Here is a 54,561-nt window from a genome sequence, read left to right on the forward strand (position 1 = left end):
CCCCCCCCCCCCCCCCCCCCCCCCCCCCCCCCCCCCCCCCCCCCCCCCCCCCCCCCCCCCCCCCCCCCCGCTCCCACATTGTTCGATGTCCGACATTAGATGGCGCAAGACCCGACAACAATAATAAAGAAGGTCGCACGATGGCCGAACCCTTGACCCACGACACCCTTATCCAGGAATCCTGGCGCCGTTGCCGCGCCTACGGCCTGGACCACCAGAGCGCCCCCAGCTTTGACCAACTGCCCGCCGAAGGCATTCGCCAGCTCCTGGAAAGCCAGCATTCCCTGGTGCAGACCACCCACCAGGAAGTATTGCCCTACTACGAGAACATCCTCAGCAATTCCAATTGCCTGATCATGCTGGCCGACAATCAGGGCCAGGTGCTGACCTCGTGGGGCACCCAGCGGTTTATCGAACCCACGCTGGCCCGTGGCTTCAGCCCCGGCGCCAGTTGGATGGAACGCGCCAGTGGCACCAACGCCATCGGCACCGCACTGGCCTGCGCCCAGGCCGTGCATATTGAGCACGATGAACACTTCCTCAAGGCCAACCGCTTCATGACCGGTTCCGCGGCACCGATTTTCGACGCCCAGCGCGAAATCATCGCGGTGCTGGACGTGTCCAGCGACAGTTACCTGCCGCCCTCCCACACCCTGGGCATGGTCAAGATGATGAGCCAGACCGTGGAAAACCGGCTGATCCTCAACCTGTTTCGCGGCGAACATTTCCAACTGACCTTCAACACCGGCCTGAGCAACCTCGACAGCCAATGGGCCGGCCTGCTGATCTTTGATGAAAGCGGCCAGGTGCTCTCGGCCAATCGGCGTGCGGATAACTTGCTGGGCATCAGCCTCTCGCGGGTGATGATCGACGGTCTGTTCAAGGTGTCGCTGCTGGAGTTGCTCAACCAGCCGGAAGGGCTTCCCTTTGCGTTGCAAGCGGCGGGACGCAATCGGTTCCAGTGCCTGTTGAAGGGCCCCAGGCAGATGCCGGTGCAGACCCGGGTGTTCAGCCAACCGCAGCCGCCAGCACCGACCTCGATCAACCTCCAGACCCTGCATTTTGGCGATGTGCGCGTGGAAAAAGCCGTGCGCCAGGCCGAGCGCCTGCTGGAAAAGGACATTCCGTTGTTGATTCACGGCGAGACCGGCGTGGGCAAAGAGGTGTTCGTCAAAGCCCTGCACCAGGCCAGTTCCCGCAGCCGGCAGGCGTTGATCGCAGTGAACTGTGCGGCGATTCCCGCAGAACTGGTGGAATCGGAACTGTTCGGCTACGAAAAAGGCGCCTTCACCGGCGCCAACCAGAAAGGCAGCATCGGCCTGATCCGCAAGGCCGACAAGGGCACGCTGTTTCTCGACGAAATCGGCGATATGCCGCTGCCCACCCAGGCCCGCCTGTTACGGGTATTGCAGGAGCGCTGTGTGCAGCCGGTGGGCAGTAGCGAGGTATTCCCGGTGGACTTGCGCATCATCTCGGCGACCAACCGCGCACTGCGCGAGCTGGTGCAGGCCGGGCGCTTTCGCGAGGACTTGTACTACCGCATCGGCGGCCTGACCCTGGAATTGCCGCCGTTGCGCGAGCGTACCGACAAGCAGGCGCTGTTCCAGCAACTGTGGCAACAACACCGCGAGCCGACGCAATGGGCCGGGCTGAGCGCCGAGGTACTGAGGCTATTCGAGCAACACCCGTGGCCGGGGAATTTACGCCAGGTGAGCAGCGTGTTGCAGGTGGCGCTGGCAATGGCCGAGGAGCAGCCGATCCGCGCAGAGCACCTGCCCGATGATTTTTTTGTGGATTTGCAGGCAACAGTGCCGCTGTCTAAACCTGAACACCTGGATGAAAGTCTCGACCTGAGCCAGCGCCTGGAAGCCGTGGGCGGGAATATTTCCCACCTGGCGCGAGAGCTGGGGGTGAGTCGCAACACCCTGTACAAGCGCCTGCGCCAACACGAAGGTTGATTTAACGCCAGCTCCAGGAAACGCCGGTGTAGATACCCCGCCCATCAGCGGGGGTGGAGCGTGCAGCGTCCATGCCTTTGTCGTCGTAGCCCGGCGTGACGGTGTTGGCGTAACGGCGGTTGGTGAGGTTGCGCAGGTCGACCCAGGCTTGCCAGTCCTGCTTGGGCGCGTCGTAGCCGAAGGTGGCGCCGAGGGTGGTGTAGGCCGCCGCGTAGTAGGAATTGGCGTAGTCCACCGCTACCCGTGATGCATGCTCGGTATTGAGGCTGGTGTAGAAACCCGTCGGGTGGCTGTAGCGCAGTTGCGCCTGGTAGTAGTGCTTGGGAATGCCGGGCAAGGTGTTGTCGCCGAAACGCTCGTCGTCGCGGTAGTGGAAGTCGCTGAAGGTGTAGGCCTGGCGCAGCTCGAGCTTACCGCTGCCGCCGCCGTCCCACAGCGGGCTGAGCAGGCTCAGTTCCACGCCCTGGTGCACGGTGGGGCTGGCGTTGGATTCGGCGATGATAGCGTTGCTGGTGGCAGTCTGGGCCTGGGTCTCTACAGAAAGCAGCTCGTGGCGAACTTCCGAGCGATAGAGCGCCAGGTCCCATTGGCCGAGCCAGGCTTCACCGCGCCCGCCGACTTCCAGGGTGGTGGCGGTCTGATTACGCAGCTTCACGCCTTCGCGCTGCAACCCCGTGGCTGCCCCACTGCCCGGGCCAAAATATTTGTTCGAGCCCCAGATCATCGACCACGCGTGCGGTGGCTCTACCGAGCGGCTCAGGTTGCCGTAAATCTGCAGCTGCGGGGTGAAGTCGTAACGCAGGCCAATGCGCGGCGCGTAGTCCCAATCATGCTGACTGAGCGGCGCCTGGCCGTCGGGGTAAGTGACCTGGGTTTCGCGGCGCGTATAGATGGCGGCAAGGCCAGTGGTCAGCCACAGATCCTCCACCAGTTCCAGCTCGTTGCCTACATGCAGCACAGTATCGGAGCCCAGGTAGCTGTAGTCGCGGGTCTTGGTGCCGGGGGCATAAATGGCGGTATTGCCCGCAGGGATGCGCACGTATTCCGACGCGCCATTGTTCGGCATCGCCTGGGTGGTACGCAGGCCGAGGGTAGTGGTGCTGGCGTGGCCAAACAGGCTGTCCTGGCGGATGTAATTCAGGGTGCCGCTGATATCGGTGTAGGCAACTTTGAGGCGATTGGTGCCTTCGCGCAGGTCCATGGGGTAATCGTGATAGGCCAGCCCGACCTCGACCCGAGCGTGATCGTCCAACCGCAAGGTGGTCTTGTTGGCAATCCAGGTAGAGCCCGGTTGCAGGCGCTTTGAATCGCGGGCGGCGTTGAGGCTGTTGGCGGCACGCGGATCATGGCTGATCTGGTCACGCGTGAGCCTGCCGGGTGAATCGTTGGTGGTTTCGCGGTAACGCAAGTAGAAGCGCGTTTCCAGGTCCGGATTAAAGCGGTAGCCGAAGTTCGCGGCGATGCCCTTGCCGCTGCCGGCGCTTTGGTGCTGATAACCGTCGGACTCCGAATCGGTGAGGCTGATGTAATAGTCGGCGTCCCCCAGCACTTGCCCGGAACTGACTTCACGCTGGGCATAGCCGCGACTGCCGACCTCATAGCGCACCTGTAGCTTGGGCGCGTCCAAGCCGGTGCGGGTGACGTAGTTGACCGCACCGCCCAAGGCCAATGCACCCTGATCGAACCCGTTGGCGCCACGCAGCACCTCTACCCGGCTTTGCCACAGCGGGTCCTTGAGCTCATAGGGCGTGCCGCCTGGGCCGGTAAGCGGCAGGCCGTCGAACATTTCATACAGGCCGGAGGCATGGGCACCGGGGGCGCGGTTCAGGCCCGAGCCACGAATGGACACCTTCACCCCTTCGTTATTGGCCGCCTTGGCGTACACACCGGCTTGGTACTTGAAGACATCCTCGTTGGTGTTGACCCGTCCCTGTTGCACGCTGTCCATATCGATGTAATTGGTGCCACCGGGCACGCTTTTGAGCTGTGCCTGGGCGATTTCTGCGGTGCTGGCCTCAGCCGTGGTGACTTCAACCGGCGCCAATTGCAGGCTTTCAGCCTGTACCAGCGAACTGAGGGTCAAGGCGGCAAAAATAAACGGGGGGTGGCGCAGCAGCATTGGGGCAGGTCCTTGGAATCCGGGAACGTGCCGGGCCAAACCCACCACGCGAACAGTGATGGGAAGGCAGGCATGCCCGTCAGGTCACTCCTTGATGACGGACAGGGGCGTTTTAAAAACAGGATGAATCAGGTTTGGTCGTCAGGCGTTGCCAATGTCCGCATCAGGTCATCGGCATCCGACCCCGGCGGAAAGCGGAAGCCATACATTTCGTCAGTGGCGAGAATCTCCCCCAAGGTGTCGCGCAACTGGACCTCCGTGGGCGAGTCACGCAATAACTTATGCGCTGGCAGCAATAACTCGGCAGACACGCCCTGGGCGGTCGCGGCATCGATCACCGCATAGAGGATAAACCGCAAGCGTATTTCGCGATCCGTGGGCCAAACCGTTTTTCGTTTACCCAAGGGAGGGCCTCGTGTTTAAGAAAAATCCGAGGCTATTGCCCGCAGGCAAGCCTTTCAAGCCGCCGGAGGCAAGATAGGCCGCTTCCTACAGCGGAAAGGGAAACACCGCACCGATTGGTCGATGCGATGGGCCTCACTGCACCGGCAGGAAATTCATCAGCAACAGGCTTTGTGCGTAATTGAGGCCAATGCGCCGGTAGCGCTCATCAAGGATTTGGGTCAGCAGGTCCAAACGCGCGACGATCTTGCCGAACTCAACGGCAAAACTGAGGTTACTGCCCTCCTCTGATATCTCGTTGGAAAACAACAGCAGCACGCCGTTGGCATCCTGACGCTGGCTGAGCAACCAGGTGGCCTTTTCGATATTGCGCGCCGCATTGCTGACAAACTGCGGATTGATCGAGTCAGTCACATAAAACTGCGTACGCCCGCCGTGAGCGGTCACGAGCATGCTGCCAATCGCATAGATGAACGCGCCGACGCGGTCGCCGCGAAAGTCAGGGCTCAAGGAATAACTCAGGGCAGCCAGGTCACGCCGGTCTCCCAGTGCGGGCAAGGGTTGGCGATTTTCGATGGCCTGACGGATTTGCCGGGCGGCGGTCACTGCATCCGGATACCCCGATTGACGCCACTGGTTGGGGTTGCGCAGGTAGAGCTTGCTCATCAGCAAGTAGAGGCTTTGCAGGTTGTCACGCATCCCCAGGGTGGCCATGCGGTCGACGCTGGTCTGGAAGAATTCATCGGGCTTGCCATCGCTGAACTGCCTGGCGATATCGCGGCCCTGTTGTTGGCTGCAACCTGTTGCGCAGAGCGCGAAAACCGCAGCAAGCAGCAGCGGCCATCGGGAGGTAAAAACAGTTGACGTTCGATCCATCGGCACCGGGTCTGATTCTGTTGGCCACCCGTGTGAGTCGGGTGGCTGGGACAGGGTAGATCAGCAGAATGGAAAAAAGTGCAGCGGTGCAGGCCAGATAAGCATCGGACTACAGACGCTGATCTGACCCGACACTTGATTCCCCGGCGTGCTAGAGCACTACCGTCGCAAGCATCCCCAAGGCGCCCAGGCAGAACCCGATCAACGCGCCCCGCCCTGGAGCTTCATGAAACAGCGCCCAGACCACCACAGGCTCCAGAAGCAATAACGAAGTGACCGAGACTACCGTGACAATCCAGATATCACCGACAACCACATACCCCAGCCAATAGGCACCCAGCAGGCAAAGCCCGGCAAAACACATCAAGACCACGGGAAGTACAAAGGCCTCCCAGGAACCACTGCCGGTCTGGGCCAACTTGGCGGTCACCACCTCACTGTAGATTGCACAAAACTCACCAATAACCATCAACCCTAGAGCAAAAACTCCGAGTAATTCTTTGGACATATCAAAAACTCCTTCGTATTCAGCGCACTGTTTTTCAGCTCCCAGTCGGCAGTGCTGCAGCCGTCGTGAGCGTCGTTGCCTTGATACAAAGGGTTCTTGAAAAGGCCCGAATTACCGAAATGCTTGTCCATGCTCATGTCCTTCAAAGGGTTGAGGCTCAGCGATCCAATACAGTGCGTGCTGATCATAGAGGCATCGTGAAGCCATTCACAATTATGCGATGCCAATACTTAAGGATTACGGTTAATTAAATGCGCCGAAAACCGCAATAAAAACCCGGCGCTGGGCCGGGTTTATTGATCGGGAGGTCTTCAGGTAGCAGGGTGCTCACTTGCCACGGAATCCGCCGCGTCTACATCCGACATGTCCTCCTCGATCGGGGCCTCGTCATCCGGGGGTAGCGGGATATTGTCCTCATCGCGCCGTGGGTCATGCCCCGTCTCATTATCGGTGTTACGAGTAACCGCTTGCTGGGAGATGTTGCCTGGGGCTTTCTCGTTGATTTCCATGCTGGCTCTCCGTGTATCGCTCGGGATATCCGTGCTTAAGATTGAGAGGTAGCAACGGATGGAGAGTGCCGGATGTTAGACGAATGGTGGTTCGTCTTTGCAAGGTATGAATGCAAAAAACAGCGTTTATTTGATTATCAGCACACTCAAACCCCAGAAACGCAAAAGCCCCGCTTTCGCGGGGCTTTCGTATGAATCTTGGCGGGAAACCAGGGATTCGAACCCTGGAGACGCTATTAACGTCCGCCGGTTTTCAAGACCGATATGCAAACTCAAACGGGCAGGGACCTTGAAGGCCCACGGCGTTCCTTTACTCGCAGCAAGCAACCAAGCTATAGGCCGCATTCTGCAAGGGGTGCGGTTTTGGTTTGGGAACTGTTTTTGCCCCTCCCCCGGCGTTCAGCCAAATGAAAAAAACCACCAAAAAAGCCAAAGACTTATGAGATAAATCATGAGTGCTTTCGGCCAGAAGCGGGCATTGCACTAGATACTCTTTCGACCCATAACTGCCGCTCAATACGCAAACGAAGCGCCAATTATCGGTTCGAACAAAGAACCGCTTAGGTAACCCTGATCACCCATCGCTTTGGCTGGTTTAGGGGGCACACCGGGGGCCAACCACCCCTTATTATCGCACCCAGCGCTCTCTGGACCGGCTACGTCGTAGTTACATTTCGAACGCCCACTCTCACCTTTTTTGATACGAATGGGACGACTGCTGTGCAATGGGTCGTATCGATTTTTCCTTAATAAGTGTGTTATCTTGGAAATGCGAGATCATTAATCTCGAAGCAATATTAACTGAATTCACAATGGGTTAATATTTAAAGGAGCTTGAAATTGACGTGGATTGTCGGGGGTAAACACATATTTTGCGCCAGAGCCTTGTCCGACGTACAGGTAACACTTACATACCCCAATGGAAATAAGCGTTACTTTGACGCTGTGAAAAAGGTACATGAAATAGGGCCGGGAGTTACTATTCTTTTCGCAGACTCAATTAAGCTTGCATTCTCTATTATTGATGAGTTAAGGGCTAACTTTTATCGCACTATAGACCCACGAACGTTCGAGGCGCCGGAAGAAATTATGCGTCGCCTGGTAAAACATATAAAACATTATTTCAATAAGCATCAAAGCCATGACAAAGAACGAGTTGAGTTCTTGGTTTTTATTAGCCCTACCGGCATTTATACGGAATTCGGCATGTGGAAGGTAACCGCCCCACATTTTCATTTGATTGAGAGAGATAAACCTTTTTCAATGCTTGAGCTAGGCTCAGGATCAGTCTTAAAAGACTATCGTGGTATTGTGGAGAGGAACTCCACGGGCGTCTACATTATTGACGACCCCGAGGGGGGGCTTCCGGTTGCCTTTATTCCCCTCGGAAAGGTCGCATTGGAATACATTTTCGCTGAAGCACTAGAATTCAAAAACGCTGGAATAAGTTTGCCAATGCACATTACTGGAATTACACATGAAGGGGTTTTCATAAAAGAATTACCAGAAACTCCCGACGGAAAATTCCCTGTAGTCGCTAACTCATGGGAAGAGTTGAGAAAAATTCTCGGCAAGGAAGGTGTCAGTCTAGCTGAAAGCTTCGCTTCGGCATGAGAAACCGCGTGCGGGCATCGCTTTCCGAGAAGTGAGGGGTACAAGATAACTTCCATCCGGACTGCCATGCCTGCATCAGCATCTCTGCCGACAGCAAAAAATTCCACTGAGGGCGAGGATATTTGCGACAAAGCGCGGTAGATTGTTGCAGGTTTTTTTATGCGGCAGTGCTTCCATGAATACAAAAAGATAAAATCAATAGTATTTATGGTCCAATGGGCACTGAATGGCATGGATTGGCGTACAGTTTGCCCATTGTCGCCCCACTCGTTGCGCTGTACCCTTCTGACTTATGCTGTCCGATGATGGATTGGACGTCGCTCTCCCCAAAACCCCACTCCCCCTGCTTTCGAAGCATTGAGCGGCCTTCCTCGTAGCAATTTCTAAGCAAGCACCAATTTACTACGCCAATGCTATGCTTAGCCCTTTTAGTCGGGGTGACACACATGGCAGGGGAATACTCACTCCCAGATTTGCTTGAACAAATGTACGAGAATCAGCTGGCGTTGGAAGCAGCTCTGATGGAGTTGGCTCTCCAAAGCGAAAAGCAAGGCATGGATGAGGTTGGTGACAACGTCCGTGGTGCTCTGTTCGTGATCGGCGAAAATGCTGGGCACATCAAGCAGGGCTTGGCGAAGCTACGAACTAATCGTCTCTGACAAAGCACACCCCGATTGTGTAGGAGTATGTGAGGAATTTTGAGGGATCGGCCCGTGGCTGCGGGCTGTGACGCTCATTCACGGCAGGTTGCATAAATGCATAATGGGCATTAGATGGCATAGATTGGCGTACGGTTTGCCCCATTTATGCCCCACGAGAGTCCACAGAATCCCGCTTGCCCAATCATTCGATGTTGGATCGGGCGGTCTACCCTCCCACACCCCGGTCCTCATACTCAGCCTCTATAATCTTTTCGCGTTTCAGCAATTTCCAAGCAAGTTGAAATCACTGCCTGACAAGGGAGCGACCGGTACTATTCTTCTACTTTTTTCTCGAAGGGAGCTTACGCCATGCTTGGTGATTATTCGCTGTGCGATGTGCTTGAGAGGATGTATACCAACCAACTGGCCTTGGAGGCAGCCTTAATGGAGTTGACACTGCACCTGGAGCAGCAAGGCTCGTCAGAGGTTGGGAATAACGTTCGTGGCGCGCTTGACACGATTGGTGAAAACGCCGGCTACATTAAACAGGGCTTAGCCAAGCTCAAAGGTTCGAATTCCGGCTAAGTCTGAACCATCTCAGGTTTGTAGCCGGTGATTCCAACGCCGGCAGCCTTAGGTGCTGACAGGCAGCAATCGGCCAATAGCAGACTGTGCGAGGGGGTTCACGGTGGGTGAGCCAAAGGATTAGCCAGGTTACTGATTCACTTGTTGTTCGGATAGACGCTCTGATCGGGCCGGTCAACATTGGCCGATGCCCAGCCGAGCAGTGATCAGGATCTCAACGCTTCAGCTTCACTAAGGCGGCAACATAGAGGGTGCTGCCGGTCCCCTCATCAATAGATGTGGAGGGATGGCTTTTTGCAGTCATTGAAGGATATTCTTAGGTGGTATGAAGAAAAATTGTGAGTGGGTGGAATAAGTTTTTCTGAAAAATATCTGAGGTTTGAATGTGAGCTATGTAAAGTCATTTGGTGTGAGAAATCTTCGCAGTTTCGGTGAGAGGAAGCAGTTAGTTCCCATCAAAAAAGTCAATATGTTTGTCGGTAAAAATAGCTGTGGTAAAAGCACATTTTTGCGTAGCTATCCTTTATTGCGACAATCTGTAGAGTCGAATACTCGGTCTGCAATTCTTTGGTATGGCGCTTATGTAGATTTTGGCGATTTGAACACAGCCCTCCATGACGGCTCGGAAGAAGTTTTTTTTGACTTTGAAACTATATTAAGTATTGGTAGTTCCGAGCCTGGCCGCATAGTGATGGAAGGTAAAGTAGTCGAGGGGAGGGGCTCGGAATCTACAAGTTCAAAATCTCAGAACTTTGAACTAGATGCCAATATTTCCATTGGTCTTAAGAGGGGGAAGGATAAAGATGTACTTTCAAATGCAAAAATTCGTATTCACAATACTGAATTTTTCATAGGGAGTTCCTCCTCTGGTCGCCATGAGGTGGTTGCCAATAGATATGCATGGGATAACCCTGCTGAGGTATTAGAGGTTACTTCTTTCTCTGAACTTATCGCTATTGGTAAAGGCAGTCTGCTATCTACTCGATTTTATGGCACGAGAAATGGTAAAGATGAAAAGGATCGTCATGTTGTTTACGCTGTAGAGGAGCCATTCAAGGAAAGTATGGAGAAAGCTGTTCTAAGCTTCATAAAGCGTTACTGCTCCCCTGGTACTAGATCTATATCGCAAAAGTTAGAAAAGCTTAGCTTGGATACGCCAGAAGTTCTTCTCTCAAGGCTATTGGAGTTGAGTGCTGTAGACGTGAGGCTCCAAGAAAACTTAAGGTCGCACGGTAAAGAAATCTCTGAAGTCTGCTTTCATTATTTATTAGTCAAAGATCTGGAAAAAATCTTAGGCATCGCTGACAGAACGTTCAAACAGCTTTTCAGCGGGGTGCGATATCTCGGGCCACTCAGAGCATCAGCAGAGAGATTCTATAGACACCAGGATCTGGAGATTGATGAGGTAGACCATAAAGGTGAGAATTTGCCAATGGTAATCAATTCACTTGATTCCAGAATGAAGAAGAACTTAAGTAATTGGATTTCCCAAAATTTCGGCTTCGAACTTGAGCTTGCAGCCTCAGGCTTACACTACGAGCTAAAGATAAAAGAAGAGGCGGATAGTCGATTCCATAACTTGAGTGATATGGGGTTTGGGTATTCTCAGATACTACCAGTTATCGTATCTATGTGGCTGGAGACTAATCCGCAATTAATGAAGTCGCAAACTCGACGTTTTTATCAGTTTGTATCTCGGACGATAGTAATTGAACAGCCAGAGTTACATCTGCACCCTGCATTGCAATATCGTTTTGGGTTGGCAATTGCAAAAGTTGCAAGCATGGAGTCTGCAAAAAATATTAAGTTTGTCATAGAGACTCATAGTAGTCAGATGATTGAGGCGATTGGCGAAAGCATCAGGCAAGATATAATATCTGGTGACGATGTAAATATCACGCTCTTCGAGAAAAATGAAGAGGATTGTACGGAGATTACTCTTTCTGGCTTTGATGAAGAAGGTTATCTCGTGAATTGGCCAGCTGGTTTTTTATCTGCATAATATGATCATACTCATTAGGGAAATCCCAAACGTCGAAGCATTGACTAATGCTCAGGAGGAAGCGCTTGAGAGAATTCTTTGGGCTCATGGCAGAGGGAGTCAGGTTGTATGGATGGCTGTTGATTTAGCTAGAAAATTAGAGGATAAAACTTTTTTTAGTAAATATGCTAAAAGAGCTCTGGTTGATCTGAAGAGTTCTTCGACTTTTACGAAGACTTTGTTGGAGTCTGAATTTTCTTTTAGAATAGTGATAGATTTTGGTAGTCGTTATAGAATGGATCAGCAAGGGGAAGAGCTGATTGTTGGTTTTGAAAGAGTATTGGATGATAACTTCTTATTGGCGCCAGTATTGTTGGCCGAAAATGAAATCGATGCGAAAGTTTATGAGAAGTTTTCGCTCGCTATTTTCTCCTCACGAAAAAATCTAAATCGCCAGTACATGTTGAAAATTGATCCTCAAGGTGGAGGAGGACCAGATATAGCTAAAAAGTATATCCGTTATGTATCTGAGCGAAGGCCATTTATTTGCTTGGTGGATAGTGATAAAAAGCACCCTAAAGGCTCCTATGGGGGAACTTGCCAGCACTTTAATCCCTATCCTAAGGGTTTGACGATGGGGCACTATTTGCGCGTAATTGAGTCCCATGAAATAGAAAATCTTGTGCCTGAGGGTTTGGTGAGGTTTTTATATCCGGCCGTCGAACAAGGAATTATGTACTCTGATTCCCGTTATCGAAGCTATCGTCGTTATCCAGATCACAAAAATGGATTTACGGTTGCAGATGCTAAAGCGCAGGACGCCTTTTATAAGGATACCTTCTGGCAACCGTTTTATCATCACAGGGGCTGCACTCTAATTTGCGGAAAATTTGGAAAGTTAGTCGAAAACACATTTGAGTTTTTAGAGCAGAATTCGCCAAAAAAGGTCCTTGAGTTTCTAGATTCAGAGATTGACGGTGAGCTTTATCATATTGCTTCGATTGTTACGAGCTGGGGTTTAAAGCTGAAGCGAACTTTGTCTTAGTGCATTAGACGATTTCTAAAGTGGCCAATTTGTTGAAGCCCTGAGGCTGCTTTTGGCAGGAAGCGGAGTTCGGCCTAACTTCCGCTTCTGTCCGAAAGCAGCAGCCATTACCTACAGGCTACAGACCAAAGCTGATCCAGCTTGGTTGTGTAGCTTTGACTCAGCAATTCACGCCGCATGGCCCAGTCAGGATCTGTCGGCACGCTTGCAGAGCGGAGCGTGCCCCTTCCCCAGCGAACATTGATCTCATCCAGAACGGTCATTAACCGTGTTGTTTCGGTCGGCTGGGACGGGGCGAACAGATCATCGGTGTACTCACCGGGCTGACATAGATTGAGCAACATCACCTCTGCCTTGCTGTACTTGAAGCCTGGCCGGAATATTCGCTCGAGCGCGCCTATCGCCGCCTGGGTTAGCAGACGAACATCATCAGTGGGGTACGGCATATCTACCACCACACCGTTGGCAAATTTCGCCTCCTCAGGATTGAACATCCCGGTGCGTATACTCACGCGCACCTTCTTGCACAGCGAGTTCTGGGCGCGAAGCTTCTCACAAGCTCGCATCATGTAGGTGGCCACCGCTTCTTTGATAGGCTGCTGCTCCGTCAGCCGCTGGCCAAACATTCGACTGCAGCAGATCTCTTGCTTTGGCGGATCCGGCTCGTCCAGCTCCAAGCAAGGCGTACCGCCCAGCTCCCTTGCCGTCTTCTCGATCACAACGCTGAACTTCTTACGGAGCGTCCATGGGTCCGCCTTAGCCAAGTCCATTGCAGACCTTATACCCATCGTATCGAGATGAAGTTTCATCTTTCGGCCAACGCCCCACACCTCCGCCACGTCCGTATTACGCAGCACCCAGTCCCGCTTAACCGGGTCGGTGATATTGACCACACCACCGGTCTGCGATTGCAGGCGCTTCGCGGTGTGGTTTGCCAACTTTGCCAGGGTCTTTGTATGAGCGATACCAACACCAACAGGTATGCCGGTGCAGCGAAGTACCTGGGCCCGGATTTGCCGGCCTAACGCATCCAAACCACCGACACCGGTCAGATCGGCGAATGCCTCGTCAATGCTGTACACCTCAACTGCCGGCACCATCGCCTCAATCAGACTCATGACGCGCTCGCTCATGTCCCCATACAGCGCATAGTTAGAGGAGAACGGGACAATGCCGTGCTGCCTGAGCTTGTGCTTGATTTGGAAATACGGCTCGCCCATCTTGATAAACGGCTTTGCGTCGTAGCTGCGAGCAATGACACAGCCGTCGTTATTGCTCAGCACCACAATGGGCACCTTCGCCAGGTCCGGCCGGAACACTCGCTCGCAACTGGCATAGAAGCTGTTGCAGTCGATCAGCGCAAAGGTCGGTTCTTGCTTAAACATGGCTGCGCACTGTGCTGGTAATCACGCCCCAGATTGACAGCTCATCCCCTTCAAGAACGTAACGCGCCGGGTATTTGGGGTTCTCTGATAGAAGGATCACCTCCCGGCCGCGCTTGCATAGGCGCTTGCAGACGGGCTCATTGTTCAGCAGCGCCACCACTACATGTCCGTGAGCAGGCTCAATGGCACGATCCACCACCGCGAGGTCACCTTCGAAGATACCAATCCCTTGCATGCTTTCCCCGGTGATTGCTACCAGGTACACATGCGGTGCACGGATATTCAGAACCTCATCCAATGAGATGTGCTGCTCAATATGATCCGCCGCCGGCGATGGAAAACCGGCCGGAACCTGGAACGAGCACATAGGCAGCTTTGCGCCTGCCTCAGCGATAGGACCTAGAATGGTGAAGCTCATGATGCGGCCTTTTACAGATACTGTACGAATGTACAGTTAACTTTGTAGGGCGCTTGCGGTCAATTTTTCTGTAGGGGATTTCGACAGGCGGAGAGGTGCGTATGTGCGGACGATTCGTGCAGTACGAGGGGATGGCGATCTTCATTGAAGAACTGAGCCCCCAGATAGAGCTGTTCAGCGGTTACGACGCTCAGCCTATTGATCGCTACAACGTCGCGCCATCGACACGGGTGCAGGTGCTACACGCCGCAGAGGATGGGCTGCATATCGATGCAGTCAAATGGGGATGGGCGCCGTTCTGGGCCAAGGGCAAACGCCCCGACCCGATTAACGCACGTGTAGAGACGGTCACCACAGGAAAGTTTTTTAAGCAACTTTGGCCGAATGGCCGAGCCCTGGTGCCGAGTGAAGGGTGGTATGAGTGGGTCAAAGACCCTGACGAACCGAAGAGAAAGCAGCCCTACTTCATTCGCCTGAAGAGTCAGAAACCCATGTTCTTTGGCGCGCTTGCCCAAGTTCATCCTGGCCTGGATCCCCACGACGGCGATGGGTTCGTGATCATCACCGCCGCCAGTGACCAGGGCATGGTGGACATCCACGACCGCAAGCCGTTGGTGCTGACACCCGAGCACGCCAGGGAATGGATCGATCCGAGCCTTACTCCAGCCCGCGCCGAGGAAATAGCAAAGGAATGTTGCCAGCCTGTGGAGGACTTTGAGTGGTATGCCGTTGGCAAAGCAGTGGGAAATGTGAAAAACCATGGAGCTGATCTACTGCTGCCGGTGCCATCCAAGAATTTTTGAGGCTATCAGAACAGTCCTCCCAATGCGGCTGGCTCCCAGTTCATGATCACCAGTTCACCACTAATCTCACTCTTTCCTTGTCGTTGGTTGGATGTGGTGTATCGAATGTCCACCATCTCAAAGTGAAACCCCTCAAACACCCGCCGTATATCAGGGTGATCGTTGATGCTGACCATCACCTTGCCTTTGCAGCGCCGCATAAAGTCGGCCATGCGCTCGTAATTCTCAAATGGAAAATCCACGCCATAGCCGGCGGTCTGCCAGTAAGGTGGATCCATGTAGTGGAACGTATGGGCACGGTCGTAGCGCTCAGCACATTCAAGCCAGCCCAGGTTTTCAACATAAGTGCCGGACAAACGCTGCCACGCTGCAGACAGGTTTTCCTCGATCCGCAGCAGGTTAATGGCCGGGCCGGTTGTTGCAGTGCCGAACGTCTGCCCCGTCACTTTGCCGGCAAAGGCATGGTGCTGCAGGTAAAAGAATCGGGCGGCGCGCTGGATGTCGGTGAGGGTTTCCGGACGGGTCATTTTTTGCCACTCGAACACCTGGCGGGAACTGAGCGCCCATTTGAACTGGCGGACAAATTCTTCCAGGTGGTTCTGCACGACCCGGTACAGCGTCACCAGGTCGCCGTTGATGTCGTTAAGAACTTCAACAGGCGCTGCCTGGGGACGCATGAAGTAGAGCGCGGCGCCGCCGGCGAAGACTTCAACGTAGCATTCGTGTGGCGGAAAAAGCGGGATAAGACGGTCGGCCAGGCGGCGTTTGCCGCCCATCCAAGGGATGATGGGTGTAGACATAAAAAAGCAAGACCTTTGCTGTATGGATAAACAGTGCTAGGCTCGCTCCGCTTTGTGCACGAAGCAGGAGCCTTGGCTGGACTTGCAGGGACGATCTGCGGGGAAGGTGGCCGGGTTGGATGTTGACGCATCCTGCCCGGCCGCTCCTTTTACTTCGGTGTAGAAACTTCTTTTGCGTAAGCCTGACAGGCCCGCAGGGCGATCAATCCGCGGTCGCCGGCATCGGCGATTCCGATAATTCGTTGAGCATGCGCTGGGTCAAGTTGGGCTCTTGTGGTGCCATGAACCACGCGGCCGGTGCCGGTGGTGGGTGGCACTGAACAGCTGGCGGTGGTTTCGGTGGCGGCGAGTACGACTGACAGCCGCAGATCAGCAGTAGCCAGGCGATCACGCAGACGAGCCTGCTTGATTTGCTCATCGTTCAATTCCTTGTAGTGGGTTTCGTCTTTGTTCTGCAGGCGGAGCTCCAGGGCTAGGCGCTTGTCCTGCTCGGTACGCTGCAGAGCAGCAGAAGCTTGGGATATTTCGTTGAGGGTGTCCGCCTGCAGCCGGGCTTGCCGCTCCAGCACGCTGCCATAACGCCAGTCCTGGGCGGTCCAGGCCAACGCTGCAGATCCTGCGGCCACCACCACTAACAGCAAGCTGATAGCGGCGATACGGAACTGCGCCGGGATCAGATCGAAGAGACGCATAACACCGCCCTCGCCCTGGCCCACAACTGCAGCCGATCCTCCAGGCCATTAAGGCCGCCGTTGATCCGGCGAGTGATCGTGTTGAACTGGTTCTGGTCCGCGAGCGCATTCAACCCATTCACGGACCAGAACCACGCCGCCGACTCTGCCGCCCATTGCGGCTGCTCGAGCAGTTCGGGAGTGCGCAACAATCGCTCATCGCCGAACAGTGCCAGACTGCAGCGCAGGTAGTTATCGTGCCCGGTTACCTGGATCAACCCTCGGCCACGATAGCGTTGACCATCACCATCTGCAGCTGGGGTATTACCAAGCTTGGCAGCCAGAGTGCCGGTATCGTATTTACTCAGGTATTGATCCCCACCCAATTCGCGGACGTACTGCAGTTGACCGGACTCGTGACCAAGCTGCGCCAGGAAAGCAGCTTGGCGTTTCGGTGTATTGATCTGCCGATGCGCCATTGCCGCGTTCAGGGCAGATACAAAAACGCCCGCTTGGCGGCGGGCGTTTGGCATGATGCGTTGTAGCTGTTGTTCAGTGATCGTCATAAAAACTCCGGTCAAAAAAATACCGCACTCAGGCGGCGGTGGACTGCATTACAGCTTCTCGACGCTCACGACCTTGAGCGGCTTCGTTTCCTTCTTCTTCTTACCCTTGGATTTGCCTTGCTTGCCGGCATTGCACTCGACCGTGGTCGACCAGCCAGACTGGGTAAACACCTGCTCCACTGAATCTGCTAGGTATTCGCCATCCAGCCCGACCTTGAAGCCCTGGGCGTTGATCAGGCGCTCGGCAAAAATGTCAGTCCGGCCAGGCATCTCGAAACGCACGTCGGCGGTCGAGCGATTGAATGCCGCTAACCTTGCTTTGGCTGCTGATTCAGCAGCAGTCTTGTTCGGATAGATATGCCGATCCGTGTGCACCGCCGGCAAGCCGTCCGGAGCGTCATCGTTGTCGATGGTGACCACCGCCAATTTGCCGTCCTTTTTGTTCTGATGCTTAGTCGCCACGGCCTTGTGCGAATTGCGATCCCCTAAGCTGAACTGCCAGCGACTGAGATCGCTGCGGGTCAACGTGATCGCCCCGAACGTTTTGCCGCTGGCTGTCTGCCCTCCCTGGCGTGGCATCACCAACAATTTGCCATCTGCGACCTTGGCCGTGCAGTCGTATTGCTTAGCCAGGCGCGTGATGAAATTAAAGTCGGACTCGTTAAGCTGATCCACACGAGCGACCTTCGTCGCCACCGGACAGCCTGCCTGCCAGCCATTTCGAGCCGCGATGTCGGCCACGATCTTCGACAACGGCGCATCCTCCCAGCTTCCGCTGCGGATAGTCTTACCACTGCCGCGCATATCGCTGGCTTTACCCTTGATCACAATCGTGTCCGGCGGGCCGGAAACTTCGACCGTGTCGACCGCGTAAAGCCCTAGGCGCATTAAAGACGTTTCGGCATAGCCCAGGTGAATCTCGATTGAGCTACCGCGCCGGGGCAACTGCACCTGGCCGTCGCGGTCATCGATACGCAATTCAAACTCGTCGGACTCCATACCCGGCTTGTCAGAAGTCCTAAGTAACAACAGTCGATCATTGATCTTGGACGTAATATCGGCACCGTCGGCAACGATACGAAAAGTGGGGGTCATGGTTTTTTTCCAAAGAAAAACCCGCACAGGGCGGGCTGAATACAAAGTTTCGTTTCGCTTAACGCAACGGGCTGCAGGCGGTGCCGTTCGGAGTCAGTCCCACAAGCTAATCCCTTCCTCGGTCGGGGCTGGCAGATCCGGCAGCAGAATCACCACACCAGCGCGGAAAGGCTGGGGCTCGTCTGCCAAGCCCTGATTGGCATCCAGAACTGCCTCAACGCTGCCGTTCAAGTGCCCATAAACGTTATTGCATATGACATCGAGCATGTCCCCGTCAGACGTTCTGCATGTCGTCGCCATAGCGCGTGAACTCCAGAGTGAATACTTGTTTACGCGGAATACCGCCGTGCAGCAGCGCGCCCTGCTCCTCGTTGATCGACTTCAGACACCAGGTGCCAATCACCTCTCCATAGCCGGTAGTCAAAGTCAGCGGCTGTAGCCGGCCGCCGATGGTGCGCAATGTGTCAAGCTGCTTGAGCCCCCCTTTGAAGCCTGGGTAAATCGTACCTTTGAGCGTGAGCTTTTCATCGCCCATGCCCACGGCCTGCTGCGCCGGGCGCCGCGATAGTCGCTCCTGTGAAGCCCAGCGGAATTCAGTCGAGCGACTCAATTCGTCGAAGGCCGCTGTATCCAAGTTGAAGTAGTACGGCTGAATTTTAGGATCCCTGGGCTGAATGATCAGCAGGTGCGGAAATGGCTTCACCGCTTCCGGTGCCGGCGTGGCATCCACGGCAAATGCGCTGGTGGGCACGATGTTTGCCAACGACGGATTGACCTTTCCGGCGACCTTGTTGATCGCCGTCGCAGCTTTTCCCGCCTGCTCCTTCAACGCCCCCATTCGCTCCTGCACTTCGGCGGCGCCCCGTGTCGCACGACTGTACACAGCCAGCACCTGGCCGGCTTTGGCCTGTGCTGCATTCACGCCGCGCATCACCCGCTGTAGCTTGGCACCGATAGCAGGTCCCACGAACGGAATATTTTCCAGCTCGGACGCGGCACCGGTCATCTCCCTTATTGCGCCGTTGACAGGTCCAAGCATGCCCTCAGCACTACGTCTACCAGCCTCCCCGGCTTCAACCAGATACTTGAAGCCCGACTGCATCTGTTCCATATAAGCCATAGGCCCTCCTTACAGGTGCGGTTCGTCGTACAGCTTTGCGGCGTTTTGTTTCGCCGCATCAGCCATCATTAGCCGCATGTGCGGCATGAGGTCTTGCGCCAAGCGTTGCGGGTCTTTCACATCCCCTTGCACCGTAACCGGCATACTCAGCGAGTACTGAAACTGCTGATCCACTTTGGCCTGGACAGGCTTTTCCGGCTCTTTGGGCTGGATCGCTACAGCCGCCGGTTTGGTCGGCGCTGACACGGCTAGTGAGCGCGCGACATCACCCAGTACCGGCGCTTGCGGTGCGGGCGCCATCAGCAATGCACCCGAACCGTCTGCCCGGTTGAATGACTTGCCCATGGCGGCCAAGCTTGGAATGGCTGGGCCCGGTCGAGGCGCCATCAGCAACGGCGTCACCGGTGGCGCGGGCTTTTCGTCATCCCCTCCGAACCATGACTTACCTGCAGCACCGCCCAGCGCCGAACCACCCATGCTGCCTAAGTAAGCGCCTACCAGCCCACCAATAGCGGTGCCGATGATAGGCACCACCGAGCCAATAGCCGCTCCTGCAGCAGCACCGGCCATGGTGCCGGCGAGATTGCCAGCGGCAGCGCCATAACCCTCGGCCTTTTCGTCCTTGGTCTTAGCATTCTCATAGGTGTCAAAGGCCATGGCGCCGGCCTCGATGAGCGAGCCACCAGGTATTGCCTTGGCGGCTTTACCGATCTTACCGACCGCTTGCACAACCCCGCCCAGTTTCGCTATCGCCCCGCTTGGAATAGAAACAGGTGGAATAAGCGGACGCGGGACCGGTACCGCAGGCCGTGGCAGCGGTGGACGCGGAACCGGTGCGGCAGGCAGTGGCACCGGCGGACGAGGGACCAGTACTGCTGGCCGAGGCAGCAGCGGACGCGGAGCCGGCGCTGCAGGCAGTGGCACCGCCGGGCGCGGTACCAGTGCTGCTGGCCGTGGCAGCGGCGGACGCAGAGCCGGTGCTGCTGGCCGTGGCAGCGGCGGACGCGGAGCCGGTGCTGCAGGCCGTGGCACCGCCGGACGCGGAGCCAGTGCTGCAGGCCGCGGCACCGGAGGACGCGGAGTCGGTGCTGCAGGCCGTGGTACCGGTGGACGCGGAGCCGGCATCCGAGCACGCAGCGAGGTCGGCCGACGTCGCGGAATATTACGTCTTGAACCGCGCCCACGTCGGCGGGTTTCACCTGGCCCCCCAGGTCCCTCCATGGCATTCAAGTTAACGACGAAGACCTTTTGGACGCCGTCGCCATTCGACGCAGCATCGTCAACTCCCGCGCTGTCATCGCCAGATACCGCTTCTTTAGCCAGCGAAACCACTTTGAGGCCAGTAGCGACGATGCCTAACTTACCGGTCTTACTCTCATCCTTTCCCTCACCATCAACCGATTCACCCTTGAGAGCGGCTACTGCCTTGAGACCAGTCTCAACTAACGACAGGGCCTTGCCGGCCTTACCTTTCCCCTCGCCGCCCTTTCCTACGCCCCCAGCGCCATCCTTGGAGTTGGTCACAAAGACCTTTTGCACTTCGCCGGGTTTGCCACCCAATGATCCACGCGCGACGTTGAGCAAACCTTTAGCGATTTTGAACGAACTGAGCAGCCCCTTGAGCGCGACAAACCCTCCCCCGACCGCCGCGATACCCGTCACCACACCTGGCGCGCTGTCAGACAGCGAGGTAATGCCCCTGGTGACTTTGGTCAGTCCTTGCGCCACGGTGTCTGTGACCGGGCGCAGGGCGTCCCCGACGCTGCGCATGGCGTCATCCATTGACTGGGCCATTTCGGCCCACTTCTGCGACGACGCCTCACGTCGTTCGCTGAGGTTCTTGTCGAGAATGCCCGTTGCATCGCGCGAATCGTTTTTAAGCTGGCTGTACAGCGCCTTGTTCTGCATATAGGCAGAGAGCGCAGCCTTTACCTGCATGTCAGCGAACAGGTCACCGGTGCGCAGTGACTCTTCCAGCGAGGCCATCATGGCCTTGGCTTTCTCCGGGTCCGACTCCTTGCTGATCTTCGCCGTCGCCTCAGCCATCGCCGCCGCGCGCTTCGGATCCGTGGCCTGAATGTACTTCTGCGCCAGTGACATACTGGTTTCAAGGGTGGACATACCGTTTTGCAAACCGGTCTGCATCGACCCTTTGTAATCAATACCCGCCTTTGCATACGCCTTGACGGTGTCGCCAGAGCCGATTTTGCCCATCCAGTTCTTGAGGTTGTTTGCCGCCTCATCGGCGCCGCCGGCAGATTTCATCTGCACTTGCAGCATGGCACCCAACTGTGTAACCGCATCCATGCCGGTAATGCCGAGGCTGCCCATGTTCGCCAACAGCTCGGGAAACCACTTAGCCATGTCAGCCGCTTCAAAGCTACCGGCCTGCCCTTGGTAGGCAATCGCTTCAAGGGCCTGCTGCATCTGCCTAGGATCTGTGATCTTGGCATTCTGACCCAGCGCATTGATCATCTTCGCTGTATCAACACCGCTCGACCCTTGCCCCACGACGAATTTGGCCGCGACTGGCGCGTATTCCAGGGCCTTGCTCAAGTCCATGCCGGCGCCAACCAATTGGTTAACCACATCGGCCACATCGTTACGCGCCATGCCCGTGTCGCGCGACGTATCAATGATTTTGCGCGACATCTCCTGCTCTTGCGGTTTGTTGGCAATGCCGGCCTTGATCGCGATATCACGAACAATGGCCCCAAAATCCGCACTGACCTTTGTCGGAACAGCCAGCATGCCGACACCGACGACAGCGGCACCGACCGCGCTTTTCATACCAGTCTTACCAGCATCGATCTGCTGATGCCCCTTGGCTTTGAGCTCCGCCTTGATGGCTGTCTGCCCCATAGAGCGATAGGCTTTCTCCAGTCGGCCGACCTCGATTCCCTGCTTTTTCAAACTATCGAGGTTGGAATTCAACCGGCCCAACAACTTGGTCGCGCCCTGTGATCCGCTGTCGTGGGCTTTCTTCCACTCGTCGCGCAGGCGAATGGTGTCACCGATAGTGCGCTGCAGGACACGCGCCTTGTTGCCTTCCGCCTCAAGACGCTTGATGCGCCCCGTTACATCTTTAAACGCAGCTCCGACAGTCGAACTGACGGCGCCGCCGATCACCAGCCCGAGGGCGATTTTGTTCGCCATGTCACGGCCCTCATTTGGATAACCTTATCGAAGGCGGCTCAGTCCGTGAGCCACCACACCATTTCTGCAAAGGGCATCGACAAAATCTCAGCAGCGGAAAATCCTGTTTCCGCCGCCAGACGTTTCGCGGCCATCTTTATGACGTGAGGGTTAAACCCCGTCGTCTTGGTCCAAACGAAAATAGCCGGCCTGCAGACGGTTAAAATCCACCAGCTTCAGGCCCTCCAGGTCCGTGACAGGCGCACCGGCAAGCGCGGCAAACAAAATCAATTCCCGCTGTTCGTCATCCCCGCCCGCGTCACGATTAGCAGCGCGCACATCGCCCACTGTCGGGGAGCGCAGGGCCAAGGTATCAACCGATACCCCATTAACTTCGCTTGGGCAGGTCAGGGTGACCTGGGCTCGATCAGTGTTGACCGACAGCCACGGCGGCATTGATTCCGAATAGTCGGTATCCGGCACCAAGTGTGCATAAGCGGCTTGAACACGGCGGTAGTCCGCCAGCTTCAGGCCTTCAAGATCCTTAACACCTACCTCTGCCAGACCAGCAAACAACATCAGCTCTCGCTGTTCTTCGTCGCCGTTAGAGGCGCGGTCGGCTGCCCGCACTTCCCGTACCAGCGGGGCCCGCAAGGTCAATGTTTCGACCAGCACGCCGTTGGCATTGGTAGGTCGCGTGAGCGTTACGACGGCTGCAAGCGCAGTGAGTGATAGCCAAGCCGGTACTGCTTTAGACGTTGCTTTATTCATTTGAATCTATTCCCTTAGAGGCCGAGTGCGGTGCGCACTTCAAGGAGTTGGTCTTTGCCGTCTATCACCTGAACCCCGGCGACCATGTCGATTTCGTACATGAGGCGCCCGTCGATTTCGAGCTTGTAATAAGCGACTGCCACGGCGTGCTTGATCTCGGCAGGGTCACCGGCTTTCCAGTCCCCCAGGTCGAGCTCCTTGAGGCGACCGCGCAGGGTAGCGACAACCGCCGTGACGGCCCCTTTCTGCCCCTTGAAGGCACCCCGGAACGTCGCATTGAAAGCTGTGCCATCGGCCAGACCGAAGTACTTCAACGACTCGCGGCGCACGCCCTTGGTAACAAAGGACGCCTCCATTTTTTCCAGGCCTTGGTCCATCTCAATCGCACCGGCCATGCCGCCAGCGCGATACTCGTCAGTCTTGGTGGTCAGCTTGGGCAGCGTAAGGCTCGGCACGTCGCCAGCGAAGTTCACGCCGTCGACAAACAGGTTCGTGTTAAACAAGGTCTGAGGAATCATTGACTAGGCCCCTTAGGCTGCTTCAAGAACTTCGGTCATCCACTGATCGGTGACTTCGAAAAGGAAATTCGGGTTTTCTGCCGGCGGCACGTCAGTGAAGCGGATGCGCCAATAAACTTTGCCCTGGGCGATCTGGCTGGCAGTGTTCAGCTCGGTGTCCGGGAACACCTCAAAATTGATAATCGCGCCCTGGGCTTTGAGGTCGCGCATGAACGCATCCAGCCCATCCGTAACGTCCTTGACGTAGGTCTTGGTGATCGAGCGGTCAACAGCCCATTTATGGCCGGCCTGCACAGCATCCATAAGGATGAACAGCGTGCGAACGCGCGTGACAAACGCCCACTTCGGATCGCTCGACAGCGTGCGGTTACCCCACAAGCGATAGCCGTCGTCGCGAATGATCGTCGCGATATTGGCGTTGTTCAGCAGGTTCGCCCGGCACGTCTCGTCGCCGTCCAGGTACTCGACAGCTCGGGTAGTGCCAGTGATACCGGTGAACTCCTTGTTGGACGGCGAGGCCCAGAAGCCGTATTCAGCATCGGTCCAAGCGAACAAGCCCGCCGCCCAAGCCGAGGCCGGCGCATCAACTGTCTTGCTGGACTCGGTGTCCCAGTACTGAACGCCCGGATCGACCATGAACAGGTTGCGATTGCCAAAGTTATCGGCATAAAGCATCGCCGCCTCATCCGTGGTGCCAGGGCCATCAAGAATGCCGATTGCCCGCAGCTTCTGCGCCAGGCTATCAAGCGCGGTAGCGACCGCCTGAGTGGCAGTGTGACCTGGCGCAATCAACAGCCGCGGCTGCGCGTTGTACAGGCTTTTGCCATCGAGCAAGGCTTGTAGGCCGGTACGCTGTCCCGAGGCCAGAACGCCGCCAATGACCGCCGAGGTTTGCAGCGCCGCGTCTTCCAGCTTCGGCACGCCGATGGCAACGATCACCGCCTTGGCCTTGGTGTAGATCGCCTTACAAGCCTTGGTGATCGCCGAGTCGGCGCCGAAGGCAGCAATAGCCTCGCGCTCGGTGGTGATCAACTTTAGCTCGCCGGCCTTGGCAGTACCGCCGCCGAGGACGCCTGGGGTGAAGGTGTCGCAAAGTCCGATGATGGAAGACGACGGCAAGGAAATAGTGCGCGCGCCTGTCTTGATATCGGTCGTAGTAACGCCGTGAAAGAAACTCATAAAGCGAATGCTCCAGAAACGAAAAAGCCCCGCATAAGCGAGGCCGGGAGGGTGTTTGTGTTACGTGTGGCGGAATACAAAACGCCCCGACAGTGCGGGGCGTTATTGGGTTTGTAGCGCGATCCAGCTAGGTTTCTTGGGTCGGTATTTCAGCACTGGAAACTTCGTTGATTGAGGCCAGTCACGCAGCAGCTGCATATACGCCAGCAGCTCAGCATATTCATCGGCGGTTAATGACGTCGCACTGCCTAACTCGACTTCATCACGGTGACGCTCACGCAGCCATGCGACACCTTGAAGTTCCAAGTCTCGCCAGCGCCGCTCTTCATTCGCCGTTTCTTCAACGGTCTTCTCTGGCAAGGTTTGGCCGCCATCGGCGACCCACTCCAAGTAAGTTACCCATTCTTTGTTGCCCATATCTTCCGGGATGAACACGCGGTCACTCATCCGCCGGACGCCGGCTGGGGTGAATCTGTACTCAGTTGTATCCATAGTCATCACCTCAAAGTTCCGCTTCGGCGGTCCACTCAATTTGCAGGGTGTAGCCAGGAATGGACCCAGCCGGCGGAAGGCATGAAAGCGAAAAGCCTGTCGACCACAAGCTTTGGATATTCGTCAGAGTGCAGGGTTTTACGGCCGACTGTGCCCAGATCTCCGACGAGCTTTCACCAGGTGAAAATAGCTTCAGCGTAGGAACAACGCGCTTCACTTCTCGGAAGTCCATACGCAGGGCTGACTGCGAGGCCTGTGCTGCTGCGGATTGCGTGAAGGTGGCAATACAGGTCCCCGGACCGTTGTTGGATTTCAACGGGTGATCCTGCAGGAAAGACTTTTCGAAGTAGCGCAAGCATGCGCGGTACTCCTCCTGGTGCGTTCTGTAATCGTAGGGAGTCGCCACGCTGCCGGACTCGATCTGGACGTTGGTAATGTCCGTGTAGTAGGCACCGGCTCCCCCGCTGGCCAAGATAACTTCCAGGAAGTCGTTCGCGACGCCCTTGTTCTTGTTCACAACGCCGCCCAGGTCGAGAGTAACGATGTATTTTTTGTATACCGTCGTCAACTCCACCGATGTGCCGACATCGACGTTCGGCTCGGTTGAGTTGACCCCGAAGTTCTGGCGAAGAATCACCGCACACGTATGTGGAACGCTGGTTTTCATATAAAACGAGACGGTGACCTTCCCGCCGGCCAATGTTTCGACGTTCTCGATGCGCTGACTGAGATTCCAGCCATTGCCTTCACCTTGCCGCGAGAGTCTCAGGGCAAACTTTGCTTCGTTGATATTGGCGTCCTGCTCAAGCGGCAGCTGGCTCCAATTGCAGGTGGCGTTCTTTGGGCTGTAAATCATCCAGCGGTCCGGGCCGAACGTGCTTTCGGGGTCACCGTTGGCTTTTCCAACGACGCCTGACTTGCCTCGCTGCCAAATCTGGAACGCGCCATTGATCAGACGGTTCTTGCGGAAGACGTGCACAGGAAATGCCTGCTTGGTGCTTTCGATCTGAGCTCGTACCGACTCGGTATTGGCGCTACGTTTAGACCTGTCATCAACAGGCGGCGTTGGGACGTTTTGCCCCGCAGACCATTGAAAGGCCAGAGGTGTAGTCCCAAGAACTATCGGACCATCGGTGATCAGTTGCCAGACAGTGTCAGCGTTGGCTGTACCCCGTTCGACCGTGACAAGCAAACCAGGCGTTACCTTATCGCTGGTATCGGCATCAACCGTGCGCACCCACGAATCAGCACTGACCAGGTACAGCCCGTTGTCCTTCGCCTGAACTTGATCTTTAACCAGCACCCGCGAACCCGCTGGCACCGCGAATCCGTCGATAGCTTGAACGCCCGCCAGGACCACAGGGCCCGTGGTTGCGACTAATGCCGAATGTTTAAAATCAAGCCGGTTGACGGCATTCGCTACCGAGTCGTCAACATACTTTCGAGTGGCGTTTACAACAGCCGGGTCTATCAACAACACAACGTTAGTAGAACTTGAAACAACAAAGTTCATGCGTATAACTTGTGTTTTACCAGACCCTTGGGCTAGCAACGACTTGTAACTTGGCGCGCAATTAGCTACGGCAACCAAATCTCCGTCAGAATCGAAAAGTCCCAATTCGCGAATCCAGAATCCACCTTCATCCGCCGGAATAATCTGCTCGGCTACTAGGATCCCGGGATTAGTCGGATGAGGCTCCAGGCTATTCAATGGAGCCCGGCGGCGCTCATTAATCAGTGTTTTCTGTGAGCGATCAGGGATAGGGTCAGTACCGTTTGCGTCCCCTACAGCCATATGGGTCAGCTTCCAAGTTAGCAGCCCTGCATCTGACTTAACTTGCTTTGCCTCGCCAACCGCCGTCAGGAACGCGAAAAACTTCGAATTAGCATCAATCATGTGTATACGTCCAAATGGTCTATGGAATGTTCGCGACCAGGCACCCCGACATAGCAGTCAACCGAGATAGGTTCAGGCGCAGGAGGATAAACTTCTATTTCATCTATGGAACACTCTCGAATCCCGCTCCCGATAAAACCTGTCACCTCGATGTCACTCAGTACCGGCGGATAAACATCAATAACTTCTCCGTCAGATATGCATGCAAAAATGTTTATAGCCCCGGTGGATTCCAGGCTAATCGCCAGCCCTGTTAGATGACGGCTGACGGGCTTGGCGTCATCAATCAGCCGCTCCAGCTCCTGATACATTTCCTCAGTGATACCGGTGTCCAACACCCCGACCTTTAACGCAAAGGTGCCTGGGGTCCCTTCGGGCCTCATGTTGAACCACTCGATAATCTCGATGAGATAGCCCAGCGGTTCGACCACTCGGCGTAACGCGCCGATGGTGCCCTTGTGGGCATGTATGTAATAAGAGGCCTTGATGGCGGCGCGTTTGGTCGCCTCGGTCCATCGGTAATCCCAGCGATCCACCGACCACGCCCATGCCAGATGCGGCAGCAAATGCACCGGGCAGGTATCAGCGTTGTAGAGGTCGCGAAGCGGGACAATCGTTTTCTCGAAAAACGTAGCCTCCATGGCCCGTTCAAGCTGCGTACTGTTGATCGGCAATAGGCTTTTCATGTCAAGCCGCCAGCGTCACGGTGTAGCCCGTACAGTACGCCGCCTGAGCTTTGGTCGGGGCCAAGTCCTGCCAGCCGACCAGCTCAACCCTAGATACCCCGGCAACGTGTAACTGAGCGTCTACGCCGGAACGTGCCACCTCAACGCCGAGCCGTTTGCGCGGATTGATCCAAGCCGCCAATCGACTCTTCGCCTCGGCTAAACTGGCATCAGCTTCTGGGCCCGCGCTGGTCATGTGCAGGATCGCCTTGATTTGGTAGCGGATCACCTGGGCGCTCTGAACCGTCACCCTGTCCCCCACCGGCCGCACATCGTCGTCATTCAGCGCAGTTGCCACCGTGGCGAGCAGCTCCGGTGAAGCCTCCCCCTCCCCGTCCAATCCCAGCACCGTTACCGTCACGTAACAAGGCGCCGGGCTTTCGGCCGTGGCATCCGCCACCAGCCCCGAGGCGTTACGCGCATGCAGGATGTAGCTGTTACGCGGGCCGGCCGTGGTCAGTCCCTCATAGGCCAACTGGATGCGCTCCCGGAACGCATCGTCGTCTTCTTTGACTTCAGGAACCGGCGGAAAGGCCAGCAGATCCTCTGCTTGAATGACCAGGCGTTTGAGGTTGACATTGGCCCCCAGGTGATCGAGGTCACCGCGTATGGCGTGCGCCAGCAATACCGCTTTGCCGGCGTCATTGACTCGGGCGCGGTTGCCGACCTTGATGTAAGCGCCGACCTCCAGCACCTTAAGGACCGGATCGCTCTCCAGCGCAGCAGTCCAGTTGCCGCCCATGTATCCGCGAAAGACCCCCAGCCCCTCCTGAAAAACCTCTTCGAAGTCCAGCGGCTCCAACACGGTCGGCGCCGGCAAAGACGACAGGTCCACGATACTCATACGACCACCTCCAGCGTGACGCTGTCGCCCAGGTACTGCCCGACGATCTTCAGGTTAATTTGCCCGCCGATAACGGAAATGACGCGCACTTGATCCAGCTTCAAACGCGGCTCCCAGCGACCCAGTGCGCGGGCGACTTCCGCCTGCACGGCGCTTTTCCAGCCATCGGTGACGGGCAAATCAACAAATCGCCGGAGCTTGCTACCGTAAGCCATCCGATGCCGCCGGCTGCCCAACGGCGTGCCCAATATGTCTGGAACCGATTGCCGCAAGTGTGCGATGCCGGAAATGGGTTGGCCGGTGTGGCGATCCATTCCGATCATTGTGATTACTCCTTCAATTGCTCCAGATCTGGATGCGCTTTCAAGAACGCAAATTGATCATCACCACATGCGGTAACTCGACCAGCAACAATCGGAAGCGTCCCGCCGCCGGGTAGGATCAATGTCCGCGAGGTGAAAACCTTGTCGCGAAAAACACGCGCTGGTCCGATGGACTCAACCGGGTCAGCAGTAACGGGAAAAGCCAGCGGTGCCGGCTTCAACCCCGGAACCACAATGGCCTCGGCAGAATCGCCATCAGTTCTAGACTTACTCATTAGGCAAACTCCAGATATGAAAAAGCCCACACTGGGCGGGCTGTTTGTGGGTTGAAATTAATGCGTGTGGTGATTGCTGTTGCCACCAGCGTCGATGATCGCACCGGCACTGGTGATGCCTTTCGTGACGTGTAACGCCCCGTCGATCATCACCGCTGCTTTCAGATTGATGTTGCCGGTGGTCACGTTCACGGCGCTGTCCGTCACGACCACTTCTGTACTGGCGACTTTGATGGTCACCGTACCGCTCGGCAGGGTGATGCTGTAGCTCTTGGCCTGCCAGTCGTAAATCAGCGAGCCGCCATCATCAAACCGCCACACTTCCACATGATCCCTGTTATCCGGTGGCGGACCCGCGTTGCCATACAATCCCGGAATGAACGTGCCCTGTGACACGTCACCGCTGGCACTGACCAATGTCCCCTGCTCACCCAGAGACGGAGCCCTCCAATGCCTGGCCTTGCCGGCGGCGATGCTGTGCCAGCGCACCCAGGCGCTAGTCCATTCGCCGTCCGAAACCCGACATACTGGCGGAGAGGCAGCCAAGTCGACTGCTACCACAAAACAATCCTTGACCACCCCCGCAAGCATGCGGTCGTGCTGGGCAGCAACATAGCCGCTCACAAGTCCTCCGCTGGAACAAATTCCTCTTTGACGTCGTTGTTGAAGCCAAACAACAGCATGCCGGGCGGCTGATCGGGCCAAGGCCACTCTTCAGGGCCGAGGTACACCTGCTGCGTCCATTCCACCAGCCAAACGGTGTAACCATCCAACACTGGCTGGGTCCAGTCCTGTAGTGCCTGAACGAACTCTGCCGGCTCGACTTCCAGCCCCCAGGTCTGAGCCCGGAGTAGGACCGCAAGTTGGGTAGCCAACTGCACCGCCTGTTGCTGATGCAGAGGATAGATCGGGTCGACGACGATACGTGCCTCGAACTTACACACCAATGTGGTTTCACCCGTGCCGATATCGGTACCGGGCTCGATCTCGGCCAGCTCCAGAAAGACCGCCGGTAAAGCGATACGATCCTGAATGTCCGGCCAGGCACTTACCGTCTGAACCCCTGGCAGATGGCTCACCAGGTGTTGCTCGACCGCCCGGTAAAGCTGGTCCAGGCTAAAAGGTTCGTCAGCCATTAACCGATCCTCTTCAAGTATTTCTGTAGTTCGAAGTTGAGCTCCTGCTGCAGGATCTCCAACAGACGCTCGTCCGCCTTTTGTATCCAGCTTTCAAAGTGCAGACGGGCCTGCTCCAGAGACACCTTGGCCTTGGCTAACGGGAAACGATTGCCATGCTCCGCGACCCATCCAGAACTTGCACCGCGACCAGGTGACACCGTGCTGTCTGGATAATCGTCAGCATTGAAGTGCTTGCTCGCAGTGCGAATCCAAATGTCTGGCTTGTTGCCATAGACCTTCTTGAGAAACGCGCCTTGATAACGCCGCCCCGCCACCGACACTCCGCTACCGGTTTGCCGCGCCCGGCCAATCCGGCTGGAATCGATGGCATTCAAGCCGAACCACAACTTGCCGCTCGATGCCCCGCCGGACACTGGGTAGCTGCGTAACCGTTGACGCACTGCCGCGACAGCAATGCGCTCCTGCCTGCTGACGGCACGGGCAATGTGCGTGCGCAACCAGCCCAACGTCTTGTTGATCGCGCGTCGGTGGGCCGCAGCAGCTGCCTTGGGGACCAACTTGGCGAAGTCCTGAAACGCCTGGAGATCTGCAGCTGACGACTGGATCGAGATCATCCCGCCGCCGGCCGAGGGTTTGACGTAGCTACCGATGCTCATGGGCGCAACCTCAGGATCAAGGCGACCAGACCGTCGCCGCTCGGCTCCAGCTGCAGCAAGTCGTAATCGCCGCCGCCGTCCAGGGCGGGCAAGTCGATGCTGACCAAAAGCCCGCGTTTCAAGCCTTCCGAATCACTGACGCGGATCTCAAACCGAGGCTCACGCAAGCCGGTATTGAGCTTGCCGAGCTTCGGCTGCAACCAGGGCGCGGCAAACATACCAAGCACCGGCTCTTCGCGGCCCTCGATCCGTGCCCTATTTCCCAGTGTTTCGAAGACCACTTCGTCGATGTCGTCGATCAGATCGCGGAAGGCCACGATCACATCTCCAGCAGGATCTGCGCGCGAGGCCGCGTGCACAGGTGCAGCGGGTTGGACTGGGCTTCGCCGGCCACACCCTTGTTGAACGGCAGCGGCTCGATCTTGCTGTAGTAAGGGATGCCCTGGGTGTTGACCGTTTCCATGTAGTCGGCCGGTGCGAAGGACGAGATATACAGATCAGGAACGCCCTCGGGGATCAGCAACGCCTTGTCGTCGTGGACAAACGCAACACCAGCAACTTTGCCGCGATAACGCTCCCAGACGATCCCGCCGAACTCGAAGGCTTCACGAGCATCGCCACGCAAAGACGCGGCCTGCATGGTATTGAGGTAGGTCTCCTTGACCGACTTGTGGACGATCAGCTTGTTCCAGAAGTTCTTGCCGCACATGGCGCGAGAGCCGCTGCTGGTGACGCTGCCGAGGGCTTCTTCCTGCATATCCAGGGCTTCACCGCATTTGACCCGCAGCTCGGTATCTGGACTGTTCAAGCCCATTGGCAGCTTCTGGCGATTCACGCCGAAGGATTTATAAATATCCAACAGGACTGTCTTGCCATCGGCATCCAGCACCTGTCCGTTCAACGCGCCCATGCGCTGGAATTCGTGGGTGGCATCCAGCTGTCGTCGGGCCTTTGCCAGGCGCTTGTTGACCACATCCTGCACGGCCTGCAATTCGCTGCGGGTGCCGAAGGCGCGAATGCCTTGGATCTCGTCGGCCTTGATGGTGAAGCGCTCAGGAAGGTGCACGGTGTTGAACGGGATCAACGTGCGCTTGGTCCCGCCGACCACCAGGCCCGAGGTGCCGCGCTCACCCGATGGCACCAGGGCCAGGGTGTCGCCGTCTTTCTCGATCTGCACGGTCAACGTGCTGATGCCCTCTTCGCGGAAAAGGCCAAGGCTGCTGATACGGCCCGGCAGGTATTCCTGCTCATTGATTGCAGCGGTCAGCGAGGAGACGCTGAATGCATCGTCTTCAAAAATGGCGATATCGGCCATGGGGTACTCTCCAGAAACGAAAAATCCCGCACTCGGCGGGATGGATAAATGAGGTGAACGCCTTAGCGGACGATCACGAAATGGGCGGCCAGGGCCTTTTCAGCGGCAGGGTCGAGGCTGGTCAAGTGCGCTTCGCTGACCTCGGCCAGCCGCACGATGGCACGACCACGCCGGGCCACATCGGACTCACCCAGCGGCCCATACAGAATCGCGACGGCGTTTTCGGTACCGTCCTCGGCGGTTGGCTGGTACGGGGCAAACTCGCTGGTGGCGGTGACTAGGCCGAGGATCTGGCCCGGCTCCAGGGCTGGCCCGGCTGCGACATTGATCGCTTCGCGGGAAATGTTGCCAGCGCCTTCGGACAGCAGGAACTCTCCCGCGTGCATCGATTCGATTTTCATGCTCTTGCTCCTTTCGAGGTTCCGTTCTGTGCCGCCTGACGGGTAGCCCAGATTGATTGGGTGTCGACCTGTTTGGCCTTAATGGTGGGTTCCGGGTCGTTGTCCAGCGGCAGGCTGTTGTTGATCTCAAAGCCACCGCCGCTGCTGACCAGCTTGTCGAACAGCCGAGCACGAACTGCGCTTTCATCCAGACCCGCCGAGATAAACTCAGCGGTCAGTTCCGGCAATCGTGCGGCTACACACAGACCATGCAGCGTTTTCGCGTTGGTCAGTGCTGCCGTAACTACCGCTTCGCTTTCCAGCCTGGTGGTGGCGAGCAGCGGCTCCACCAGGTTACTGATGCCGGCCGCCGCGCAACCCTTGGTGACCATCAGTGCCAGTCCAGCAGCGTCCAATACGGGCGCCGGTTCCGGTGGGTCGACCGGTTCAGGCGGTTCGACATCTGGCTCTTCATTCAACTGGGCGAGCAATTCAGCCGGGGCATGCTGGAAGCGCTGCAAGACACTGCCCTGGCCGAGACAGGCTTTGACCTTGAGGCCGTCGCCCACCTCATCTGCCAGGCCCAGCGCCACCGCCTCATTGGCAGTCAGCCAAGTCTCGGCGTTGACCATGCGCCGCAGCTCGGCCTCGTCAATATCCGGTGCTTTGGACTTGTAGGCCGCTATGATCGCTTCCAGGGTCTGGTCCAGCACATCAGCAACGCGGCGGAAGTCTTCGGCATCACCACCGGTAAAGGTGTAGGGGTTGTGGATCATCAGCATTGCATTGGCCGCAATCACAACGCGATGAGCGCCGCACACCGCGACACTCGCCGCACTGGCCGCCAACGCATCAATACGCCCGGTACAGCGCTCGCCTAAGCGCGACAGCGCGTTGTGGATCGCCAGGCCGTCGAACAAGTCGCCACCGATGCTGTTGAACGCAACGATTACCGGCGACGCGCCGTCATCCATGGCACGCAGGTCCTGGACAAACTGATTAGCGCTGACACCCCAGGTGCCGATCTCGCCGTATACAAACACCTCAATGGTTTGCTGCTCGGCTTCACCGCTGGCATGAAAGGTGTACCAACTCTTATCCACGACTTTTACCTGCTTGCCAGCCTTGTCATAAATGCGCGGGATCGCTTTTTTACTCATGGTTGTTCCTTGTCATCTGTCGGCTCGATGGCATCAAGCGTGGTGTAGTTGAGGCCCAGATCCGTGGACCTGGCGAGGTCAGCGGCGTTTTCCGCGTCGATGGTTTCCGCGTCGTAACCGTTGCGCAGACACATCTCACTGCGTGAACCGAAGCCCGCCTGCACTTCCATCCGCCGCGCCTGCACATCCTGCACCGGCTGGATGTAGGCCCAGCCTTGCGGCACCCAACGTGTACGCAGGTATTCGCGTCGACGTTGCGCGTAGTCTTCCAGTACAAGGGCACCGGACAGCACCGCCATGTCCATCCAGGCGGCACGCACCGGGCGGCACAGTTGATGCACGTAGACGCCGAATTGCAGTTGCTCCAGGCGCCGCCGGAACTCGTTGAGCACCACCCGCAGCGCCCGGTCGTTGACCTCGCGCATGTCGCCCGTGAGGATCTCGTACGGCGTGCCCGAACCCGCTGCCGCAGCCATTAGCTGCTGCCGCATGAAGTCCGGGTAGTTGTTGCCGGCGTCCGGTGGCTTGGAGAACTCCACCTCTTCACCTGGCCCCAGCTCCTGCATGGTGCCTGGCTCCAAGGCCACCATCGGTGTGAAGCCGTCGCGGTCGGTGGTCAGCAGTTGCCCCGTTACCGGGTCACGCGGTTGGTGTCCGCTGTCCGGCGCCGGTCGCTTGATGAAGCCAGCAAACAGGTTTGCCACCTCCTGGCGAAACAGCACCGCGTCGTCGTAGTTGTCCAGGCTGCGCAAGCGTTTCAATACCGGTGCCAGACGCGGCACGCCCCGTAGTTGCCCTGGCTCCATCGGTTCGAAGATGTGCAGCACCTGCGTCGCTGGCACCCGCACCAACTGGTTGTAACCGGCGTTCAACGACGATGAATCGCGCGGATGCGAGAGGTACATCCAATATGCCACACGCTTACCGGCTGGATTGAACTCGATCCCGGCGCGGATAACGTTGCCGTTTTTGGCCGTCTCAAACTTGTCGTGTGGGACAAACTCAGGCGCCAGCGCCTGCAGTTGCAGCGGCACCGCCAAACCTTCGCTCGGGCTGCGCGGCCGCAACCGCACAAAGCATTCACCAGCGGTTTCCACGGTGCGCGCCACCAGGGCCTGCATGCCGTAGAAGTCGGTCAGCTCGTCTGCGTCCGCTTCATCCACCCAGTCGTCCCACAGCTGCTGCTTGAGTTTGCGCAGTGCCGCGTCGTTCGTGGTCGGCCTGGGCGTGATGCCGGTGCCGATCAGGTTGCTGACGCGCTTGTCGATGACGTTGAACGCATACGGGTCATTGCGCACCGCCGCCCGCGAGCGAGCCCGCAGGTTGCGCAGTGCCGGGGTGTTGATGCTGTTGATGCCTTTGTCGGTGGCTTCCCAACTGGCCGAACGTCGGCCCTCTCCGGCGCCTTCGTAACTGGCCTTGATGTTCGACGGCAGCAAGAATCCATTACGGGTTAGCGTCGGATAATGTCGGGCCATTAGAGTCCTTTGCCTCCATGCATGAGCCGAACCACGCGAGAGCGCGGGCCGGCAGCGTTGGTCAGCGACGTGCGAATCTCGTCGCGAGCCTTGAGCAGTTCGTCGATGGAGCGGTATTCCACCGTGCGGTCGCTGTAGCGCACGGTCTTTTCACCGCGTGCGATGGCGCGCTCGATGGCTTCGAGGTGCTTCGGAGTAAACGACATATCAGCGTCTCTTCAGGTAACCGCTGGTGGAACTGCGGCGTTGTGGGGGTGCAGCGGGTCGCGGTTGGGCGACCGGGGCAACGGGTTGCGGCGCCACTTGCGGTGTCGCGGTAGCCTGTGGGGCAACCGTTACACGCTCAGCAGCGACCACCTTTTCATCGAACAAACCGGCCTGTGCCAGTGAGTTCCGGACCCGGTCCCAGTCGTGTTCCTGATACCGGTTGATGCCGAGGTAATGCGCCATCGCCAGGCAATACACCATCAGGTCGAGGGCTTCGTTGCGCTCGGCCTTGCCCTTGATCCACTCGATACGCTTGTGGCCCCGCACGTACTTGGCGACCTTGCGCTCGGCCACGCACTGGGCAAAGAACTCGTCCGGCAGGTCGTTGGCAAAGTGCAGCGCACCTGGGCCGGACTCGAACGGGTAACGGTTGTAGATCCAGTCTTTTGCGGTGTCGGTACCGACAAACCACAGCTCGGCGCCGCCGCGTTCGGTCTGGCCCTTCCAGGTCACATCAACCATGGACGGCCGCTGAGCGATCACCGGCTTACCGGGTTTGCTCGCGCCCTTGATGGCGAAGATGTTGCGCCAGCGCCGCACGCGGCAGAACTGGTAGACCTCGTCGGTGTGGTGACCGCCGGAGTCGACGGCGACCGCGAGAATGCCCAGGCCGACGCCGCAGGGATGCCGGTACCGCTCTTTCAGCAGTTCATCAAGCACCGCCCAGGTGCGCTCGTCCGACGGGTCGCCCGCGATCACCCGGTGGTCAATGACCCAGCGTTCCATGCCGACACCCCAGCCCATTGCCATGAACTCCAGACGGTCGGCCTGTACGTCGACGGCGCCCGTGATCATCATCACGGCGGCGGGCATTGCACCGAGGGAGAACCCTTCCCGGCGTGCCCGCTCGATCAGTACCGATGCCTTGGTCTGCTCTTGCGCGCTGTCCCACACCTTAGCCAGACGGGTGTTGTAGAACACCTGCATGGGTTCAAGGTCGCCTTTGGCCTGGGCCTTTTTCGCCTTCTCGAATTGCTTCGCCAGCGACTTCCAGCCCGTCCAACCCAGCGGTGAATACAGCGCGTTGAGGTGGAAGCCGACCGTCTCGCCATCGCCTTTGGCATGGGCGCGCCACTCGCCACGGGCGAGCATATCGCCCTTGTGGTGTTCCTCGATCAGCACGTCGCAGTCAGGCCCGGCGCACTCGTAATGCACGACGCTGAAGTCCTGGGAGTAATGCAGTCGTTCCCACTCCAGGGTTTGCATGTGCCCGCAGGTCGGGCACGGCACGTAGTAGTAACGCTGGTCGCTACCCTCGAACAGATCGTCGATGCGCGAGGCGCCCTTGATCGTCGGCGAACTGGAGAAGTAGAACTTGGCATTGCGGCCGAAGGTACTACCCCGCGTTTCCGCCAGCTCGATGGGGTCGCCCTCTTCGCCTACGTCGACTTCCCAACGGTCGATCTCATCGCCGTACACGTAGCGTGCCGACAGCTCGGCCAAGTTGGCCGCAGAGCCGGCGGTGGTAACGTACAGCGAGCCGCCTTCGAACTCCTTGGTGTCCATGGTATTGCGCGAGTCCCGCGAGCGGCTCGACGCCACACGTTCGCGCAGCACCGGGGTGGCCTTGATGGTCTTGCCGATCCGCGACGACACCCGCTTTGCCAGGCCTAGGCTGGGCAGCAGCGTGAGGATGTTCGACGGCACCATGTGGATCAGCGCACCGATCCAGTTCAGGGCGATCTGGGTTTTCATCAACTGCGAGGCGACCATGGTCACTACGCGCTTGCACGGGTGAGCCGGTGACAGGCACCGCATCGGCTCGCGTGCGTAGGGCGTTCGAACAGTGCGATATTTCCCTGGCTCGGCGGCGCCGGTATCACGCGGGATGCGCATGTATTCGTCGGCCCACTCGTCCACCCACAGGCTGGGGTCTGGACGAAGCCCACGGAAATACGCCTCACGGTACACCTCAGCGCCGTCAGGTTTTTCCGTCTGCATGGGTTAACTCGTAGTGATCAGATCGCGTTCAAGGTCAGCCGAAGACAAGCGCTCGGCCTCTTCCAGGGACAGCCGTAGCGCCTTGGTCAGGTGCTGCTCAATTTCCCAAGGGTCAGTCATTGCGGCCAGTTCAGGGGCCAGTTGCGGGGGCATGCTGAGCAGTTGATCGCGCAGCATGCGTCCGGCGTTGTAGGCCCCGGTGGTGACCGCCTTCATATCCACCAGCGAGCCCTGCACCTTGTGAAACTCGGCTTCGGCCAGCTGGGCCAGGTAGTACTCGCGGTGTGCGCGGGCCTTCTGGAAGTCGGGTTGCCCGCTCTTCGCGCCAGCTGGCTGCGGCGGCGCAGCCGTGTTAGTCGGCTCGACCATGGGGGACAGTTGGCTGTAAACATCACGCTGGAGCCGGTCTTGTTGGTGTCGAGCCGCGACGGCGGCCTTGCTGGGGTCGGCGGTTTCGAGGATCAGTGCTTCGGTTGCCAGCACGTCGACCTTCTTGCCATCTGGCGAGAGCACCAGGCGGTTGTTGTCTTTCAGCCAGGTGATGTAGCTCGGCGTCCTGCCGATGCGAACCGCGAAAGCGCTTTTAGACAGGAACAGTGGATCCGTCATAAGCCCTCCTTTTCAACGGCTTTTCAATGGAAACCTTTCAATTTCAATGGATTGAATTTCAGTAAGCTGGCGGGCCTGCCGCTAACGCTTTCCCGCGGGTTTCATGCCCCGTGTCCCTCGGATGCCGCCAGGGTCCCCGGCGACCTCTCGGCGCTTAATTTTGATGCAATTCACTGGAGGCCACGTATTCCGAGGCCTCCAGCCCATCACGCCTGACCACCGCCGGAGGGTGGCACATCGCACACGCCCAACCGCTTGGCGGCCCAGCGTTCGTACAGGCCGATGGCGACATCAGCGCCGGCCATCGCGGTGAGGCAGCCGATGCTCCCCGCTGCCAGTACTGACATACCCGATGCATGCAGCAGCATCATGGTGGAAAGCCCGCAGACCACGCAGGCCCCGGACCGCAGCAGCAAGCGGCGAACCAACGACCAACCGCTCACCCCCGCCTTGTCGGCCCGCCATGCCTCGCCGGAAATCCCGCCGACCAGGGACAGTAGGATCACCATCCAGACCGGCATCTCTATAAGCGCTTGCTGCTCGTTCGTCATCGCCCTACCCCATAAACGCAAAAACCCGGCGCGATGGCCGGGTTCAGTGTGGTGGTGAGTCCCGCTGCTTGCGGTCGCACCTATCGAAGATGGGTACTTTTTACAGGTCGATTCCGGTGGCAGCAAGTGAGTTTTAATGCCATGGCGCAATACAGGTGCAATACAGGTATGACGCAGGTGCAACGCAGGTACAACGCATTCATTCGGCTATCGCTTCTGGTGCCCCGTCTGACCTGTCCCACTACTCTTGATCGAAGCAGGACAGCTACAGGCGCCTGAATACGGGGCTCTGCCCTACTGTCCTACCTTTATTCCTTTTCTCTTGTGTATAGAGAGAAAGCTAAAAGCACGCGTGCGCGCCATGGGCGCGATTACGTGCCCGCTATGCTCATGTGTGCGTGGGTCGGGTGAAGGTTGGACGGTAGGACAGGACAACAACAGCGCGGCCTGCGCCTGTCCAACTGCGCTAAATGGCAGTCGGACAAGGGCGGACAGTAGGACAAAGGCACACGGAGTAACGCCGGGGGTCATGCAGCCTTCCCCATCAGCATGCCGGCAATGTGCAGGTGGGCTTCGTGCAGACGCTGGTAGTAGGTATCCCGACCGCATCCGCAATGGGTGTACTTCTGCGAGAGGAAGCTTTCGTGATTGCAGTAATGCTCACGCACTACGACCGACAGCTGCGGCGGCAAGTGCTTGTTGACGATCAGCTCGATGTCGGCCGATTCATCCAGCAGTACCCGACTGCCGCGTGTGCCGCGTATCAACTCGCCCTTGCATTCCATCAGCATGGCAATCATGTTGCCGCCGCTCGGCCCGCCCATGTTTTCCGGCATGGGTGAGTGCAGATCCTGCGCCCATAGTTTGAGCATCTCGTCGATTCGCTTAATCATCGAAGCAAGGCTCCTCGATCACCGACTGCTGCAACGCAGACGCACGCCCCCAACCCGCAGGCTTTACATAGGCCCAGGGCCGCACCCCACTCTTAGGCAATGCCGGCATGCGCCGCTTGCGCCAGCCCAACCGGTGCATGATCGCCCCGACCCGCATCTGCTCAGGCTTGCCCCAATGGCCGAAGTCCAGCTTGAGCGCCTGGGTGAGGATCTCGTTGCCGGTGGCGGTCTCGCCGATCTGCGACTCTTCCATCCAGGCCAAGATCGGCCCTTCCCATTCATCGACGACGAATCGCTCGTCTTGGGCCTCGGCGAACATCCAAGATTCGTCCTTGGCCACCCACCAGATGTCGCCAGCCTCGAAGCAGAACAAAGCCTCAGCCCACAGCTGGTCGCGAATCTCGCGCAATTGCTCCAGGTCGACCTTGTTGCAGAACACCGGCCAATAGCGGCGATTGCCCGTGGCGTCCTTGAGGTATTCCTCTTGGTTGGTAGTGCCCACGAAAACACACTGGCGTGGCACGTCATTCGTTCTGCGGCCGTAGCTCTCGCGGTAGGTGTCGGTGGACGCCGAGAAGAACTGTTTGGCCTTGGTACTTTCGGCCTTGTTGAAGCTGTCCAGCTCACCCAGCTCGACGATCCACTTGCCGCGAATCGCCTGGAAGCTGTCCTTATCACCGAGGGCAAAAGGCGTGTCCATGAACCACTCGCCGCCGAGGACGCCCATGGCCGTGGACTTACCAGCGCCCTGCCCGCCTTCGAGGATCATCACCGAGTCAGCCTTGCAGCCTGGGCGCATTACTCGAGCGACCGCCGAGATCAGCCAGCGCTTGCCGACCTTGGCCGAGTACTCGCTGGCCTGGACGCCCAGCACATCCGTGAGCCAGGTTTCGATGCGAGGTACGCGGTCCCACTCCAGCTTCTCCAGGTACTCGCGCACCGGGTGGAAGGCATGGTCGTGCGCAACCACGCTGACCGCCTCGATCACATGGGACGCTTTGACCCGCAGGTTGTATTGCTGCGCGAGCCACTTCATCACCCGCATGTCGTCGATGTCGGCCCAGTCACCGGCACCGCCGCCGAAGGGCGCCGACCGCAGCTTGACGATCTTTGAGCTGAACACGCTGTAGCCGATGACACCGGCCCAGCGCTCGTCATTGCCCAGGATCAGCTCGACGTTTTGCATGTGCGCGATCAGGGAGCCGTTCTCGGTGCGGGCGAGTTGGTCTTTCCAACCACCCGCTGCAGGAGGCTTGACCACCGCCAGCACCTGGCGGCGAACGGCCTCCAAACCTTCGGCGACGTGCAGGTCGTTGAAGTCGGTCCACTTGATCTCGCGCTCGCCGGAGAATACAGGGGCAACCACCTGGCCGCCGACCACCAGCGCCGCGTTGTTGGCCTTCTCCTCACCAGGGTTCCAGGGGTCGCCGTTGGGGCGTTTGGTCTTCCAGTCATCATCGCGACAGATGATCAGCGGGCAACCGGGGAAGCGCTCGCGCATAGCCTTGGAGACCGGCAGCAGGTTGCCCGCGTCGAAGGCGATGGTGACAGTGAGCGAAGTCGCCATGTGCAGGCTTGCGCCCGTGGCGTAGCCCTCACACACCAACACCGGTTCGCCGGGTTCAGGGTGTGGGCCGATCAGGTGGAAGGCGCCTTCCTTCGACATGCCGTAAGGCCAATACGCTTTGTCGCGCCCGGTGTCCTCTTGCTTCGCGGGGAAGATCACCTGCAGACCGACAATCTGGTCGCGCACGTTGCACATGGGCACTAAAAAAGCGCCGGTACGGGGCGCATAGCGAACCTTGAAGCCGACGATCTGCTTTCTATCCAAGTAAGCGCTCTTGCCCTTTTCCGGCATGCGCCTGAACAGGCCGGCGGCACGGTTGGCGGCTCGACGTGAAGCATTGGCAGCGATCTCAGCAGCCTTGCGCTTGGCGTCTTCCTGACGAGCGCGCATGACTTCACGCTCCTCAGGACTCATGCGTCCGGGCTTGACCTTGATCTTCTGGGTCTCGCCGGAGCGCCAGTCACCGAAACTGCCAAAGATCAGCGTCTCGTTCTTGTCGGTGCGGTGTTCGTGGATGACGTACCAACCGTTCTTTTCCTTGCCCTTATCCTGGGTGGTTTTGCAGCGAGTGAGCTTTCCGTATACGAGGGGCTGCGCGGGTTCGAGACCGTAGTCCGCGAACTGATTGAGCACGTCATCGAGCATAACGGGCAGCCCTCTGGTCATCGACGGTCTTGCACTCAATGCAGAGCGTGCAACCGGGTTGTGCCAAACGACGGGCTTCGGGGATGGGGCCATCGCATTCTTCACAGAACATCAGCGAATTCTGAGCCGTGTTGGACATCAGCGCCAAGCGTGCAGCAACGGCTTGATCGATGCGCTCTTGCACCAGGTCATTTGCGAAATCAGCGATATCAGCCACGTCCCACCCCACAAGTCGTCTGGTTGACGTAGCGGGCGCGGTTGTACATGCCCAACAATCCCTGAATGCCGCGAAATACCAACTGGCGGATCTCAGCCAGCTCGCCGTCGTCGACCTTGCCGTCGCCGATGTGCTTGGCCCAGGTCTCGGATAAATCCGCGACTTGCCGGAAGAACTGCGCGATACCCGTGGTGAGGGTTTCGGGCATGTCATTGGTGTACGCCTCGGCCAGCTCCTGCCAGATCGTGTCGCCGACAAGGCCGTGCACCGCATCGAGAATGCGGCGGTCTTTAGTCAGCTCAAGGATCTCGCCGAACTCTTGAATGTTGACCGTGTGGGAGGGATGGGTGGGAGACAACTTGTGCTGCAGCGTGGTGGCATTTCTACCGGTGGTGGCTGCGATTGCAGCGGCACCACCGGGATAGTCCCGTGCGGCATGGTACAGGGATAATTCGAGCGTCAGTACTTCCTTTTGCGCTCTCTCAACACAGCTTAAAGCTACTCGGCTCATGGCATTAATCCTACAAAGTTGCCAGTGCCCCGCGACATGCAGTGGTGTTACATTTGTCGCGTGGCTTGAAAGGGCCCAAACGCCGGCCAGATCTTAGGGATCGAAACCGGCACCGTGCCGAGGCGAACAATCCGTTGCTCACCTCTGGCGCAACAGCTGCCTAATCTGTGGTGGAAAAGGCAGCAACCCAAGACATCCGTGTCTTGGGAGCGCGATAAGGGGAGGTGGTTTGCATGTGGTGTGCCCTCCTTCCTACATCGCGACCCGACAGCACTGTGGTGGTGTGTGCCGGGAGGAACTGGGCGGCCCTTGGGTCGCCTTTTTCTTGACTATTAAGCGCTGTGCAGGCAGTCCTCTGTAATTCTGAAGTGCTCAAGAACCTCGGCAAGAGAAACCTTTCCCCCGCTCTCGCGAGCCAGAGACTTAATCAGAGAGACGCTTGGGTCCTTGCTAGGATATTTGACGTGAAGCCGCAGATAGCTGACAGCGATTTGGCACCGCTGGGCGTAACAGTCAAGAGACTTGGCGTCGAGCTGTTCAATGTAGTCACGTAGATTCATAAAAATTCCTCCATGCCAAGAAATTAACCTATAAGGTTATTTTTTTCAACACCTTTTAGGACATTCACCCATAAGGTTAATCGAGACAGAATTGGCTAATGAAAATCTCAGACACGCGTCTACAAAATTTCCGAAGGCTTCTCGTTGAGAAAAAGCTTCGGCTCACTGACATTGCCGACCGCTTAGGCAAAGCACCTGCGCAAGTGAGTGCTTTCGGAGGAAAAAATCCTACGAAAGGGATCGGGGATCAAATAGCTCGTGAAATTGAGAGCGCACTAGGCCTCCACAATGGCTACCTAGATATGCCGTATGGACTCGGGGAGTTAAGCAACGCGACCGTGTTAAGCCACACAGGCAGGAAACTGCCAGTGATTGGATCAATAGTGGCAGGCGCTTGGTGCGAGCTACAGGAGGCTTTCGACCCTAGAGATGCGGAGGAGTGGATCGATGCTCCGGGGCCAGTCGGCCCCAGGGCTTTCATACTACGAGTCGAGGGAATGAGCATGGAGCCTAGATTCGTCGAAGGCGACAAGGTGGTTATTGACCCTTCCCTAGAGGCGCTTCCAGGACATTTCGTAGCAGCCAAACGTACACGAGATCAGGCAGCAACGCTCAAACAGCTAAAGCAAGAAGGTAATGAGCTTTACCTTTTTGCTTTAAACCCCGACTGGCCTGAACGGATCATACGAATGACAGAAGAATGGAGCATCTGCGGAAGAGCCCGCTGGAAAATATCCGATTTATAAACCAGCGACAACCTCATACATACAGCTTATGCGGAGACAGCACATATTGATTGCACAAGGGGAACAGGATATAGAGCACCTCCAACTCCAGCAGTTACCTGCCTGATCCATGCCTCTGACAATGCCGAGGATATATTAACCTCACCGACATTATTGAATAGGTTTGCATCATATCTTGCAACCTCCTCATCAGTAGAACGAGAAACATGATACAAGCAAGCTGAAAATATTCGCTGAAGAACAAGAACCGCTGTATGCCCCCGACAAAGCCTGGAGCAAACAACTTCCTCAGACTTGTCAACAACGCCGATATATTTGTCGAACACCGCCCAAAATCGAAGTTGAAAAGCATTCAGTCCTTCTCCCCTATCGAAAGTTACGCATCCTTCATTCAAATCGATAGCTGGCCATGCGATCTGGCTAGCAGGATAATTAGCGCAACCCAATTCTTTCGCCGCCAGTGTCAAAGCGGCAATTTTCCTAATAGCGTCTGCAAACACACTACAAAACAATGTTACTGCTTGAGACTTAAAACCTGAAGTCGAAAGATATCGAAACCCTTCGCCAAGCATTATCGGACTGAGAAAGTAGTTTTCTATAGAGTGCCCGAGCGTCCAAGATAAATTACCATCAGATTCATGCTCGCCGTGAGTATCCACTACAATGACGCCCACATCGAAGTTTCTGAACTCACGATCACATAGGAAAAACAACTTACGATGAAAGCTGCCCTGCTTACATTGGCCGTGGATTTTCTCAATCTTTGCACGATTATTCATTTTTGTTAAATTACAATCGCCATTTATCTCAACAGCAGAGTCAACCCTCAATTTAACTTTTGGGTAAACCTGCTGTAACAAATTCAATACGTGCCCTCTATCGTCTTTCCCCTCAACTAAAACCCGAACCTTTCCGCTCATACGAGTCATTGCAACATACTTTGGAATATTATATTTTAGCTCCATTCAGATTAGCTCCTCGTCGTCGTCTACTGCATTAGCACGAGGACCGTGCCGCTCCGTATAAATCGGTTCCACCTCAATCATAAATTGGTCATAGTCAGCAGCAATTGAGGGGGAATGGGTACATACAATAATCTGGCGAGCACCAAGCTGGCCCATCATTTTACTAAGAAGTTCTTCCTGCCAATCGATATGTAGAGATAACTCTGGCTCATCAATCAAAACCAGAGAATCAGAACTCATCTTAGTAACTGCATATAACATGGTAAGTAGTTGCCTTTCACCTGACGACATCACCTTGACACTACTCCAAGTGCCATCAGGAAATTTTAATCCAACTTTTGGAATGCGTCTGTGCGAGTCAGGTTCATACCTGAGCTCCTTTTGATCAAGAAAGGCGTTAACGGCATCAAAGTATTTATTAATTTTCGCAAAGATTTCAGCTTGGAACTGCTGCCGCTCCAATAATGCATCGCGGTAAACAGTGAGCGCTCCAGCGGCTGAACTAGCAAGCTTCTGTGACTCGCGGCTGCTACCAATTAAGCGTTGCAGTTCAGCATAAGCATAAGAAGGGCCCTGAAAATCGTTCATTACGCTAATAGCGCTTGCATTAGTAAGTTCAGAAATCTCCTCCAACAGCTTTTCTGCAACCCCAGCATCTCCCTCCGCACCACTCAAGATAGCTGAAAACACTCGAACAAATGACTGAGAAAAAATAGAGCTTTCATATCGACCGATTTTTAACTGCGCGTCCCGAATTTCCTCCCTCAGATTGTATTCAATGTCTAAAGGAGAGGGATAGTTGATCGAGGGTAGAAAACGCCCAAAGAGATTTCGCGCAAAAGAAGTGACCTTGGAAACACTTGGCCCATTACGACCATATACCCGCCGAGCATCCTCTTCTTGAGAGGACCAAGCTTCAAGCATTGTGCGAAATGCCGGAAAATAAGAAGATTTTATTTTAGGCAACTCGTTGACTTCAATAAACTGCTTCTGGCGAACCATTAGATCAGTCAAAAAATCACGTCTAAACCGCTCATCATCTAAGCCATTCAAAGTCTCCAAAGCCTCGACCTTGGTAAACTCCAGCTCTAACGAACTCTTAGACTTTACGGTGTACCGAGCCCCCTCCTCGTTTACCTGAGTAATTTCAACGAAATTACCATCAGAGTATGTAACTCTTATTAAAGAAAAATCTAAATATATAAACCTTAAGAAATCATTATTCGCGATATTAGCAAGAATATGAATTAAGGTAGATTTTCCAGTGCCGTTTTGGCCGTGCAAAACATTCAAAGTCTCGTGAAAATCTATATCAAGGTTATAACGCTGATGAATGCCTTCGAGTACGACATTTTTAATGCACACCGGATCCATGGTCTTCTCACTGAGGTGTAAGGGCTTCGACAAAGCTACCAATATGCCACCACAAAGTCTATTCCAGACGAAAACAACCATTTAGGTTGTTTTTTTGTTGACACATTAACCTTTTAGGTTATTTTTATCTCACTCTTTCACCACAGAGCGAGGCAATATCATGCACACCACAGCAACCCTGCACGTCCACCCGGCCGCTGCTAACCCCCTCCGCATCTTCGAAATCCGCCGCCTGGCACAAGATTGCGGCTGCGCCTTTATCGCGTCCAAACCAAAACTGAAACAGCCCTCCGCGCCTGCTCCGTTCGATCCGAACGGCGGAGGGCAAGCCGCATGAACAAGTACAAACTCGACAACCGCACCCTGGCCCTGCTCAAGGCTCAGGTCAGCCTGACCGAAACTTTCAACCACCTCCTGCGCACCGAGACACAGCGCCAGGCACTGTCCTTTCGCCTGAAAGTCGAACGCCGCATTGCCGACACACACTTCACCGTTGAGCTGGGCAGCGAACGCCACACGCTGACCCTGACCAACAGCAAGAAGATGCACCTCAAGCTTGCGGACTTCATTGAAGAGATCGTCAACGGGCCTGCCAACCCTGCCGAAGCACCTGCCACGCCGCACGCTGATCGCCGTTACGGCGTGTTTGAAACCGAACACAGGCAACAGGTGTTCGATCTGGTACGCACCGGCGGCGCGCTCAGTCTCGACATGGGTTTTGAGCAACCAATCAATCTGGCGATCCATCGCAACAAATCCCGCGCCGGCATCACTACCATCATGAGCATCGGCGTCAGAAAGCCGCGCTCCAAATGCTTCACGGTGTACGGCAGCGACGTGGAGATCTATTCCATGGTCGCCGAATCCATCACCCACCTGGCTGCCGTGGCGACTCCCGCCGCGCATGCCGCTTAAGAGGTCGCGATGGAACGTAGCCTCGAAAAAGCCGCCAAGTACTTAGGCCTCACCCGCCCCAAGCTGATCCTGCTCATGCGTCAAAAGGGCCTGCTCAACGACCGCAACCTGCCGGCCTTCCCAGTGCGGGATCGCGAGTACCTGCGCGTCAAAGACGGCAACTGGTATCACAAGACCGCCGGCATGCAGTACAGCCAGTCGACCAAGGTCCGACAAGCCGGCATCCGCTGGCTCGCCGACCAACTGGGGCTCGAGCTGCCAGCCATCCCAGTAGACAACCGTGACGTGGCCTAGGGAGTACGCCCGCCAGATCGTCGCCATGGGCACACGCGAGGAGCGCAACGCTGCGCTCCTCGAAGTGCCGGAGCATCTGCGGGAGCTGACCAAACGCCATTGCCTGAATGCCTGGAACCACCCTTCACGACTCAAACGCAAAGAGGCCGCAGCCCATGAGCAACACCAGCCAGACACCGCTACGACTGCAACCTGCACCGGATAGCGCCACTGTTGAGATGCTGCACCAACTTTTCGGCGACGTGCTTATCCCCCTGGAAAAGCTGCGCGTGCACTACTTCAAGAACCTCAACGAAAAGACCTTCACCGAGGCGATCGCCAACGGGCGTATTCAGCTGCCAGTGACCACCCTGGACCACAGCGTCAAGGCGATTCGGTATGCCCACATCAAACACGTCGCAGCACTGATCGACATCCGAGCTTACCGAGCGGACGAAGACATGCCGCGACCACAAAACGATTCAACCGAGCAAGATCAGTAACCCAGACGGCTGCCACCACTAGCCACGAAATTACCAGGAGCACACCACATGACTGCAATTCAAATTTGCGCACTGATCAGCATCGTAATCGCCGCCGGAATCCTCTACTGGGTCGGATATCGAGGCGGCCTCACTGACGGCAAAAATGATGGCTACGACGAAGGTCATTCCAACGGCTACGTCTTGGGCCGGGACGAAGCTTCAGCCGCCTACGCAGCCTCTATCAAAGAAATGTCAGATCAATGCTTGCGAACCGAACTCCTATTGAGCCGGGAACCGCAAGACCGTTACACCCTTCTCGCCATTGCCGAAAAGCTGAAGCTCGCCGCAGACACTTTCCGCGCCGTTAGATCCGAAAGCCAAGCAACTCAGGCACTTGCCCTACGTGACAAAGCACTGAACATGGCTGCGCTGATGGATCGTTTCGAACTGAGGGGGGAAGTCGCATGAACTGGATCCTCACCTCCACCGGCAAGCGCTTCGACCTGTTCGAGCCCGACACCGACATGATAGACCCACGGGACATCTCGCACTCGCTGTCCCACCTGTGCCGCTTCAACGGCCACACCCGCGAGTTCTACAGCGTGGCCCAACACAGCTGCATCGTCGCCGAGCTGGTGCCGGAAGAGTACAAGCTCGCGGCCTTGCTCCACGATGCTGCCGAGGCTTACGTGGGCGACATGACTCGGCCACTCAAGCAGTGGATTAGCGCTTACCAGCACTTCGAGGACTGCATCTGGTGGCGCATTTGCGAGCGGTTCGACATCGCTCCAGAACTCCCCGCCTGCATCTACAAGGCCGACCTGATTGCACTGGCGACAGAGCGCCGCGACCTCATGCCAACCGATCCGGCTATCTGGGATTGCTTGGTCGGCATCGAACCCATGGCCGAAACCATCCGCCCATGGCCTGCAGCAGAAGCTCGACTCACCTATCACCAGCGCCTGATGGACCGACTCGCTATCGACCACCGGAGGAAAGCGGCATGAAGAACCACCAGGAAAACACCAACGCCCTGCCCGCTTTGCTCCGCACAGCCAATGGTGGCGCCACGCTAGAAACAAACAGTCTCTGCTGCGCAGCAGCAGGCATTACTGCTCCTACCAGCGCCACTGCCGAGGCACTTGTACCCCACGAAAAGCTGCGCGGGGCAGCGCTCGCTGATGCAACGCTAAACGCTCAGGAACGCCCGATCGCGCAGCCTGCCTTGGGGTATACGCACCATTCATTCACCAGAACTTTAGAAACTGAAATATTCTCGGACGAAGAACTGGCCGACCTGACTGGATATAAGCAGCGTGCCCATCAACGGAGATGGCTCAACGACCGCAATTGGGTTTTCGTTGAGAGCCGTGGTGGCCGGCCATTGGTCGGGCGCATGTACGCTCGTATGAAGCTTGGCATGACCAGTCCAACGTTCGAAGAACAGAGCAAACCGCCGGCGAGACCAGCTTGGACACCTGACTTCTCCAGGGTGAACTGAGATGCGACCTCGAAACACTGAAAACAGGGACTTACCGCCGGGAATGGTGCGGAGAAAACGCCCTCGCAAGAACGGTAAAGTGTGGGTGGGTTATTACTACAGAGACTCAACGGGAAAGGAGATCCCGCTTGGGGGAGACTTGAGCAAAGCCCGATTGAAGTGGGCAGAGCTTGAGTCCAAAGAAAAGCCAGCCGATCTGACGATGATGAAGGGGATCTTTGATCGATACGTCCGCGACGTCATTCCGAAAAAAAGCGAGCGCACCCAAAAGGACAATCTGGCCGAACTCAAACAATTGCGGCCCATGTTCGATGGAGCGCCCATCGACTCAATCACACCAGCCAGCATCGCTGGATACCGCGACGCCCGTACCGCCAAGGTACGGGCCAATCGGGAGATCGCCCTACTCTCCCACGTTTTCAACATGGCGCGGGAATGGGGTCTGACCGAGCGGGAGAACCCGTGCCAGGGCATCCGTAAGAACAAGGAAACGCCGCGCGACTACTACGCGAATGCCGCGGTTTGGGACGCGGTCTACGGGATGGCTGAGCCTGAACTAAAAGAAGCCATGGACTTGGGCTACCTGACAGGCCAGCGGCCAGCAGACGTGATCGTCATGCGCAGGGACGACGTTGAGGGCGATTACTTCTTGGTCACGCAAGGCAAGACAGGGCTGAAGCTAAGGATCCTGATGTGCACAGAGGAGGGAGAAAACAGCTTGGGTAGGTTGATTCGGGAAATTACGGAGAGGAATGCCGGTCACCTCTCGAAGTACTTGCTGATAAACAGGCACGGAAAGCGGATGACGAAGGGAATGCTGCGCTTGCGCTGGGACAAGGCGCGGGAGAAGGCATGTGCCAAAGCAATCGAAGAGGGCGATCCGCTCCTGGCCGCGAAGATTGGCGGTTTTCAGTTTCGCGACATCCGACCGAAAGCAGCATCGGAAATCATCGATATTGGCGACGCAAGCCTGCTACTAGGACACAGTAAGCAGGAGATTACGAAGCGGGTTTACAGGAGGATTGGCGCCACTGCTAAACCATCAAAATAGGCAAAGTTTCGGAACGCCTACCCGAAAGTTTCGGAACGCCTCTCAAAAACCGTCGTGTGGCACCCAAACCCCAGAAACACAAAAGCCCCGCATTGTGGGGCTTTTGTTTGAATCTTGGCGGGAAACCAGGGATTCGAACCCTGGGAACGCTATTAACGTTCGCCGGTTTTCAAGACCGGTGCATTCAACCACTCTGCCAATTTCCCTTGTGCATCACAGGATTATAGTAGCCCATCCCGTGTCAGCGGGCGCCATAATACCCGAATGAAACACACTGTCAAACTCTCTGCATCGCTTGTTACAGGGCGTCTGTTATGATCTTTGCGACTGAACGTTTCAAAACTGAAGGAGTGTCGCCATGCGCGAACAGAATTACGCAGTGAATGGCAACGCGCAGGCTGAGCAGCTTGAAGTCAGCCGCGTGTTGCGCAACACCTACGGCTTGCTCGCCCTTACCCTCGCATTCAGCGGCGTGATGGCTTACGTGGCCCAGCAGATGCGCGTCGGCTACCCGAATATCTTTGTCGTGTTGATCGGCTTCTATGGCCTGTTCTTCCTGACCAACAAGCTGCGTGACTCGGCCTGGGGCCTGGTGTCGGCGTTTGCCTTGACCGGTTTCATGGGCTTTATCCTCGGCCCGATCCTCAACCGTTACCTGGGCATGGCCGGCGGTGCGGAAGTGGTCAGTTCGGCGTTTGCCATGACGGCCCTGGTGTTTGGTGGTCTGTCGGCCTACGTGCTGATCAGCCGTAAGGACATGAGCTTCCTGGGTGGCTTCATCACCGCGGGCTTCTTCGTGTTGCTGGCGGCGGTGGTGGCCAGCATGTTCTTCCAGATCAGCGGCCTGCAACTGGCGATCAGCGCGGGTTTTGTGCTGTTTTCCTCGGTGTGCATCCTGTTCCAGACCAGCGCCATCATCCACGGCGGTGAGCGTAACTACATCATGGCGACCATCAGCCTGTATGTGTCGATCTACAACCTGTTCATCAGCCTGTTGCAGATCTTCGGCATCATGAGCCGCGATGACTGATCAATCGCAGCAATAAAAATGCCCCGTATCGCGAGATACGGGGCATTTTCATTTTCAGAGCAGATAAAGCTCAGTACTGATTGGGTTCCATTTCCAGCTCGACCTTGAAGCGCTTGAAGATATCTTGCTGGATGCGTAGCGCAAGTTGGGCAATCTCTTGCCCGGTGGCGGTGCCGTAGTTGACCAGTACCAGCGCTTGCATCTTGTGCACGCCCGCATCGCCCTCCCGGAACCCCTTCCAACCGGCCTTGTCGATCAGCCAGCCGGCGGCGAGTTTCATTTGGCCGTCTGCCTGAGGGTAGGCCACCAGGTCCGGATACTGGCTTTGCAGTTCAATCGCCAGGGCCTGGGACACCAGTGGGTTCTTGAAGAAGCTGCCCGCATTGCCCAGCTCTGCCGGGTCTGGCAGTTTCTCGCGGCGAATGCTGCAGATCGCGCGGCTCACATCGCTTGGCGTGGCGTGGGTGATGCCCTGCGCGACCAGACGCTGTTGCACCGGGCCGTAGTCGAGTTTCAGGTGAGTGGCACGGCTGAGGGAAAAGCGTACCCGCAGGATCAGCCAACGCCCGACTTCGTGCTTGAACAGGCTGTCACGGTAAGCAAAGCTGCATTCGTCGAGGCTGAAGTCCCGCAGTTCGCCCGTCTGGCGATCCAGGGCGGTGAGGCCGGCGAAGACATCCTTGATCTCTACACCATAGGCGCCGATGTTCTGCATCGGCGCGGCGCCGACAGTGCCGGGGATCAGGCTGAGGTTTTCCAGGCCGTAAAAGCCGTGCTCAAGCGTCCACAAGACGAACGGATGCCAGGCTTCGCCCGCTTCGGCTTCGACCACCACGTGCGTGCCATCGTCGCTCAGCACACGAATGCCTCGGGTCGCCATACGCAACACCAACGCCGGAACATCGTGGGTCAACAGCAAATTGCTGCCGCCACCGATTACCAGCAACGGCACCGCGTGTGCGGCGGCATAGCCGATGGCCTCGCGCACGTCAGCATCACTGTGGGCCTCGGCAAATAATTGCGCGCTCACATCAATGGCAAAGCTGTTGAATGGCTTGAGCGATACCTGCGCACGCACTTGCAAGGTCATAACCGCCCCTTCAATTCGATCACCAATAAGTCACAGGCGCGTTCGATCAGGTCAAGGACCCGTTCGAAACCTTGCTCACCTTCATAGTAAGGGTCTGGCACCTCGTCCACTTCGCCATCAAAGCGACGCAGGAACAAATCCAGCTCCGCCTTGCCCTGCCCTGGCTGCATGGCTTTGAGGTTGCGCAGGTTACTGTTGTCCATGGCCAGGATCAGGTCATAGCGGGCAAAATCAGCACGGGAAACCTGCTGGGCACGCTGGCCCGACAAGTCATAGCCGCGCGCCAGCGCCGCACGCTGGCTGCGCTGGTCCGGCGGGTTGCCGATATGCCATTCTCCGGTGCCAGCAGACGCCACCTCAACCTGGCCAGCCAAGCCTGCTTCACGCAACTTATGGCGCAAGATGCCTTCAGCGGTTGGCGAGCGGCAGATATTGCCCAGACATACAAACAGAACTTCCATCAGGCGCCCAGCAGGCGACGGACGCGTTCGAGGTCTTCCTGGGTGTCGACACCGGCTGGCGGTGCTTCCAACGCATCGCCCACGTGGATACGCACGCCGTGCCAGAGGGCGCGCAGTTGTTCCAGGGACTCGGTATTCTCGAGCCAGCACGGGCCCCAACTGACGAAGTCGTGCAGGAAACCGGCGCGGTAGGCATAGATGCCGATATGGCGGCGATATGGCACGCCCTCCGGCAACACGTCGCGATTCTTGGCAAAGGCATCCCGCGCCCACGGCAAGGTGGAGCGACTGAACGTCAGTGCCAGGCCGTTGATGTCGCTGACCACTTTCACCACGTTCGGGTTGAACAGCGTCTCGATGTCTTCGATCGGTTCGGCCAGGGTCGCCATACGCGCCTCGCCATGGGCCGCGAGGTTGGCAGCGACCTGATCGATGACACCCGGCGGTATCAATGGCTCGTCACCCTGCACGTTCACTACGATCGCGTCGGGTGCCAGACCCAACTGAGTGGCGACTTCGGCCAGGCGATCAGTGCCGGAGTTATGGTCTTCGCGGGTCAGGACCGCTTCGGCTCCAAAACCTTTGCACGCCTCGATGATACGCGGGTCATCGGTGGCCACCACCACGCGCTCGGCGCTGCTCTTGCACGCTTGCTCCCACACCAGCTGGATCATCGGCTTGGTGCCGATCATTTGCAGCGGCTTGCCCGGCAGGCGGGTCGAGGCATAGCGCGAGGGAATGACAACGGTAAAGGCGGTGGTCATTTATCCAGGCGCTCATCGGTGGTCAGGGTGCGGGCTTCGCTTTCGAGCATGACCGGGATGCCGTCACGGATAGGGTAAGCCAGGCCGGCACCTTTGCTGATCAGCTCGGTTTTGTCGGCGCTGAGCTTGAGCGGGCCTTTGCAGATCGGGCAAGCGAGGATATCGAGCAGTTTGGTGTCCATGAATGTTTCCTGGAAAAAAGCGTTTTAAGGCAAAAGACGGTTGGGCAACAGACGCATCAGCTGCGTGTCGAACCAGGCGACGAACGCCGGCGACGGTACCGCATCCACCGCAAGGTACCACCAGTCGGGCTGGGCAAAGGCGCGGCACTTCACCGCGTCCTTTTCGGTCATGACCAGCGGCAATGACGGGGTAAAATTCAAGACCTCGGCGCTGTAGGGCGCGTGATCGGCAAAAGCATGGGGTATCGCCTGCCAGTGTAGCGTTTCAAGGGTATTGAAGAAACGTTGCGGATTGCCTATTCCGGCCACCGCATGCACCTGCTGGCCCTGCGGAAAATAGGTGACCGGCTGGCGTTCGCCGCTGTGCAGGTTGACCAGCGCTGTGGGCTGCAGGCGGAAGGCAAAGCCATTTTCACGGTCTGTAACGGCACCGTTATAAAGCACCCCGTCCACACTCTGCAGGCGCTCCACCGGTTCGCGCAACGGCCCGGCAGGCAGGCACCGGCGGTTACCGAGGCCACGGGCGGCATCGATCAGCACCAGTTCAAGATCGCGGGCCAGGCGGTAGTGCTGCAGGCCG

Annotated in this window: 62 protein-coding genes and 1 tRNA gene (1 of these 63 running past the window's edge); 16 read left to right on the forward strand and 47 right to left on the reverse strand. The window is 57.1% G+C overall.

Annotated features, from left to right (window positions below; all coding sequences use genetic code 11):
• Nucleotides 1-140 precede the first annotated feature (140 nt).
• Nucleotides 141-1,958, forward strand: coding sequence for a sigma-54-dependent Fis family transcriptional regulator (locus tag ACTJLA_RS09295; RefSeq protein ID WP_314546336.1), 1,818 nt, complete (start codon nt 141-143; stop codon nt 1,956-1,958).
• Nucleotide 1,959: 1 nt separating this feature from the next.
• On the opposite strand, the gene ACTJLA_RS09300 is transcribed toward ACTJLA_RS09295, so the two are convergent.
• The 5 genes from ACTJLA_RS09300 to ACTJLA_RS09320 form a co-directional block, all read right to left on the reverse strand.
• Nucleotides 1,960-4,077, reverse strand: a complete 2,118-nt coding sequence (locus tag ACTJLA_RS09300) for a TonB-dependent receptor family protein (protein WP_314546334.1) — start codon at nt 4,075-4,077, stop codon at nt 1,960-1,962.
• A gap of 128 nt (nt 4,078-4,205) precedes the next feature.
• Complete coding sequence (locus ACTJLA_RS09305; RefSeq protein ID WP_314546330.1) at nt 4,206-4,481, reverse strand: hypothetical protein; 276 nt, start codon at nt 4,479-4,481, stop codon at nt 4,206-4,208.
• 133 nt (nt 4,482-4,614) lie between these two features.
• Entirely contained in the window at nt 4,615-5,355 is a 741-nt protein-coding gene (locus tag ACTJLA_RS09310; protein WP_003192025.1) for a hypothetical protein, read from the reverse strand.
• 151 nt (nt 5,356-5,506) lie between these two features.
• On the reverse strand, nt 5,507-5,824 hold the full coding sequence (locus ACTJLA_RS09315) for a hypothetical protein (protein ID WP_314546653.1): 318 nt from the start codon (nt 5,822-5,824) through the stop codon (nt 5,507-5,509).
• 350 nt (nt 5,825-6,174) lie between these two features.
• A complete protein-coding gene (locus tag ACTJLA_RS09320; RefSeq protein ID WP_069558233.1) occupies nt 6,175-6,372 on the reverse strand; it encodes a hypothetical protein in 198 nt (65 codons plus the stop codon).
• Between the two features lie 840 nt (nt 6,373-7,212).
• On the opposite strand from ACTJLA_RS09320, the gene ACTJLA_RS09325 reads away from it, so the two are divergent.
• The 5 genes from ACTJLA_RS09325 (at nt 7,213) to ACTJLA_RS09345 (ending at nt 12,238) form a co-directional block, all read left to right on the forward strand.
• Nucleotides 7,213-7,986, forward strand: a complete 774-nt coding sequence (locus ACTJLA_RS09325; RefSeq protein WP_440841073.1) for a hypothetical protein — start codon at nt 7,213-7,215, stop codon at nt 7,984-7,986.
• A 446-nt stretch (nt 7,987-8,432) separates the two neighbouring features.
• Nucleotides 8,433-8,645: a hypothetical protein gene (locus ACTJLA_RS09330; RefSeq protein ID WP_440841074.1), complete on the forward strand. Its 213-nt coding sequence runs from the start codon at nt 8,433-8,435 to the stop codon at nt 8,643-8,645.
• A gap of 351 nt (nt 8,646-8,996) precedes the next feature.
• On the forward strand, nt 8,997-9,212 hold the full coding sequence (locus tag ACTJLA_RS09335; protein WP_440841075.1) for a hypothetical protein: 216 nt from the start codon (nt 8,997-8,999) through the stop codon (nt 9,210-9,212).
• A 385-nt stretch (nt 9,213-9,597) separates the two neighbouring features.
• Entirely contained in the window at nt 9,598-11,214 is a 1,617-nt protein-coding gene (locus ACTJLA_RS09340; protein WP_440841077.1) for an AAA family ATPase, read from the forward strand.
• A 112-nt stretch (nt 11,215-11,326) separates the two neighbouring features.
• Nucleotides 11,327-12,238 carry a hypothetical protein gene (locus tag ACTJLA_RS09345; protein WP_440841079.1) on the forward strand — a complete coding sequence of 304 codons (912 nt, stop codon included), beginning with the start codon at nt 11,327-11,329 and terminating at the stop codon, nt 12,236-12,238.
• A gap of 107 nt (nt 12,239-12,345) precedes the next feature.
• Here ACTJLA_RS09345 and umuC read toward each other — a convergent pair whose 3' ends face one another.
• Together umuC and ACTJLA_RS09355 are read right to left on the reverse strand one after the other, a co-directional pair.
• On the reverse strand, nt 12,346-13,623 hold the full coding sequence (gene umuC / locus ACTJLA_RS09350; protein ID WP_440841080.1) for a translesion error-prone DNA polymerase V subunit UmuC: 1,278 nt from the start codon (nt 13,621-13,623) through the stop codon (nt 12,346-12,348).
• Nucleotides 13,616-14,041, reverse strand: a complete 426-nt coding sequence (locus tag ACTJLA_RS09355) for a LexA family protein (RefSeq protein WP_023658794.1) — start codon at nt 14,039-14,041, stop codon at nt 13,616-13,618. The genes umuC and ACTJLA_RS09355 overlap by 8 nt, the downstream gene beginning before the upstream one ends.
• A gap of 101 nt (nt 14,042-14,142) precedes the next feature.
• Here ACTJLA_RS09355 and ACTJLA_RS09360 point away from each other — a divergent pair, with 101 nt between their 5' ends.
• Complete coding sequence (locus ACTJLA_RS09360; protein ID WP_440841082.1) at nt 14,143-14,844, forward strand: SOS response-associated peptidase family protein; 702 nt, start codon at nt 14,143-14,145, stop codon at nt 14,842-14,844.
• A 5-nt stretch (nt 14,845-14,849) separates the two neighbouring features.
• Here the strand turns inward: ACTJLA_RS09360 and ACTJLA_RS09365 are convergent, their stop codons facing one another.
• From ACTJLA_RS09365 to ACTJLA_RS09520, 32 genes are all read right to left on the reverse strand, one after another.
• Entirely contained in the window at nt 14,850-15,644 is a 795-nt protein-coding gene (locus ACTJLA_RS09365) for a DNA adenine methylase (RefSeq protein WP_440841084.1), read from the reverse strand.
• A gap of 149 nt (nt 15,645-15,793) precedes the next feature.
• Nucleotides 15,794-16,336, reverse strand: a complete 543-nt coding sequence (locus ACTJLA_RS09370) for a lysis protein (RefSeq protein ID WP_440841086.1) — start codon at nt 16,334-16,336, stop codon at nt 15,794-15,796.
• On the reverse strand, nt 16,318-16,881 hold the full coding sequence (locus ACTJLA_RS09375; protein WP_440841088.1) for a glycoside hydrolase family 19 protein: 564 nt from the start codon (nt 16,879-16,881) through the stop codon (nt 16,318-16,320). Before ACTJLA_RS09375 ends, ACTJLA_RS09370 begins: the two co-directional genes overlap by 19 nt.
• Nucleotides 16,882-16,929: 48 nt before the next feature.
• Nucleotides 16,930-17,976, reverse strand: a complete 1,047-nt coding sequence (locus ACTJLA_RS09380; RefSeq protein WP_056783387.1) for a phage late control D family protein — start codon at nt 17,974-17,976, stop codon at nt 16,930-16,932.
• Between the two features lie 93 nt (nt 17,977-18,069).
• Nucleotides 18,070-18,276: a tail protein X gene (locus ACTJLA_RS09385; RefSeq protein WP_046071201.1), complete on the reverse strand. Its 207-nt coding sequence runs from the start codon at nt 18,274-18,276 to the stop codon at nt 18,070-18,072.
• On the reverse strand, nt 18,251-19,096 hold the full coding sequence (locus ACTJLA_RS09390) for a phage tail protein (RefSeq protein WP_440841091.1): 846 nt from the start codon (nt 19,094-19,096) through the stop codon (nt 18,251-18,253). The genes ACTJLA_RS09385 and ACTJLA_RS09390 overlap by 26 nt, the downstream gene beginning before the upstream one ends.
• 9 nt (nt 19,097-19,105) lie before the next feature.
• Nucleotides 19,106-22,252, reverse strand: coding sequence for a phage tail tape measure protein (locus tag ACTJLA_RS09395; RefSeq protein ID WP_440841093.1), 3,147 nt, complete (start codon nt 22,250-22,252; stop codon nt 19,106-19,108).
• Between the two features lie 150 nt (nt 22,253-22,402).
• Nucleotides 22,403-23,002, reverse strand: coding sequence for a phage tail assembly protein (locus ACTJLA_RS09400; protein WP_440841095.1), 600 nt, complete (start codon nt 23,000-23,002; stop codon nt 22,403-22,405).
• Between the two features lie 14 nt (nt 23,003-23,016).
• Nucleotides 23,017-23,520 (reverse strand): phage major tail tube protein, encoded by a 504-nt coding sequence (locus ACTJLA_RS09405; RefSeq protein ID WP_056783396.1) that lies wholly within the window; start codon nt 23,518-23,520, stop codon nt 23,017-23,019.
• Between the two features lie 12 nt (nt 23,521-23,532).
• Entirely contained in the window at nt 23,533-24,699 is a 1,167-nt protein-coding gene (locus ACTJLA_RS09410) for a phage tail sheath subtilisin-like domain-containing protein (RefSeq protein WP_440841098.1), read from the reverse strand.
• A 102-nt stretch (nt 24,700-24,801) separates the two neighbouring features.
• Nucleotides 24,802-25,191: a phage tail assembly chaperone gene (locus ACTJLA_RS09415; protein ID WP_440841100.1), complete on the reverse strand. Its 390-nt coding sequence runs from the start codon at nt 25,189-25,191 to the stop codon at nt 24,802-24,804.
• Nucleotides 25,192-25,201: 10 nt separating this feature from the next.
• On the reverse strand, nt 25,202-27,088 hold the full coding sequence (locus tag ACTJLA_RS09420) for a phage tail protein (protein WP_440841102.1): 1,887 nt from the start codon (nt 27,086-27,088) through the stop codon (nt 25,202-25,204).
• Nucleotides 27,085-27,774, reverse strand: coding sequence for a phage tail protein I (locus tag ACTJLA_RS09425; RefSeq protein WP_440841104.1), 690 nt, complete (start codon nt 27,772-27,774; stop codon nt 27,085-27,087). The genes ACTJLA_RS09420 and ACTJLA_RS09425 overlap by 4 nt, the downstream gene beginning before the upstream one ends.
• Nucleotide 27,775: 1 nt before the next feature.
• Nucleotides 27,776-28,657, reverse strand: a complete 882-nt coding sequence (locus tag ACTJLA_RS09430) for a baseplate assembly protein (RefSeq protein ID WP_046071194.1) — start codon at nt 28,655-28,657, stop codon at nt 27,776-27,778.
• Nucleotides 28,654-28,980 carry a GPW/gp25 family protein gene (locus tag ACTJLA_RS09435; protein WP_440841105.1) on the reverse strand — a complete coding sequence of 109 codons (327 nt, stop codon included), beginning with the start codon at nt 28,978-28,980 and terminating at the stop codon, nt 28,654-28,656. The genes ACTJLA_RS09430 and ACTJLA_RS09435 overlap by 4 nt, the downstream gene beginning before the upstream one ends.
• Before the next feature lie 5 nt (nt 28,981-28,985).
• The gene (locus tag ACTJLA_RS09440) at nt 28,986-29,255 is read right to left on the reverse strand and encodes a hypothetical protein (RefSeq protein ID WP_440841107.1); all 270 of its coding nucleotides are present in this window, start codon (nt 29,253-29,255) and stop codon (nt 28,986-28,988) included.
• 57 nt (nt 29,256-29,312) lie between these two features.
• Nucleotides 29,313-29,846, reverse strand: a complete 534-nt coding sequence (locus tag ACTJLA_RS09445; RefSeq protein WP_134657893.1) for a phage baseplate assembly protein V — start codon at nt 29,844-29,846, stop codon at nt 29,313-29,315.
• 29 nt (nt 29,847-29,875) lie between these two features.
• Nucleotides 29,876-30,391 carry a hypothetical protein gene (locus ACTJLA_RS09450; RefSeq protein ID WP_440841109.1) on the reverse strand — a complete coding sequence of 172 codons (516 nt, stop codon included), beginning with the start codon at nt 30,389-30,391 and terminating at the stop codon, nt 29,876-29,878.
• Nucleotides 30,391-31,050: a hypothetical protein gene (locus ACTJLA_RS09455; RefSeq protein WP_440841110.1), complete on the reverse strand. Its 660-nt coding sequence runs from the start codon at nt 31,048-31,050 to the stop codon at nt 30,391-30,393. Before ACTJLA_RS09455 ends, ACTJLA_RS09450 begins: the two co-directional genes overlap by 1 nt.
• Nucleotides 31,047-31,367, reverse strand: a complete 321-nt coding sequence (locus tag ACTJLA_RS09460) for a head-tail joining protein (RefSeq protein ID WP_440841112.1) — start codon at nt 31,365-31,367, stop codon at nt 31,047-31,049. Before ACTJLA_RS09460 ends, ACTJLA_RS09455 begins: the two co-directional genes overlap by 4 nt.
• A gap of 2 nt (nt 31,368-31,369) precedes the next feature.
• On the reverse strand, nt 31,370-32,365 hold the full coding sequence (locus tag ACTJLA_RS09465; protein ID WP_043046677.1) for a major capsid protein: 996 nt from the start codon (nt 32,363-32,365) through the stop codon (nt 31,370-31,372).
• Nucleotides 32,366-32,427: 62 nt separating this feature from the next.
• Nucleotides 32,428-32,766, reverse strand: coding sequence for a head decoration protein (locus ACTJLA_RS09470; protein WP_078821617.1), 339 nt, complete (start codon nt 32,764-32,766; stop codon nt 32,428-32,430).
• Nucleotides 32,763-33,905 (reverse strand): head maturation protease, ClpP-related, encoded by a 1,143-nt coding sequence (locus ACTJLA_RS09475; protein WP_440841115.1) that lies wholly within the window; start codon nt 33,903-33,905, stop codon nt 32,763-32,765. The genes ACTJLA_RS09470 and ACTJLA_RS09475 overlap by 4 nt, the downstream gene beginning before the upstream one ends.
• Complete coding sequence (locus ACTJLA_RS09480; RefSeq protein ID WP_440841116.1) at nt 33,902-35,383, reverse strand: phage portal protein; 1,482 nt, start codon at nt 35,381-35,383, stop codon at nt 33,902-33,904. Before ACTJLA_RS09480 ends, ACTJLA_RS09475 begins: the two co-directional genes overlap by 4 nt.
• Nucleotides 35,383-35,589, reverse strand: coding sequence for a phage head-tail joining protein (locus tag ACTJLA_RS09485; protein WP_056783432.1), 207 nt, complete (start codon nt 35,587-35,589; stop codon nt 35,383-35,385). The genes ACTJLA_RS09480 and ACTJLA_RS09485 overlap by 1 nt, the downstream gene beginning before the upstream one ends.
• Before the next feature lies 1 nt (nt 35,590).
• Nucleotides 35,591-37,591 carry a phage terminase large subunit family protein gene (locus ACTJLA_RS09490; protein ID WP_440841119.1) on the reverse strand — a complete coding sequence of 667 codons (2,001 nt, stop codon included), beginning with the start codon at nt 37,589-37,591 and terminating at the stop codon, nt 35,591-35,593.
• Between the two features lie 3 nt (nt 37,592-37,594).
• A complete protein-coding gene (locus ACTJLA_RS09495) occupies nt 37,595-38,200 on the reverse strand; it encodes a terminase small subunit (RefSeq protein ID WP_407597065.1) in 606 nt (201 codons plus the stop codon).
• Nucleotides 38,201-38,406: 206 nt separating this feature from the next.
• A complete protein-coding gene (locus ACTJLA_RS09500; protein WP_095015165.1) occupies nt 38,407-38,751 on the reverse strand; it encodes a phage holin family protein in 345 nt (114 codons plus the stop codon).
• A 527-nt stretch (nt 38,752-39,278) separates the two neighbouring features.
• Nucleotides 39,279-39,644, reverse strand: coding sequence for a PA0613 family protein (locus ACTJLA_RS09505; RefSeq protein WP_177147155.1), 366 nt, complete (start codon nt 39,642-39,644; stop codon nt 39,279-39,281).
• Nucleotides 39,637-41,856 carry a VapE domain-containing protein gene (locus ACTJLA_RS09510; protein ID WP_440841187.1) on the reverse strand — a complete coding sequence of 740 codons (2,220 nt, stop codon included), beginning with the start codon at nt 41,854-41,856 and terminating at the stop codon, nt 39,637-39,639. The genes ACTJLA_RS09505 and ACTJLA_RS09510 overlap by 8 nt, the downstream gene beginning before the upstream one ends.
• On the reverse strand, nt 41,846-42,073 hold the full coding sequence (locus ACTJLA_RS09515) for a TraR/DksA family transcriptional regulator (RefSeq protein ID WP_440841122.1): 228 nt from the start codon (nt 42,071-42,073) through the stop codon (nt 41,846-41,848). Before ACTJLA_RS09515 ends, ACTJLA_RS09510 begins: the two co-directional genes overlap by 11 nt.
• Complete coding sequence (locus ACTJLA_RS09520; RefSeq protein ID WP_440841124.1) at nt 42,066-42,584, reverse strand: phage regulatory CII family protein; 519 nt, start codon at nt 42,582-42,584, stop codon at nt 42,066-42,068. Before ACTJLA_RS09520 ends, ACTJLA_RS09515 begins: the two co-directional genes overlap by 8 nt.
• A gap of 658 nt (nt 42,585-43,242) precedes the next feature.
• On the opposite strand from ACTJLA_RS09520, the gene ACTJLA_RS09525 reads away from it, so the two are divergent.
• The gene (locus tag ACTJLA_RS09525) at nt 43,243-43,890 is read left to right on the forward strand and encodes a LexA family protein (protein WP_440841126.1); all 648 of its coding nucleotides are present in this window, start codon (nt 43,243-43,245) and stop codon (nt 43,888-43,890) included.
• Between the two features lie 26 nt (nt 43,891-43,916).
• Here the strand turns inward: ACTJLA_RS09525 and ACTJLA_RS09530 are convergent, their stop codons facing one another.
• A complete protein-coding gene (locus tag ACTJLA_RS09530) occupies nt 43,917-44,855 on the reverse strand; it encodes a hypothetical protein (protein WP_440841127.1) in 939 nt (312 codons plus the stop codon).
• Complete coding sequence (locus ACTJLA_RS09535; RefSeq protein ID WP_141605742.1) at nt 44,856-46,229, reverse strand: AAA family ATPase; 1,374 nt, start codon at nt 46,227-46,229, stop codon at nt 44,856-44,858.
• A 333-nt stretch (nt 46,230-46,562) separates the two neighbouring features.
• Here ACTJLA_RS09535 and ACTJLA_RS09540 point away from each other — a divergent pair, with 333 nt between their 5' ends.
• The 7 genes from ACTJLA_RS09540 to ACTJLA_RS09570 all read left to right on the forward strand — a co-directional run bounded on the left by ACTJLA_RS09540 (nt 46,563) and on the right by ACTJLA_RS09570 (nt 50,454).
• Entirely contained in the window at nt 46,563-47,144 is a 582-nt protein-coding gene (locus ACTJLA_RS09540) for a hypothetical protein (protein ID WP_440841129.1), read from the forward strand.
• A gap of 9 nt (nt 47,145-47,153) precedes the next feature.
• Nucleotides 47,154-47,438, forward strand: coding sequence for a phage antirepressor KilAC domain-containing protein (locus tag ACTJLA_RS09545; protein WP_440841131.1), 285 nt, complete (start codon nt 47,154-47,156; stop codon nt 47,436-47,438).
• A gap of 155 nt (nt 47,439-47,593) precedes the next feature.
• On the forward strand, nt 47,594-47,920 hold the full coding sequence (locus ACTJLA_RS09550; RefSeq protein ID WP_440841132.1) for a pyocin activator PrtN family protein: 327 nt from the start codon (nt 47,594-47,596) through the stop codon (nt 47,918-47,920).
• A gap of 48 nt (nt 47,921-47,968) precedes the next feature.
• Nucleotides 47,969-48,370, forward strand: a complete 402-nt coding sequence (locus ACTJLA_RS09555) for a hypothetical protein (RefSeq protein ID WP_440841134.1) — start codon at nt 47,969-47,971, stop codon at nt 48,368-48,370.
• A complete protein-coding gene (locus ACTJLA_RS09560) occupies nt 48,367-48,909 on the forward strand; it encodes a phosphohydrolase (protein WP_440841135.1) in 543 nt (180 codons plus the stop codon). Before ACTJLA_RS09555 ends, ACTJLA_RS09560 begins: the two co-directional genes overlap by 4 nt.
• 218 nt (nt 48,910-49,127) lie before the next feature.
• Nucleotides 49,128-49,403, forward strand: coding sequence for a DUF4224 domain-containing protein (locus tag ACTJLA_RS09565; RefSeq protein ID WP_440841188.1), 276 nt, complete (start codon nt 49,128-49,130; stop codon nt 49,401-49,403).
• Between the two features lies 1 nt (nt 49,404).
• Nucleotides 49,405-50,454, forward strand: coding sequence for a tyrosine-type recombinase/integrase (locus tag ACTJLA_RS09570; protein ID WP_440841137.1), 1,050 nt, complete (start codon nt 49,405-49,407; stop codon nt 50,452-50,454).
• Between the two features lie 115 nt (nt 50,455-50,569).
• Here the strand turns inward: ACTJLA_RS09570 and ACTJLA_RS09575 are convergent.
• Nucleotides 50,570-50,660 (reverse strand) — tRNA-Ser (locus ACTJLA_RS09575).
• A gap of 152 nt (nt 50,661-50,812) precedes the next feature.
• On the opposite strand from ACTJLA_RS09575, the gene ACTJLA_RS09580 reads away from it, so the two are divergent.
• Nucleotides 50,813-51,484 (forward strand): Bax inhibitor-1/YccA family protein, encoded by a 672-nt coding sequence (locus ACTJLA_RS09580; protein ID WP_003192030.1) that lies wholly within the window; start codon nt 50,813-50,815, stop codon nt 51,482-51,484.
• 70 nt (nt 51,485-51,554) lie between these two features.
• On the opposite strand, the gene murB is transcribed toward ACTJLA_RS09580, so the two are convergent.
• The 5 genes in view from murB to lpxK are tightly spaced (at most 24 nt apart) and all read right to left on the reverse strand, a layout consistent with a single transcriptional unit that may run on beyond the window.
• Nucleotides 51,555-52,574: a UDP-N-acetylmuramate dehydrogenase gene (gene murB / locus ACTJLA_RS09585; RefSeq protein ID WP_314546322.1), complete on the reverse strand. Its 1,020-nt coding sequence runs from the start codon at nt 52,572-52,574 to the stop codon at nt 51,555-51,557.
• On the reverse strand, nt 52,571-53,035 hold the full coding sequence (locus ACTJLA_RS09590) for a low molecular weight protein-tyrosine-phosphatase (RefSeq protein ID WP_054917236.1): 465 nt from the start codon (nt 53,033-53,035) through the stop codon (nt 52,571-52,573). The genes murB and ACTJLA_RS09590 overlap by 4 nt, the downstream gene beginning before the upstream one ends.
• Entirely contained in the window at nt 53,035-53,799 is a 765-nt protein-coding gene (gene kdsB / locus ACTJLA_RS09595) for a 3-deoxy-manno-octulosonate cytidylyltransferase (protein WP_054898278.1), read from the reverse strand. Before kdsB ends, ACTJLA_RS09590 begins: the two co-directional genes overlap by 1 nt.
• Nucleotides 53,796-53,981: a Trm112 family protein gene (locus tag ACTJLA_RS09600; protein WP_003174668.1), complete on the reverse strand. Its 186-nt coding sequence runs from the start codon at nt 53,979-53,981 to the stop codon at nt 53,796-53,798. The genes kdsB and ACTJLA_RS09600 overlap by 4 nt, the downstream gene beginning before the upstream one ends.
• Nucleotides 53,982-54,005: 24 nt before the next feature.
• Nucleotides 54,006-54,561, reverse strand: partial view of a tetraacyldisaccharide 4'-kinase gene (lpxK, locus tag ACTJLA_RS09605; protein WP_072446017.1) — the 3' portion only. It continues 455 nt past the right edge of the window; only the last 556 of its 1,011 coding nucleotides appear in the window; its start codon lies off the right edge, out of view — the gene reads right to left on this strand; its stop codon occupies nt 54,006-54,008.

This window comes from Pseudomonas sp. 22072, assembly GCF_052046095.1.
GTDB classification, from domain to species: Bacteria; Pseudomonadota; Gammaproteobacteria; order Pseudomonadales; family Pseudomonadaceae; genus Aquipseudomonas; species Aquipseudomonas paracarnis.

What these genes read in the sequence shown, in the direction of transcription:
- ACTJLA_RS09295 (WP_314546336.1), top strand. Translation starts at nt 141, where the DNA reads ATGGCCGAACCCTTGACCCACGACACCCTTATCCAGGAATCCTGGCGC.
- ACTJLA_RS09300 (WP_314546334.1), bottom strand. Translation starts at nt 4,077, where the DNA reads ATGCTGCTGCGCCACCCCCCGTTTATTTTTGCCGCCTTGACCCTCAGT.
- ACTJLA_RS09310 (WP_003192025.1), bottom strand. Translation starts at nt 5,355, where the DNA reads ATGGATCGAACGTCAACTGTTTTTACCTCCCGATGGCCGCTGCTGCTT.
- ACTJLA_RS09315 (WP_314546653.1), bottom strand. Translation starts at nt 5,824, where the DNA reads ATGGTTATTGGTGAGTTTTGTGCAATCTACAGTGAGGTGGTGACCGCC.
- ACTJLA_RS09320 (WP_069558233.1), bottom strand. Translation starts at nt 6,372, where the DNA reads ATGGAAATCAACGAGAAAGCCCCAGGCAACATCTCCCAGCAAGCGGTT.
- ACTJLA_RS09330 (WP_440841074.1), top strand. Translation starts at nt 8,433, where the DNA reads ATGGCAGGGGAATACTCACTCCCAGATTTGCTTGAACAAATGTACGAG.
- ACTJLA_RS09335 (WP_440841075.1), top strand. Translation starts at nt 8,997, where the DNA reads ATGCTTGGTGATTATTCGCTGTGCGATGTGCTTGAGAGGATGTATACC.
- ACTJLA_RS09345 (WP_440841079.1), top strand. Translation starts at nt 11,327, where the DNA reads ATGGCTGTTGATTTAGCTAGAAAATTAGAGGATAAAACTTTTTTTAGT.
- umuC (WP_440841080.1), bottom strand. Translation starts at nt 13,623, where the DNA reads ATGTTTAAGCAAGAACCGACCTTTGCGCTGATCGACTGCAACAGCTTC.
- ACTJLA_RS09355 (WP_023658794.1), bottom strand. Translation starts at nt 14,041, where the DNA reads ATGAGCTTCACCATTCTAGGTCCTATCGCTGAGGCAGGCGCAAAGCTG.
- ACTJLA_RS09360 (WP_440841082.1), top strand. Translation starts at nt 14,143, where the DNA reads ATGTGCGGACGATTCGTGCAGTACGAGGGGATGGCGATCTTCATTGAA.
- ACTJLA_RS09365 (WP_440841084.1), bottom strand. Translation starts at nt 15,644, where the DNA reads ATGTCTACACCCATCATCCCTTGGATGGGCGGCAAACGCCGCCTGGCC.
- ACTJLA_RS09370 (WP_440841086.1), bottom strand. Translation starts at nt 16,336, where the DNA reads ATGCGTCTCTTCGATCTGATCCCGGCGCAGTTCCGTATCGCCGCTATC.
- ACTJLA_RS09375 (WP_440841088.1), bottom strand. Translation starts at nt 16,881, where the DNA reads ATGACGATCACTGAACAACAGCTACAACGCATCATGCCAAACGCCCGC.
- ACTJLA_RS09380 (WP_056783387.1), bottom strand. Translation starts at nt 17,976, where the DNA reads ATGACCCCCACTTTTCGTATCGTTGCCGACGGTGCCGATATTACGTCC.
- ACTJLA_RS09385 (WP_046071201.1), bottom strand. Translation starts at nt 18,276, where the DNA reads ATGGCGACGACATGCAGAACGTCTGACGGGGACATGCTCGATGTCATA.
- ACTJLA_RS09390 (WP_440841091.1), bottom strand. Translation starts at nt 19,096, where the DNA reads ATGGCTTATATGGAACAGATGCAGTCGGGCTTCAAGTATCTGGTTGAA.
- ACTJLA_RS09395 (WP_440841093.1), bottom strand. Translation starts at nt 22,252, where the DNA reads ATGGCGAACAAAATCGCCCTCGGGCTGGTGATCGGCGGCGCCGTCAGT.
- ACTJLA_RS09400 (WP_440841095.1), bottom strand. Translation starts at nt 23,002, where the DNA reads ATGAATAAAGCAACGTCTAAAGCAGTACCGGCTTGGCTATCACTCACT.
- ACTJLA_RS09405 (WP_056783396.1), bottom strand. Translation starts at nt 23,520, where the DNA reads ATGATTCCTCAGACCTTGTTTAACACGAACCTGTTTGTCGACGGCGTG.
- ACTJLA_RS09410 (WP_440841098.1), bottom strand. Translation starts at nt 24,699, where the DNA reads ATGAGTTTCTTTCACGGCGTTACTACGACCGATATCAAGACAGGCGCG.
- ACTJLA_RS09415 (WP_440841100.1), bottom strand. Translation starts at nt 25,191, where the DNA reads ATGGATACAACTGAGTACAGATTCACCCCAGCCGGCGTCCGGCGGATG.
- ACTJLA_RS09420 (WP_440841102.1), bottom strand. Translation starts at nt 27,088, where the DNA reads ATGATTGATGCTAATTCGAAGTTTTTCGCGTTCCTGACGGCGGTTGGC.
- ACTJLA_RS09425 (WP_440841104.1), bottom strand. Translation starts at nt 27,774, where the DNA reads ATGAAAAGCCTATTGCCGATCAACAGTACGCAGCTTGAACGGGCCATG.
- ACTJLA_RS09430 (WP_046071194.1), bottom strand. Translation starts at nt 28,657, where the DNA reads ATGAGTATCGTGGACCTGTCGTCTTTGCCGGCGCCGACCGTGTTGGAG.
- ACTJLA_RS09435 (WP_440841105.1), bottom strand. Translation starts at nt 28,980, where the DNA reads ATGATCGGAATGGATCGCCACACCGGCCAACCCATTTCCGGCATCGCA.
- ACTJLA_RS09440 (WP_440841107.1), bottom strand. Translation starts at nt 29,255, where the DNA reads ATGAGTAAGTCTAGAACTGATGGCGATTCTGCCGAGGCCATTGTGGTT.
- ACTJLA_RS09445 (WP_134657893.1), bottom strand. Translation starts at nt 29,846, where the DNA reads ATGCTTGCGGGGGTGGTCAAGGATTGTTTTGTGGTAGCAGTCGACTTG.
- ACTJLA_RS09450 (WP_440841109.1), bottom strand. Translation starts at nt 30,391, where the DNA reads ATGGCTGACGAACCTTTTAGCCTGGACCAGCTTTACCGGGCGGTCGAG.
- ACTJLA_RS09455 (WP_440841110.1), bottom strand. Translation starts at nt 31,050, where the DNA reads ATGAGCATCGGTAGCTACGTCAAACCCTCGGCCGGCGGCGGGATGATC.
- ACTJLA_RS09465 (WP_043046677.1), bottom strand. Translation starts at nt 32,365, where the DNA reads ATGGCCGATATCGCCATTTTTGAAGACGATGCATTCAGCGTCTCCTCG.
- ACTJLA_RS09470 (WP_078821617.1), bottom strand. Translation starts at nt 32,766, where the DNA reads ATGAAAATCGAATCGATGCACGCGGGAGAGTTCCTGCTGTCCGAAGGC.
- ACTJLA_RS09475 (WP_440841115.1), bottom strand. Translation starts at nt 33,905, where the DNA reads ATGAGTAAAAAAGCGATCCCGCGCATTTATGACAAGGCTGGCAAGCAG.
- ACTJLA_RS09480 (WP_440841116.1), bottom strand. Translation starts at nt 35,383, where the DNA reads ATGGCCCGACATTATCCGACGCTAACCCGTAATGGATTCTTGCTGCCG.
- ACTJLA_RS09485 (WP_056783432.1), bottom strand. Translation starts at nt 35,589, where the DNA reads ATGTCGTTTACTCCGAAGCACCTCGAAGCCATCGAGCGCGCCATCGCA.
- ACTJLA_RS09490 (WP_440841119.1), bottom strand. Translation starts at nt 37,591, where the DNA reads ATGCAGACGGAAAAACCTGACGGCGCTGAGGTGTACCGTGAGGCGTAT.
- ACTJLA_RS09495 (WP_407597065.1), bottom strand. Translation starts at nt 38,200, where the DNA reads ATGACGGATCCACTGTTCCTGTCTAAAAGCGCTTTCGCGGTTCGCATC.
- ACTJLA_RS09500 (WP_095015165.1), bottom strand. Translation starts at nt 38,751, where the DNA reads ATGACGAACGAGCAGCAAGCGCTTATAGAGATGCCGGTCTGGATGGTG.
- ACTJLA_RS09505 (WP_177147155.1), bottom strand. Translation starts at nt 39,644, where the DNA reads ATGATTAAGCGAATCGACGAGATGCTCAAACTATGGGCGCAGGATCTG.
- ACTJLA_RS09510 (WP_440841187.1), bottom strand. Translation starts at nt 41,856, where the DNA reads ATGCTCGATGACGTGCTCAATCAGTTCGCGGACTACGGTCTCGAACCC.
- ACTJLA_RS09520 (WP_440841124.1), bottom strand. Translation starts at nt 42,584, where the DNA reads ATGAGCCGAGTAGCTTTAAGCTGTGTTGAGAGAGCGCAAAAGGAAGTA.
- ACTJLA_RS09525 (WP_440841126.1), top strand. Translation starts at nt 43,243, where the DNA reads ATGAAAATCTCAGACACGCGTCTACAAAATTTCCGAAGGCTTCTCGTT.
- ACTJLA_RS09530 (WP_440841127.1), bottom strand. Translation starts at nt 44,855, where the DNA reads ATGGAGCTAAAATATAATATTCCAAAGTATGTTGCAATGACTCGTATG.
- ACTJLA_RS09535 (WP_141605742.1), bottom strand. Translation starts at nt 46,229, where the DNA reads ATGGATCCGGTGTGCATTAAAAATGTCGTACTCGAAGGCATTCATCAG.
- ACTJLA_RS09540 (WP_440841129.1), top strand. Translation starts at nt 46,563, where the DNA reads ATGAACAAGTACAAACTCGACAACCGCACCCTGGCCCTGCTCAAGGCT.
- ACTJLA_RS09545 (WP_440841131.1), top strand. Translation starts at nt 47,154, where the DNA reads ATGGAACGTAGCCTCGAAAAAGCCGCCAAGTACTTAGGCCTCACCCGC.
- ACTJLA_RS09550 (WP_440841132.1), top strand. Translation starts at nt 47,594, where the DNA reads ATGAGCAACACCAGCCAGACACCGCTACGACTGCAACCTGCACCGGAT.
- ACTJLA_RS09555 (WP_440841134.1), top strand. Translation starts at nt 47,969, where the DNA reads ATGACTGCAATTCAAATTTGCGCACTGATCAGCATCGTAATCGCCGCC.
- ACTJLA_RS09560 (WP_440841135.1), top strand. Translation starts at nt 48,367, where the DNA reads ATGAACTGGATCCTCACCTCCACCGGCAAGCGCTTCGACCTGTTCGAG.
- ACTJLA_RS09570 (WP_440841137.1), top strand. Translation starts at nt 49,405, where the DNA reads ATGCGACCTCGAAACACTGAAAACAGGGACTTACCGCCGGGAATGGTG.
- ACTJLA_RS09580 (WP_003192030.1), top strand. Translation starts at nt 50,813, where the DNA reads ATGCGCGAACAGAATTACGCAGTGAATGGCAACGCGCAGGCTGAGCAG.
- murB (WP_314546322.1), bottom strand. Translation starts at nt 52,574, where the DNA reads ATGACCTTGCAAGTGCGTGCGCAGGTATCGCTCAAGCCATTCAACAGC.
- ACTJLA_RS09590 (WP_054917236.1), bottom strand. Translation starts at nt 53,035, where the DNA reads ATGGAAGTTCTGTTTGTATGTCTGGGCAATATCTGCCGCTCGCCAACC.
- kdsB (WP_054898278.1), bottom strand. Translation starts at nt 53,799, where the DNA reads ATGACCACCGCCTTTACCGTTGTCATTCCCTCGCGCTATGCCTCGACC.
- ACTJLA_RS09600 (WP_003174668.1), bottom strand. Translation starts at nt 53,981, where the DNA reads ATGGACACCAAACTGCTCGATATCCTCGCTTGCCCGATCTGCAAAGGC.